The sequence below is a fragment of the Nocardia sp. NPDC057272 genome (assembly GCF_042668615.1).
In the GTDB taxonomy this organism is placed as follows: Bacteria; Actinomycetota; Actinomycetes; order Mycobacteriales; family Mycobacteriaceae; genus Nocardia.
The window spans coordinates 1-55278 of sequence record NZ_JBHUYK010000022.1 but is presented as its reverse complement, the minus strand read 5'-3'; the positions used below and the strand labels follow the sequence as shown (position 1 = coordinate 55278).

The window sequence follows — 55278 nt, the reverse complement described above, 5'->3', positions numbered from 1 at the left end:
CGCCGCCCCAACACAGATGTGCGTGCCGACGCAGTCCAGTGGGTACCCAGCCTTCGCGCCGATCCGGAGTTCGGATCGCGCCGGTCGATGCCACGAGCGCGTCGATCGCACAGAAATCAGAAAGTACAGAACGAAGTGAATACATCACCTGAAACGGGCATCGGGCGCGACGCGTCCGGGCCGATCCGGCTGATGCTGCGTGACCGCACAGCCACCACCGGGCCGATCGACGGCGCCTGGTGGCCGCGAACCGACCAGCCGATGACCGAGTTGCACCAGTTGGTGACCGCGGTCGGACCGCGGATCGGCAAGCTGGCCCGGCTCGGATTCGACTGGACCACCAGCGAATCCGGCGACAGCACAGCCCGCAACGACCAGGCCGCGCGCATCATGCACGTGGTCGGCAGCAACGGCGCCGCGCTCGCGCTGCTGGTCATCCCCGCGGCCACCGAGGCACCCGCGGCCCGCAGCCAGATGCGCTGGGCGGCAGGAAAACCGCGCATCCAGGACCCGGCGCCCGCCGACACGGCGGCCGACGGGCCACGCACCCTCGTGCAGATCTGACCAGCACGCTCGTGCAGATCTGAACCTCGCTGATCTACTTCATCGGTCGCTGGTGAACGACGGATCGAAGTCGCGCGGCGCACCACGACGACTCAGCAACCGGTCGAACCATTCACCCAGGATGACGCCCGCGGCCAGCGCGCAGCCGACACCGAACGCCCCGAGGATCTGCCCGAAACCGAGCAGCGTTTCGTCCTCGAGCAGGGCATACAGCCCGCGATATACCTTCAGACCCGGCAGCAGCGGCGTGATGCCCGCCGCCGCGACGACCAGGGGCGGGGTGAGCGCGCGACGCGCCATCAGACCACCGGCGAGGCCGATCACCGTGGCCGCCAGGCCGGCGGACACCACCGGCCCGAAACCGATGTCCTGCGCGCCGAGGAAGGCCATGGTGCCGCCCGCACCGCTGAGCCCGGCCGCGAACAGCGCCCGCCGCTCCGCGTAACAGGCCATCGCGAAGGCGATCGCCGCGACCGCACCGGCCACCAGCTTGATCGCCAGATCATCGGTGTCGCGGCCCGCGCTGGCCGCGATCTCGGGCACCGCGATCCCCATCATCGTCGAGATCCGCAGGGCCAGACCGATGCCCGCGACGATGCCGCCGGTCATCATCACCACTTCGAGCATGCGGGCGGCCGCGGTGATCGGTGCGCCGGTGATGGCGTCCTGCACCGAACCCACCAACTGCTGACCCGACAGCAGCACGGTGATGCCCGCCGCGACGATCAGCGCCGCGTCGGAACGCCAGTGGTCGCTGATCGAGGCGAGCGCGATGGCCGGGATCGTGGCGATGACACCACCGACCATGTGCTGGAAGAACATCGGCAGACCGAGCTGATGCAGGTACCGGTTCACCACGTCGATCGCCGCGGTGCTCACGAAACTGATCGCGGCGAGAACGAACCCACCGCCGAGCAGCACCGCGATCGCCGCCGCCAGCAGCGACCAGCCCGCCGTCGACACCCAGCGCGGGTAGGGGTGGCGCGACGAGATCAGTTCGTCGAGGGCGGCGTGCGCCTGGTCGACAGGGACGATCTGGCTGCGTATGCGGCGCGTCAGCCGGTCGACCGCGGCCAACCGCGTGAAGTCGAGCGAGCGGTACTTCACCACGCGCATATCGCTGGCCGGCGGCAGGCTGGGTCCACGGTCGGCCCAGATACGGATCGCGTCGAAGGTGACGTCGATATCGCAGCTGTTCAGACCGTAGGTCGAGGCGATGAAGCGGACCTGCGCGGACGTGTCACCGACACCGGTACCCGCGGAGAGCACGACCTCACCCACTCGCACGGCCAGGTCGAGTACCTGCGACACCTCGGCGTCGTCGGCGAGGTCGATCGGTTGCAGCGGGGTGGGCGCGGCGACGATGTTGTCGGCGGTGGCCCGTTGCGACGGCAGGACGAACGGCCTGCGCAAGCGCCACCATCGCTGGCGCAGACCTGGGCGTTCGAGGATGGTGGCGCCGTCGCCTTCCGCCAAGGGGTCCGCACTCATACCTCGACGGTAACGGCGATCGCAGCACCTTCGCCGTCTCGCAATCAGTTCGTCAACGTGTCGGTCCGGATTCGGCGGTAGCCGCACGCGTGGTGACGTCCGGGGTCGCGCCGTAGGGTCAGATGTCGTCGATCAATCCGGTGCTGTAGGCCGTCGCCGCCAGGTGCTGTAGGCAGCGCGGGCCGCATCCGTTGTGCTGAGTCAGCACGAAACGGGCCTGCTGGAGCGAAGAAATGGAAGAATCGGCCAGACAGTCGGCATGTGCGGCGCGCCAGTGGTCTTCGTAGCGGAGGGTGGCGGCCCGCGATGTCGGCGGGTCTGGTGCGGAAGTGTCCAGCAGGGTGTGACGGGAGGGGCAGGCAATGGAGGCGATGACTGTATGAACACCGGGACGGGGAAGGTGATCCAGGAGCGGCGCAGGCTGCTCGGGCTCTCGCAGCCCGCGCTGGCCACCGCGATCGGGGTGAGCTCGCGCCAGATCACCAGGTACGAGTCCGAGGAGCAGTCGCCGACGCTGCCGGTCGCGGTCCGATTGGCCGACGCGTTGCAGGTCTCGCTGGCGGAGCTGGCGGGCATCGTCGACAACCGCGTCGACCTGGCGGGTGACTGGTGGGCAGCCTGGCAGAAACCGGCGAACCACGCGGACGAGGTCGAGGTAGCGGCGGTGACCATCCGGCACGAGGGTGACCATCTGATGCTCGACTCGGCCGCCGAACCGCCTGCGCCCGAGGCCGATCCGGTCACCCAGGTGCGTGGCGAGATGCGGGTCTGGGAGGGTGAGGCGCTCACCGGCTGGATGCGCGGCATGGATATCGCGTTCCCGGTCGGCACCATCTACTACTCGCTGCATCCCCAGGGTGCTCATGCCGTCGGCTCGTGGACGACGAAATCGGGCCCCGACGGTCTGGTGCGCGGCTGGAGCGTTCTGGCGCGGGAGAAATCCGACGCCGAGAAGCTGCTGGCGGAAATGCTGCGGACCGACGGCAATGTCGAGTCGTGGCCGGGACCCTCGCGCTCGGCCTGAAGCCGCCGCCTGATCTCGGCGACGCTCGGGCGGCCGCGTTCGGCGGGTGGTGTGAGTAGTAGGTAGCGGCTCAGCGCCCCGAACACGAACAGCCCCACGGCAATCCACAGATAGATCTCCATCGGTTCCCCTCCGAACGAGTCAGTGCTTGCACGAGTGGCGCGGTATGGTGGTCGCTGAGCCGCCACGAAAAAGTATGGTCGCCGACAAGACCTTTTGGACAGCAAAAAGCGTCTACAAACGTCTACAGTTCTCTACGATGAGCCCATGTCCAGTCGGGGCGAGCAGGGGAACGGCGTCGTCGGAGCTCGGTTGCGGCGATTGCGGGAAGAGTCGGGGTTGTCGCTGGCGGCGTTGGCCGCGCGTGTTCCGTACAGCAGAGCAGCGCTGGGACATTACGAAACCGGCACGCGAGCAGCGTCTTTCGAGGTGATCGCGTGGTACGAGCGGGTACACGCGCAATCGACGCCCGCGCTACCGGGTGCTCGTCGACGTGATCCGCGAGCTGCCGATGCGGCCCTCGCGACGGCGATCGCCGCGGCGCATCGGACCGGCCCGCTGATCGAGATCGGGCGGCCACACCGGGGAGACAGCGGAACCGGATACTTCTGCCCGTTCCGGATCGACGGAGTGATCGAGGGTGAAGCCGCGGGAACCGACCCGGCGACGGCCCTGCACTCGGCGCTGCTCGCGGTGGGCGCGGAGCTCGATCGCGCGGGAAACAGCGTCGGCCACGGTCGACTTCGGTGAAACCGGCCCTGCCCCGTGGATCAGCGGTGCGCGGCGACGACCGTATCGAGCGCGACGGCGAGCAATTCCAGGTAGCGGTCCGGATCGGACAGCACCCGCGGATCGGAATGCACTGACAGCGTGATCGTTTCGCCGATCCCGTGGACGCCGTGAGTCAGGTGCATGACGGTACCGAGGGCCGGAAAACCCCCGGTGAACAGGACCGGGGCGCCCGCGAAGGCGAGATCGGCCGACCCGCGATACACACTGGACACGACGGTATTGCCATCGAGCGCCGCGGGGACATTGTCCAGTTCGGCCCGTTCGACATCACGCACCGCCAGGATCGCGGGGACGACGTCGCCGACTCGATCCTGCGCGGAGAGCAGCGGATTCAGTGCTCGTTCGCGGCGGGCAGCGAGTTCATCGGCGATGAGGTTCGCGCGCGTAGGCAGGTCGGGTTCGTCGATGTGCAGGTCGATGGACAGTCCGCGGTAGTTGTTGCGGGCCGCACTCGGCCCCGGAAGTGCCATCGGTAATGCGGTACCCAGCCGTTCCGGTTGCTCGCCTCGCTGCGAGAGATAGTCGACCAGCGCACGCGAAATCGCCGTCAGAGCAACAACAGTGACGGTTTTGCCCGGAATGCGGAGGTCGTCCGCATCGACGACGAGCATTCTCACTGTGTGACCGTCGACCGCGGTCGCCGGATTCAGCGCACAGGGCGCGAACCCGGTTGTGGCCGCGGGGACCTCACCGGCGACCGTCCGGGCCGCCAATTCGCGCTGCGCGAGGTACGCGGCCCGCCCGCGCCACACCGTCGCCGCGAGCTGTGTGGGAAGACGCAGCACCCCAAGCACTCTCGGATCGACGCGCCGAGCGATCCATCCACAGGGTTGCCCACAGGAATCCACAGGCTGTTCAGAAGTTTTACCAGGTCCGACCGGGTGATCTGCCGAGTTGTCCACAGGCACATCGGGTGCGCTGTGGACAACGGCTTCATCCACAGCCATCCCGAAGAGCGCTCGCGCGATCGCGGCGGCACGGGTGCCGTCGGCCAGTGCGTGCGAAAGTTGCAGCACCACCACCACAACGGGCTCGGCCGACCGGGGCGCGGAGTGAACCGACCGGAAAACATGGACACGCCAGGGATATTCGGTCGCGACGACACCGGTTCCCAGGAGTTCGCCCAGATCCGCGAGCAACGCCTGCCACGACAGGCCGTCCGGCCGGTGGTACACGAATTGCTGGGACGCGAATTCGGCCGGAACCCAGCGCGGGTAACCGAGATCGCCCGGAATCTCCTGCAACCGGATCCGCAGATCCGGAATGCGCGCGGCGCGCGCAGCGATGAAAGCGCGGAGTTCGTCGGTGGCGGAATCGGTTTCGGCGAAAGAGTAGAGCAGGAACACGTCGTTGGCGGTGCGCCGCGACAGCCAGTACATCGTCGCGTCACGCGCGGCCATCGTGGTCATCCGGCCACGATAGGCCACCCCGCCGAGATCACTGAGAAGGCCCCGAGTCCGCTCGACTCGGGGCCGGTATTGCCCATTCGAGATGCATCCCGCGGTTCAGCCGCGCGCGAACTCTCCCGCGGTGACATCGGCGAGGAAGGCTCGCCACTGCCCTGGACCGAAGGCCAGTACGGGTCCGCGACCGCGATCCTTGGTGTCACGAACGGCGATGTCGCCGCCGGCGAGAAAGGCTACTTCGACGCAGTTCCCATCGGGTCCGCTGTAGGTGCTCTTCCGCCACACAGCGTCGGTCACATCAACTTCCACGGCACTTGCTCCTTTGGTTCATCGAGAAGAGGGGATAACTCCTGGAATCGTTGCAACATTCCGAAATCCGGCGCGACCGATGAGTTACTTCGTGGCACACAAGGCACTGCCACACGGCGCGCGCAACCGACCGGCACGAACCAGCGCATCGAGGCGTTTCCGCCTCCGGGGGCTGCCCCCGCGGAAGAAACACTAGCAGGTCTTCCGCAATGTTGCGGAAGAGAATTTGCTTTCCCATATCGTTTTGCCAACCTTGCGAAGCTTCACGTTTGCGGGGGCATTGCCAGGCCCCTTACCCATTCCCGATCTGGTTGACACATCCCCATTTACTTCCATGTGATTAGTCCGTGATACGTCAATTTCTCGCGTACCTCAGCAGTCACATGAGCACCATCGAGGGCAGGCGTGGATCATGGGGGAATGATCTCCCGTGACCGTGACACCGCAGGTCGTGCCCGTAACGACCGCCCCCGCGATCGACTCGGCCGACCGCTGCCCCCCGGCAGTGCCGGAGTCGCCCGAATTCCCGACGACCTCGAGCTCGGGCCCCAGCAAACTCTCACCTTCGCTCAGCAACTGCTGGACGACGGATTGGCATTCAATGCCCACGAGGTATTGGAGGCGGCATGGAAGAACGGGCCGGTTGCCGAACGGATGCTCTGGCAAGGACTGGCCCAATACGCCGTCGGCCTCACCCACATCCAGCGCGGCAACGCCAAAGGCGCGGGTACTCTTCTGCGCCGCGCGAGCGAGCGGCTCGGGTCCTACCCGGCGAATGCCCAGCAGCACGATGTCGACCGCGCCGGACTGATCGCGCACGCGCGGGAGCTGCTCGACGCGCTCGATGCCGGCGACGTCATCGCCGAGGAGCGGCTACGTACGCGGCTGTGCCGCGAGCCCACCTAGGATCGTGGAGTGCCAACGAGTCGAGGCGCGGGCCGCTACGCGCCGAGCCCATCGGGTGAGCTGCACGTGGGAAACCTGCGTACCGCGGTGCTCGCCTGGCTTTTCGCGCGAACTTCCGCGCGCGAGTTCCTGATCCGCGTCGACGATCTGGACCGGGTCCGGCCCGGCGCCGCCGAGGGACAGCTCGACGACCTCGCCGCGATCGGCATCGACTGGGACGGCCCCGTGGTCTACCAATCCGAACGGCTGCCGAACTACGCGGCCGCTGTGGCCGAACTGACCGCAGCCGGGCGCACCTATGAATGTTTCTGCACCAGACGCGAAATCCAGCAGGCCGCCACCGCGCCGCACGGGCCGATGGGCGCCTACCCCGGCACCTGCCGTGAGCTCAGCGACGCCGAGCGCGCGGCCAAGCGGGCCGAAGGACGCGTCGCCGCAGTGCGATTGCGCGCCGACGTCACCGAGTACGAGATCACCGATCTCCTGCACGGCCGATATCGGGGCGCTGTCGACGATTTGGTGTTGCGCCGCGGCGACGGTGTTCCCGCCTACAACCTCACCGTCGTCGTCGACGATGCCGCCCAGGGCGTCGACCAGGTGGTTCGCGGCGACGATCTGCTGCCGTCCACCCCGCGCCAGGCGTATCTCGCGGAACTGCTCGGACTCACCGTCCCGACCTACGCCCACGTGCCGCTCGTGCTCAACGAGCAAGGCAAGAGGCTGGCGAAACGTGACGGCGCCGTGAGCCTTTCGGACCAACGTGCCCTGGGCCACACGCCCGAGGACGTCGTGGCGGCGATCGCGGAATCACTCGGGTATTCCGCGCGGACCACCGGCGAGCTGCGCGATGTTTTCGACCCGGCGCGCATCCCTGAGAAACCATGGATACTCGAGCCTATCGGGTTGTTCCGACCAGAGGGATGTCCGTAACGTACGCATCGACCGATCTAGAAGATCAAAACGAGGACTGAGATTATGACCAGCGGTGGTTACGACCCCAACCAGTACCCGCAGGGCGGTCAGCCCGGCGGCTACGGCCAGGACCCCTACGGCCAGCAGCAGCCGCAGCCCGGCTACGGCCAGCAGCAGCCGTACGGCCAGCCCGGCCACGGCGGCGCACCCCAGCCCGGTTACGGCCAGCCGGACCCCTACGGCCAGCAGCAGCCGGCCTACGGGCAGGACCCGTACGGTCAGCAGCAGCAGCCCTACCCGCAGCAGGGCCAGTACGGTCAGCAGCAGGGCTTCGGCGGGGTACAGGCCGCCGACCTGGGAATCCGCCTCGGTGCGCGCGCGATCGACGGTGCGATCGTCGGCATTCCGATGTTCTTCGTGAACATCGGGCTCAGCTTCGCTTTCATCGACAGCCCCTTCCTCGGCGGCATCGTTATCTGGCTCCTCGCCGGTATCGCGCTCGTCGGCTACAACGTCGGCCTCGAGGTGACGCAGGGCGCCACTCTCGGCAAGAAGCTGCTCGGCCTGCGCGTGCTCGCTCCCGGCGGTGCGCCGAAGCTCACCCCCGAGGCTTCGCTCAAGCGCAACATCTTCCTGGCGCCGATGGTGGTCTACTGCCTCGGCGGCCTGGTGACGACCGGCCTGGCGATCTACATCGCGGTCACCATCAGCAACGACCCGAACAAGCAGGGCTGGCACGACAAGTTCGCCGGCGGCACGCAGGTCGTCAAGGGCTGATCCCCCACACCTGACGAAAACAACAGGGGCGCTTCCGGAATCCGGAAGCGCCCCTGTTTCGTTGTGAGATCAGTACGTCGTGGACGAGTCGAGTCCACCGGCGATGCCGAGCACCACGAAGAAGAGAATGTAGAGGATCCAGCCCACGATCGCGGCGACACCGATCCAGATGCCTGCCTGCGCCATGCCCTTACCCTCGCCGCCGCGCTCCTTGATCTGGTTGAGCGCCATCACGCCGAGGATGATGCCGACGATCGCGCCGACACCGCAGCTGCACAGACCGATCAGCGAGGAGACCAGCGCGCCGATCGCCAGACCGTTGGTGCCCTGCGGCTGCGGGTACTGCCCGTAGGGCTGGTACGCGCCCGCCGCCGGATAGCCGCCGTAGCCGGGCTGCTGCCCGTAAGCGGGCGGCTGCTGCGGGTACTGCGGCTGATTGGGCTGCTGGTACTGCGGCTGCGACGGTGGCTGCTGCGGGTACTGCGGCTGCGAGGGGGGCGGCGCCGGCTGCTGGGGATACTGCGGCGACGACGGGTATTGGGAAGGCTGCGACGGCGGGGCGGTCGGATGCTGCGGCACCGAACCCGGCGCGCCGGACTCCGGGGACACGCCGGAGCCGCCGTACTGCTTCCACCACTCGTCGGAATCGCCGGGATTCGTCATTGCTACAGGGTATTCCATACGCGTCTGTTGAGCGCTGGCGCGCTCGAGGCGGGGCCCTTGATAGAGACACATCAGGTTTGGCGGACCTGGGAGAATATGGGCCGTGACTGATACGAATTCGCTCGACAAGCCCGCCGAATCTGGGCACCCCGCGCCGGAACATGCGGCATTCGCCCAGGTTGCGCGGGGGTTCTATCCGGTAATCGTCGCCCTGTTCACCGCGACGCTGATCATCTCCAATATCTGCGCCACCAAAGGTGTGGAGTTCTTCACCGACAGTTCGGTGATGCTGGGCCCGATCCAGATCCTGCCGATCGCGACCGACGGCGCCTTCTTCCTGTTCCCGCTGGCCTACATCCTCGGCGACGTGCTCAGCGAGGTCTACGGCTTCCGCGCCACCCGCCACGCCATCTACACCGGTTTCGCCGCGCTGCTGCTGACCGTCGCCTGCTTCTCCATCGCCATCCAGCTGCCCCCCGCGGGGTTCTACGAGAACCAGGAAGCCTTCCGCACGGTCCTCGGCACCACCCCCCAGCTGGTGCTCGCCGGTCTCGCCGGCTACTTCGTCGGTCAGCTGCTGAACTCGGCCACCCTGGTACTGATCAAGGAGCGCACCAAGGAAAAGCACCTGTGGGCTCGCCTGATCGGCTCCACCGTTGTCGGCGAGTTCGCCGACACCCTGATCTTCTGCTCGATCGCCGCTACCGCCATCGGCATCAACACCTGGCAGTCGTTCATCAACTACGTCATCGTCGGCTTCCTGTGGAAGACCCTGTGCGAGGTGCTCGTCATGCCGATCACCTACCGCGTCATCGCCGTCCTCAAGAAGACCGAACCGACCTACGCCCCGACGAAGGTCGACGCACTGCACGACTAGCCCGCAGGGCGGGCGGCGGATCGCAAGGTCCGCCGCCTACTCCCCCGGCACCTTGATCCGGCCCCGCCACTGACCAAGGAACTCCTTCTTGAACTCGTCGAAGTAGCCGCCCTCGATGCTGGCCCTGATCCGGTCGACGAGACGAATCGTGAAGCGCTCGTTGTGGATTGTGCACAGCGTCGCCGAGAGCATTTCCTTGGCCTTGAACAGGTGATGCAGGTAGGCGCGGGTGTAGTGGGCGCAGGTGTAGCAGTCGCAGTTCTCGTCGATCGGAGTGAAGTCGCGACGGAACCGGGCCGTATTGATGTTGAACCGCCCCTCGTCGACATAGATCGCGGCATTGCGCGCCACCCGGGAGGGATTGACGCAGTCGAACGTGTCCGCCCCGTTCTCGATCGCGGTGAACATGTCCTCCGGTTCGCTGATTCCCAGCATGTGGCGCGGTTTGGCCTCGGGCAGCTCATCACAGCACCACCCGACGATCGTGCCGAGATTGTGCTTCTCCAGCGCTCCGCCGATGCCGTAGCCGTCGAATTCCGTTCCACCACTGCCCCGGATCGACTCCAGCTCACGACAGGCCTTGCGCCGCAGGTCTTCGTACTGCGCGCCCTGGATCACCGCGAACAGCGCCTGATACGGCCGATGACTGCGCACGGCGGTGAGCCGTTCGTGTTCGTCGATGCACCGCTGCGCCCACTCGTGCGTGCGCTGCAACGACTTCTCCTGATAGCCACGGGTATTCATCAAGGTGGTCAGCTCGTCGAAGGCGAACATGATGTCGGCCCCGAGTTCGTGCTGGATGCCCATCGACACCTCGGGCGTGAAGCGATGCTTGGAACCGTCCAGGTGCGAACGGAAGGTGACGCCGTCGTCATCGACGGTGGCCAGGCGCTCCTTGCCCGCCGCGATCACCTGATCGGACCGGATGTCGACAGCCTCCATCGCGAGTACCTTCTTGAACCCGACCCCCAGCGACATCACCTGGAACCCGCCGCTGTCGGTGAAGGTGGGCCCCGGCCAGTTCATGAACTTCCCGAGCCCACCCGCCTCGTCGACAATGTCGGCGCCGGGCTGCAGGTACAGGTGGTAGGCGTTGGCCAGCAGCGCCTGCGCCCCGATCTCGCGCATCGTCTCCGGCAGCACGGCCTTCACCGAAGCCTTCGTTCCCACCGGAATGAAAGCGGGCGTGGCGATCTCGCCGTGCGGGGTGGAGATCACCCCGGTCCGACCGTGCCTGCCCCCGTCCAGACGGGTGCCTACTTCGAAGGAGAACTCGCTGCTGTCGGCCACCGACCCATCGTGCCAGGGCCTTACTGAGCGGCCGCGAACTGGGCGTTGTACAGGTTGTAGTACGGCCCGCGCTCGGCGAGCAGCCGCTCGTGGGTGCCGTGTTCGACGATGCGGCCCTTGTCCATCACGACGATCAAATCCGCGTCGCGGATCGTCGAAAGCCGATGCGCGATCACGAAACTGGTGCGATCGCGGCGCAGGGCCGCGGTGGCGTGCTGGACCAGCGACTCGGTGCGGGTGTCGACCGAGCTGGTCGCCTCGTCCAGGATCAGGATCGACGGCTTGGCCAGGAACGCTCGGGCGATCGTGATGAGCTGCTTCTCGCCCGCGCTCACCCCGCCACCCTCTTCGTCGATGACCGTGTCGTAGCCGTTGGGCAGCGAGTGCACGAACCGGTCGACGTAGGCCGCCCTGGCCGCGGCCTGGATGTCGGCTTCCGGCGCCGTCGGATTGCCGTAGGCGATGTTCTCGCGGATGGTGCCCTTGAACAGCCAGGTGTCCTGCAGCACCATGCCGATGCGCGAGCGCAGGTGGTCGCGGGTGATGGTGGTGATGTCGACGTCGTCGATGGCGATGGTGCCCGCGTCGAGTTCGTAGAAGCGCATCAGCAGGTTCACCAGCGTGGTCTTGCCCGCGCCGGTCGGGCCGACGATGGCGACCACGTGACCGGGATCGGCCACCAGCGAAAGCCGTTCGATGACAGGGGTTTCTGGGTCGTAGCCGAAGGACACCGCCTCGAACTCCACCCGCCCGCGATCCACCGGGCGCGCGATCTCCACCACCGGATCGGGGGTCTGCTCCTCGGCGTCGAGGATCTCGAAGATCCGCTCCGCCGAGGCGACGCCGGACTGCAGCAGGTTCGCCATCGCACCGATCTGGGTGAGCGGCTGGCTGAACTGGCGCGAGTACTGGATGAACGCCTGCACATCACCGAGCGACAGATTGCCGGTGGCCACCCGCAGCCCGCCGACCAGCGCGATGAACACGAAGTTCACGTTCCCGAGGAACATGATGGCGGGCATGATCAGGCCGGAGATGAACTGTGCCTTGAAGCTCGCGTCGTAGAGCTTGTCGTTGCGCTTGTCGAACTCCTCACCGACCTCGCGACCTCGGCCGAACGCGGTGATGATCTCGTGGCCGGTGTAGGCCTCTTCTACCGAGGAGTTCACCTCGCCCGTGAATTTCCACTGGTTGACGAAGTGCGGCTTGGACCGCTTGGCGATCTGCGCGGTGACCACGATCGCGGCGGGCACCGTGAGCAGCGCGATCAGCGCCAGCAACGGCGAGATCCAGAACATCATGATCAGGATGCCGACGACGGTGAACAGCGAGACCAGCAGCTGACTCATCGTCTGCTGCAGGCTCTGCGAGACATTGTCGACGTCGTTGGTGACGCGGCTGAGCATGTCACCGCGCGGCGCGGTGTCGAAGTAGCGCAGCGGCAGCCGGTGCAGCTTCTGCTCCACCTCGTCGCGCAGCCGCTTCACCGTGCGGTTGATGGCGATATTGAGCAGATAACCCTGCAGCCAGCCGAAGATCGCGGCGGCCACGTACAGCGCCAGCACGAGCATCAGCACGCGGCCGACGGCGTCGAAGTCGATGCCGGTACCGGGGATCACGTTCATCGCCGAGAGCATGTCGGCGCGGGTGGTCTCGCCTTGGCTGCGCAGCAGCTCGACGGTCTGGTCCTTGGTGAGCCCTGGTTCGAGCTGCTTGCCGACGAAGCCGTCGAACACCAGGTTCGTCGCCTTGCCGAGCAGGTACGGGCCGAGCGTATTGAGTACCACGGAGGTGATCACCAGCGCGACGATCAGGCCGACGGTGAACTTCTCGGGAGCCAGCCTGCTCAGTAGTCGCTTCAGCGACGGCTTGAACGACTTGGCCTTCGTTCCCGGCGCTCCGGGAACGGGTCCACCTGGCCTCATCGGGCTTCCTCCACGCTCAGCTGGGACTCGACGATCTCGCGGTACTCCGAGCAGCGCTGCATCAATTGGTCATGGGTTCCGATGCCAGCCATCGCACCGTCTTCGAGGACGACGATCTGGTCGGCGTCGCGAATCGTCTGGATCCGCTGGGCCACGATGATCACCGACGCGTCGGCGGTCTCGGGCTTCAGCGCGGCGCGCAGCCGGGCGTCGGTGGCGACATCGAGCGCGGAGAACGAATCGTCGAACAGGAAGATCCGTGGCCTGCGCACCAGCGCGCGGGCGATACACAGCCGCTGGCGCTGACCGCCCGACACCGTGGTGCCGCCCTGGGCCACCGGAGTATCGAGACCCTGTGGCATCTCCCGCACGAAATCGGCCGCCTGGGCGACCTCGAGCGCATGCCAGAGTTCGTCGTCGGTGGCGTCGGGCTTGCCGTAGCGCAGGTTGGTCGCGATGGTGCCGGAGAACAGATAGGCCTTCTGCGGCACCAATCCGATCCCGCTGCGCAGCAGTTCGAGGTCGAGGTGGCGTACATCGGTGCCGCCGACGTAGACCGCGCCGTCGGTGACGTCGATCAGGCGCGGGATCAGGTTGATAAGCGTGGTCTTGCCGGCGCCGGTGGAACCGACGACGGCAGTGGTGGTACCGGGCGACACCTGGAAACGGATACCGCGCAACACCGGCTTCTCCGCGCCGGGGTAGGCGAATTCCGCGAACTGCAGGTCGACCGTGGCCTGGTCGCCCTTGAACGACTGCGGCAACCGCGGCGGGCGCACCGAGGACTCGGTCTCGAGCACCCCGCCGATCCGATCGGCGGAGACGGCCGCACGCGGAGCCATCATCGCCAGGAACGAGGCCATCATGACGGCCATCAGGATCTGCATGACGTAAGACAGCATCGCGGTGAGCGAGCCGATCTGCATCGTGCCGTTGTCCACATGGTGACCGCCGAACCAGATCACGCCGACAGCGGTCAGATTGCTGATCAACATCACGGTCGGGAACATCAGCGCCATCAGCTTGCCGACGCGCAGCGACGCGTCGGTGAGCGCGGTATTGGCCATCCCGAAGCGCCAGATCTCCTGCCGCTCACGCACGAACGCGCGGACCACCCTGATACCGGTGATCTGCTCGCGCAGCACCCGGTTGACTGCGTCGATGCGTTCCTGCATCTGCCGGAACCCCGGCACCATCCTGGCCACGATCGTGCCCATGGAGAGGGCGAGGGCGGGCACCGCGATCAGCAGCAACCACGAGAGCCCGAGATCCTCGCGCAGCGCCATGATGACGCCACCGACGCACATGATCGGCGCCATCACCAGGATCGTCACCGACATCACGATGAGCAGCTGGACCTGCTGAATATCGTTGGTCGAGCGGGTGATCAGCGACGGCGCGCCGAACATCCCCACCTCTCTGGCCGAGAACGTCTCCACCCGGTGCAGCACGCCACCGCGCATGTCGCGACCGGCGCCCATCGCCGCCTGCGCGCCGAAGTACACCGACGCGGCCGAGGCCACGATCTGCACACAGCTCACCGCGAGCATCCACAGACCGGTGGTCCAGATGAAACCTATGTCGCCCTTCGTGACACCGTCGTCGATCAGATCGGCATTGAGACTGGGCAGGTAGAGCATCGCGATAACCGAGATCAGCTGGAGTACGAGGACACCCGCCAGCTGGGCGCGGTACGGGGCCAGGTAGGTCCGCAGCAGGGTGATCAACATGATGGTCGAAGGCTACAGCGCGCGGGTGAGCAGCGCCGAGCACTTTTACCTGCCCTGTGGACAACTCTCAGCCTGTGGATAACTTCATGTGCCTGCGGGTGTACGCGGCTCGCGACGCACCCAGGCGCCGGGGTCGGCGACCAGTTCACCGATGAAACCGGGCAGCCGGTCGGTGGCGACATCGGCGATGGAGACGTTCTCCAGCACGGCGCGAATATTGACCCGCAGCGCGATCCATACCTGCTGCAGCGGTTCCGCCGCGCCCGGATACCGCACATCTTCGGGCCGCTGCCCGCGCACCGACGCCAGCGGCGACTCCACGGCGCGGATCACATCGGCCACCGAGATCTCGGTCGCGGGCCTGCCGAGGCGATACCCACCGTCGGGACCGCGCCTGCTCAGCACGAGGTCGGCGCGACGCAGTTCGGCCAGCACCGTTTCCAGCACCTTCGGTGGGATCTGTGCGGCGGCGGCGATGGCCTCGGACTTGACGACTCCGTCGGCCGCGGCGAGCTCGAGCAGCGTTCGCACCGCGTAATCGACCCTGGCGGTGATATGCACGGTGTCGAACTTACGCGGTGCTCCTGGCGTGAGCGGTCAGCGGCCGGAGGCGGTAGCGAAGCGTCACCACGCGGGCCGCCCGCTCACGCCGGATTGACACAGCCGGTCAGTACGCAGGTTGCCGCGTCGAGGAGGGTTTTCTCGACCATCTCGTCGGTGGCGCCCGGTGCCAGCTCCGAGGACAGCAGCGCCACTCCGAGCACCTCGATGGCGGCGGCGGCACGCAGCATCGAATTCTGGGTCGGACCGGGCCCGGCCAGCCACAGCCGCAGCTCACGGGTGGGTTCCATGAGGTCGGGGTAGCGATCGGCGATGGCGTTGACGATGGCCGCGGTGTCGCGCACGCACAGCGCGCCCGCGTCACGATGGCGGATCATGCCGCGCAGGTAGGTGCGCAGGACCGCGCGAATGCCCTCGTCGTTGTAGGGAACGGCCTCGATGTCCTCGACGATGTCGCGCATGTGATCGATGATCGGATCGATGATCGCCAGAAGCAGATCGAGCTTCGACGCGTAGTGGTAATAGAGCGAAGCCTTCGTGATTCCCACCACATCCGCCACCTCGCGCAGGCTCGTCTGTTCGAAACCCTTGGCGGCGAACAGCTGTACAGCGGCGTCGCGGATCGCCTGTTTAGTACCCCCACCTGCGGTGACGGTATCGGCGATGTCTCGGGCGGGCATGGCGGCAATCCTCCCATGATTCGGTGTGACGGATCCGGCTCCCCCAATATTGAGGTTGCTCCTCCACTTATCCACTAGGTAGTCTACCTACCGCACGGTAGGCAGAAAACGATGTTGTGGAGGCGGGTCCCGCAGGGGTGGCCCGCGAGTGCTGTCTACGAGCCATGCCACCCACCCGTTCTTCGCGCTAGGAGCACACGCGTGTCCGTATACCTGTACAGATGGGGAAAGTTCGCTTTCCGCCGTAAATGGATTGTCCTGCCGGTCTGGCTACTGCTGTTCGTGCTGCTCGGCGGCCTCGGCGCCACCCTGAGCAAGCCGATGTCCAACGACTTCAGCATGCCCGAGCTCCCGTCGGCCCGCGCCAACGAGATCCTCGACAAGCACTTCGAAGGCATGTCGGAGCAGTTCTCGATGGATGCCGTCACCGGCACCTACGTGATCGGCGCGCCGGAGGGGCAGAAGCTCACCGACCCGGCCAACCGGGCCGCGATCGACGCGTTCATCGCCAAGCTCAACGACCTGTCGATCGTCGACCACGAGAAGAAGCTGGCCAGCCCGGTCGCGGCCACCGAGGAGATGGGCTGCCTCGCCGCCCCTGACCCGTCGAAGTGTTCGTCGGCCCCGCTCAATGTGCTGAGCGAGACCGCGCCCGGCACCGTCGGCGTGCTCAGCGTCCCGTTCACCATCAAGGCCGTCACCGACGTGACCGACGCCGAGCGCGATGCCGCCTTCGAGGTCGGCGCCGAAGCCCGCAACGCCGGGCTGACCGTCGAGCTCAGCGGCTCGATCGCGATGAAGCAGGAACAGCCCAGCGGCAAGTCCGAACTGATCGGCATGGGTGTCGCGCTGATCGTGATGGTGGTGGCCTTCGGCGCCATCGTCGCCGCGGTCGTGCCCATCATCACCGCCATCGTCGGCCTCGGCGCGGCGACCTCGCTGATCATGCTCGGTACCTCGGTGATGGAGGTGCCCGGCTTCACCACCTTCCTGGCCTCGATGATCGGTATCGCGCTGTCGATCGACTACGCGCTGTTCATCGTCTCCCGGTACAAACACGAACTGGCCGTGCGTGATTCGGCCGAAGAAGCCGCTGGTACCGCGCTCGGTACCGCCGGTTCGGCCGTGGTGTTCGCCGGTCTCACCGTGATCATCGCGCTCGGCGCGCTCGGCATCGTCGGCGTGGAGTTCCTGACCTTCATGGGTCTGGGTGGCGCCATCGCCGCCGCGTTCGCCGTGCTCACCGCCGTCACCTTGATGCCGGCGCTGATGGGCGCCTTCGGCAAGTCGCTGTTCAAGCCGAAGCTGCCGATCGTGGCGCAGCACGATCCGGACGACGACACCTCGGTCACCAACGGCCAGCGTTTCGCCAAGCTGATCGCCAAGGCGCCGTGGGTCGCGCTGATCCTGTCGGTGATCGTGCTCGGTGCGCTCGCCGCGCCCGCCGCCGGCCTGAACCTCGGCCTGCCCGGTGACGACAGCATGCCGAAGACCTCCACCATCCGTAAGGCCTACGACCTGCGGACCGAAGGCTTCGGCGAGGGCAGCAACGGTGTGCTCATGGTCGCCGCTGACCTGAGCGCGACGCCCGAGGGTGAGCGCGAGGCCGCCGTCGGCGCGCTGCGCGCCAAGCTCGAGTCCTACGAGGGCATGGATTACGTCACCGAGCCGATGTGGAGCAAGGACAACCAGGGCGCCATGCTCAACGGTGTCCCGAAGTCCGGTCCGAACAACCAGGACACCAAGGATCTGGTCGCCGAAGCACGTGGCGCGGAAGCGGATCTGAACGCGCAGTACGGCATGGAGTACGGCATCACCGGCACCACCGCCATCTACGCCGATGTCGACCATGTACTGCTCAGCAAGATCCTGCCGTACCTGGCGATCGTGGCCGGTGCCGCGTTCATCCTGCTGATCCTGGTGTTCCGCTCGATCCTGGTCCCGCTCACCGCCGCGCTCGGCTTCCTGCTGTCGATGGGCGCCACCTTCGGCGCGACCGTGCTGATCTTCCAGCAGGGCAAGTTCGGCCTGATCGAGGATCCGCAGCCGCTGGTGAGCTTCCTGCCGATCATGTTGATCGGCTTGGTGTTCGGCTTGGCCATGGACTACCAGGTGTTCCTGGTGACCCGCATGCGCGAGGAATTCGTGCACGGCAAGTCGCCCAAGGACGCGATGGTCGCCGGTTACCACCACGGTGCCCGCGTGGTGACCTCGGCCGCGATCATCATGATCTCGGTGTTCGGCTCCTTCATCCTGGAGACCGACGTCACCGCCAAGTCGTTCGGTTTCGCGCTGGCCGCCGGTGTGGCGATCGACGCGTTCATCGTTCGCATGGTCGTGGTGCCCGCGCTGCTGGTGATCATGGGCAAGTGGGCGTGGTGGATGCCGAAGTGGCTCGACCGCGTCGTGCCCGATATCGACGTCGAGGGTGCGAAGCTCGAGCAGCTGCGTACCGAGAACGTCGAAACGGTGAAGCACCCGGTTTCGGTCGGCTGACCCGCGACCTCCAGCACGGCCCCGCAATCCGCTACCGGATTGCGGGGCCGTTCGTTTTCGGCATCCGCGCTGCACCGGTGCTTGATATCGCCGTTGCTGGGCACCAGACTCAGGGCTAGTTCGACCCGGCTACACCTCCGATCCGCGCTCCGCACCGATCCACGAGGAGAAGAACCGTGTCCATCTATCTCTACCGGTGGGGCAAGCTGGCCTTTCGCCGCAAATGGATTGTGCTGCCCGTCTGGTTGCTGCTCTTCATGGTGCTCGCGGGGTTGGGATCCTCGTTGCAGAAGCCGATGACCGATGACTTCAGCATGCCGAACCTGCCCTCGGAACGGGCCACCGAGATCCTCGACAAGCACTTCCCCGGTATGTCGGAGGCGTTCGCGTTCGACGCGGTGACCGGCACCTATGTCGTGGGAGCGCCCGCGGGCCAGAAGCTCACCGACCCGGCCAACCGCGCCGCGATCGATGACCTGATCAGCAAGCTCGAGCAGCTCGACATCGTCGACCATGCCGAACCGATCGTGAATCCGATTACCGCGACCGAGGAAATGGGTTGTCTCACCGGGCAACCCGATCCGTCGACATGCAGTGGCGCGCCCCTGAATGTGCTGAACGAGACCGCACCCGAGACCGTCGCGTACTTCAGCGTCCCGTTCGCGATCAAGGACTTCGCCGACATCACCGCCGACGAACGCGAGGCCGCCTACAACGCCGGCGACTCCGCCCGCGCGGCCGGGCTGACGGTCGAGATCAGCGGCACCATCGCGATGGAACAGGAGATGCCGAGCGGCAAGTCCGAGATGATCGGTATGGCCGTGGCATTGGTGGTGATGATCGTGGCGTTCGGCGCCATCGTCGCCGCGTTCGTGCCGATCATCACCGCGATCGTCGGCCTCGGCGCGGCGACCTCGCTGATCTTCCTGTCGACCTCGGTGCTGTCGGTCCCGAGCTTCACCACGTTCCTGGCCTCGATGATCGGCATCGCGCTCTCCATCGACTACGCGCTGTTCATCGTCTCGCGCTACAAACATGAACTGGCGGTGCAGGATTCCGCCGAGGAGGCGGCCGGTACCGCGTTGGGCACGGCGGGCTCGGCGGTGGTGTTCGCCGGGCTCACCGTGATCATCGCGCTGGTCGGGCTGAGCATCGTCGGGGTCAGGTTCCTGACGTTCATGGGTCTGGGTGGCGCCATCGCGGCGGCGTTCGCCGTGCTCACCGCCATCACCCTGATGCCCGCGCTGCTCGGCGCCTTCGGCAAGGCGCTGTTCAAGCCGAAGCTGCCGCTGATCGCCCAGCACGATCCCGAGGACGACAGTGTCGTCACCAACGGCACCCGGGTGGCCAGGGTGATCGCCAAGTTCCCCGCGGTCACGATGATCCTGGCCATCGTGGTGCTCGGCCTGCTCGCCGCACCGGCACTGAACCTGAACCTCGGCCTGCCGGGCGAGGACAGTCTGCCCAAGTCGACCACCGTCCGTAAGGCCTACGACCTGCGCACCGAAGGCTTCGGCGAGGGCAGCAACGGTGTCCTGCAGGTGGCCGTCGACCTCAGCGACACCCCTGCCGACCAGCGGCAGGCGGCGCTGAATGCCTTGCGCGACAAGCTGCAGTCCTACCCGGACATGGATCTGGTCACCGAGCCGCAGATGAGCAAGGACGGCGCGGGCGCCCTGATCAACGGCATACCCAAGACCGGGCCCAACGCGCAGTCGACGAAGGATCTGGTGCAGTCGGCGCGCGCTGCGGAATCCGATCTGAACGAGCAGTACAAGATGTCGTACGGCATCACCGGAACCACCGCCATCTACGCCGACATCGACCATGTCCTGTTGAGCAAGATCGTGCCGTACATGGCGATCGTGGCCGGCGCGGCGTTCATCCTGCTGATCCTGGTGTTCCGGTCCATCCTGGTCCCGCTCACCGCCGCGCTCGGCTTCCTGCTGTCGATGGGCGCCACCTTCGGCGCGACCGTGCTGATCTTCCAGGAGGGCGAACTCGGGCTGATCAAGGATCCCCATCCACTGGTGAGCTTCCTGCCGATCATGTTGATCGGCTTGGTATTCGGCTTGGCCATGGACTACCAGGTGTTCCTGGTAACCCGGATGCGCGAGGAATACGTGCACGGCGCCGACCCCACCGAGGCCGTGATCAAGGGGTATCACCACGGAGCGCGCGTGGTGACCTCCGCGGCGATCATCATGATCTCGGTGTTCGGTTCGTTCCTGCTGGAATCCGATGTCACCGCCAAGTCGATGGGCTTCGCGCTGGCTGCGGGCGTGGCCCTGGACGCGTTCGTCGTCCGGATGGTGCTGATTCCCGCTTTGCTTGTGCTGCTGGGCAAGTGGGCGTGGTGGATGCCGAAGTGGCTGGACCGGATCGTGCCCGATATCGACATCGAGGGCTCGCGGCTGCGCGAGGTCCAGGCCGAACAGCGGCAGGTCGCGCCGCTACCGCAAGGCTGAGCGTCGACGGCCGGGGGACTCTGGTTCCCCGGCCGTTTCGCTACTGACTCGGTTGCGGCACTTGGCATTCGGTGACGCGCGGATTGAGCCCGATGTAGTTCGCGGGTCCCGCCGCGGCGGTGACCGCGATGGTCGCCCAGTCCGAACACTGCTTGGGCAGGTGCGCGAAGTGGTGGCGCTGGCCTGCCGCGAGCAGCCCGACAGCGACCCAGCCGAGCACGATGAGAACCAGAAGTTTTCCCCCGAGCCCGATCCCGGACTTCGCGGGTGGCGGCTGTCGCCCGCGCATAATCATCGTTCCTTCCCGGATTCGGTGTAACCCAGTCTATTACGCGAGGAATACACCGCAGGTCGGACGAGGTGAATACCCGACGACAGATCTTGCCGTTACCGGGTGGTCCGCGCTCCCCCGCACCGCGGCTTCCGGCTTTCGGGCCGAGCCGCGACAGGTGGGCGGATGCCGTGCCGGATCGCGTTCGCGGTGTGGATTCCGATGGCGAAGTCCTTCAGTTGCTTCAACATATCTCCATGGTCGGACTTCCGTGTCATCGGGAGAAGTGGCGTAGAAGACTACTATCGCTAAGATTTAGACATGAGGTCTGTCTCCGTGCTGGCGTACGACGGGATGACGGCGTTCGAAACCGGCATCGTCATCGAGGTCTTCGGCCTGACCTGGCCCGATATCGACCAGCCCTGGTACGACCTGAAAATCTGCACCGAAACCCCCGAACCCGTCCGCGTGATCGGCGGCGCGACCATGACCAGCCCCTATGGTCTCGCGGAATTCGCCGCCGCCGACACGGTCGTGGTCCCGAGCGTCGCCGACCCACGCGCGCGAACCTCCCCGGAGTTGATCGACGCGCTGCGCCGGGCGCACAGCAACGGCTCCCGGATCGTGTCGATCTGCTCCGGCGCGTTCGCCCTCGCCGCCGCGGGCCTGCTCGACGGCCGCCGGGCCACCACTCATTGGCGATACGCCGACCTGTTGCGCGAGCGCTACCCACTGGTCGAGGTCGACCCCGAACCCCTCTACACCGACGAAGGCGACATCCTGACCAGCGCGGGCTGCGCCGCCGGGCTGGACCTGGCGCTACACCTGGTTCGCAACGACCTCGGCGCGTCCGTCGCCAACGCCGTCGCCCGCCGCCTCGTCATCCAGCCCCACCGCGCGGGCGGCCAAGCTCAATACATCGAATCGCCCATGCCCCCCGAACCCCTCGACGCCCCCATCGCCCGCAGCCTCTCCTGGGCACTAGAACACCTCGCCGACCCGATCGGCGTACCCGATCTGGCCCGGGTCGCGGGCCTCTCACCGCGCACCTACCTGCGCCATTTCGTCCGGGAAACCGGGGCGACACCGAGCAAATGGCTGATCGCCCAGCGGATTCAGGCGGCACTGGCCATGCTCGAGACCGGCGACGCACCCATCGAGGAAATCGCGACCGCGGCCGGTTTCGCCACCCCGGTCACCTTCCGGCACCATTTCACGCGAGCCGTGCGGACCTCACCGTCGTCGTACCGGCGCGCGTTTCGGACAAGAAAAAGCCCCCCACCTGCGTGAACAAGTGAGGGGCTCTTGGCGGTGGCGGAGGGATTTGAACCCTCGGAGGGGGGTTACCCCTCACACGCTTTCGAGGCGTGCTCCTTAGGCCGCTCGGACACGCCACCGCCGACTACGGTACCGGAGTGGGTGCGAGATTGTTAAATCGGCTGGTCAGCGTTGGTTTTTGAAGAAGGTGTCGAGGAGGGCGACGCAGTCCGGTTCGAGGATGCCGCCGCGGACTTCGGGGCGGTGGTTGAGGCGGCGATCGCGGACGACGTCCCAGAGCGAGCCGACGGCACCGGTTTTGGGTTCCCAGGCGCCGAACACGACCTTGCCGATTCGCGCCAGGACCAGGGCGCCCGCGCACATCGTGCACGGCTCGAGGGTGACCGCGAGGGTCGCGCCTTCGAGTCGCCAGCCGTCGCCGTGGACTGCCGCGGCCGCGCGCAACGCCAGGACTTCGGCATGCGCGGTGGGGTCGCCGAGTGCTTCACGCGCGTTGGTGGCGCGGGCCAGTTCACGGCCTTGCGCGTCGAAGACGACGGCGCCGACCGGCACATCGCGCGGGTCGGCGTCGGCTGCGGCCGCCAGGGCGGCCCGCATCATCTCCTCGTCGGTCACCTCGGCATTTTGTCCAGGACCGCGGCGAATTCGTCGGCGAAACCGAGCCGCTGGGCGATCATGCCGAGCTGCTCGTCGGGGTAGAGGTCGGTGTCGGCGATGATCACGCTGAGAACCGGTTCGGGCAGGCCCAGGTCGGCCAAGACGCCCAGGTCGCCCTCTTCCCACGGTTCGACGTCGTCGAGATCGTCGGGGTCGATGTCGGGGATCTCGACATTGAGCGCGTCGAGGACATCGGCGGCGATGTCGTAGTCGATCGCCGCGGTGGCGTCGGAGACGAGCAGCCGGGTGCCGCTCGGCGCGGGACGCAACACGATGAAGAATTCGTCGTCGACGTCGATCAGGCCGAACACCGCACCTGAGCTGCGCAAAGCCTTCAGTTCGGTCTCGGCGGCCGACAGATCGTGCAGGGCATCGGAGCTGAGCGGGCTGACCCGCCATGTACCTTCTTCGCGGACCACGGCCACTGCGAACCCTTCGACGTCGAAGTCGTCATCCGACGTCGCCCTGTTCGTGCCCGAGCGCTGTGCTGCCATGGACCAAACGGTAGTCTGTCCCGCCCCTAATGATGAACTCGTGTGCCAATCTGTTCGGATGAGCATCGACGAGCGTGGGGCTGTGTGTGTCCTCGGGACCGGCCTGATCGGCGGTTCACTGCTGCGCGCCGCCGTCGCGGCGGGGTATCGGGCATTCGGCTACAACCGCTCCGAATCCGGCGTCTCCGCGGCGTGCCAGGACGGTTACGAGGTGTCCGGCGACCTGTCCGCGGTGCTCGTGCGGGCTGCCGAGCTGGACGCGCTGCTGGTGATCGCGGTGCCGATGCCCGCGGTCGAACACCTGCTGGCCGACATCGCCGCGCTCGCGCCCCGGTGCCCACTGACCGATGTGGTGAGCGTGAAGGGGCCGGTGCTGGACGCGGTGCGCAAGCACGGACTCGAGGCTCTGTACGTTGGCGGGCATCCGATGACAGGAACATCCCACTCTGGTTGGGCTGCCACTGATTCCGGCCTCTTCCAGGGTGCGGTGTGGGCGGTCGGAGTGGACGAGGGAACACGGGTGGATCCGTGGTCGCGGGTGGTGCGGCTCGCGCTGGACTGTGGTTCGGTGGTGGTTCCGGTGCTCGCCGAGGAGCACGATCGAGCTGTCGCGCGGATCTCGCACCTGCCGCATGTGCTGGCCGAAGCGCTGGCCGCGGCGGGGGCCGCGGGCGGGAAGCTGGCGCTCGGCCTGGCGGCGGGCTCGTTCCGCGACGGAACCCGCGTCGCGGGCACCGCGCCCGACCTCGTGCGCGCCATCTGCGAGCCGAACGCGGCCGCGCTGGAACGGGTGCTCGACGAGGCCATCGAGACACTCGTCACTGCCCGCGATTCCCTGCGCGCGGACAGCCGTCTCGGCGAACTCGTCGAGACGGGTTTCCGCGGCCGCACCGCCTACGACGACCGCACGACCTGGGACATCACCGGCATCACTCCCGGCGCCGGCGACTGGCTCGGTGAACTTCACCGCGCCGGTCGTGACGGTGGGGTGCTCCGCGCGCTCTGAGTACTTCCCGCGAGATCAGGCGCGTTCGGCCAGTCCCGGGTAGTCGAGGACGAAGCCTTCCGGATCGACCGTCAGGGTGGCGCTCGAGACCGGCGAGAGGACATTGATCCCGTCGGACGCGCTCGAGTAGGTGAGCTCGGCCTCCTGCACCAGCAGATCGGGTAGCCGCACGTAGACGACGGGGACCTGGACGTCGCCGACGGCGTTCTGCAGGCCGAACCGGCGGATCGGCAGGGTGTTGAAGAACGGGCTCAGCACCACGTCGACGTCGAGGGCGCCGCCGAAGGTGGAGCGCACGTGGGTGCCGCCCGCGTCGACGAGCCAGTAGTTCTCCTCGTCGCGCGAGATCGAGGCGTGGCGCTCACCGGCCGCCGTGGTGGTGCGCAGCGACAGCCGTCGCGTCGCGCCCGCTTCGTCGGTGACCAGGTCGTACGACGCGCTGAACGCCGGGTGCTCATCGCCGGCGCAGCCGATCATCCGGCCCGCCGCCCTGATCCGATTGCCGTTCACCGTCACCCGCACCGATTCCATGCGGGTGTTGTCGTGGGCACGCCAGGTGAGCACCGCAGGCCACCGGGAGGCAGGTCTGATCTCGGTGGGGCCGTCGGCCGGGCCCGGGGCTGGGGTCGTCACCTCTCTACGGTAAGCGACACCAGCCCCGGCGCCGCACAACACGGGCGCATCACACCAGCGAATCCCGCCATGCGGCGTGCAATCCTGCGAAGCGGCCCTGGCCCGCGATCAGCTCGGCCGGTGCGCCGTCCTCCACGATCCGGCCGCCGTCGAGCACCAGCACCCGATCGGCAATGGCCACGGTGGACAGCCGGTGGGCGATGATCACGGCCGTGCGGTCGCGCAGCAGGGTCTCCAGCGCGTGCTGCACCAGCCGCTCACCGGGGATATCCAGGCTGGAGGTGGCCTCGTCGAGGACGATCACCGCCGGATCGGCCAGGAACACCCGCGCGAACGCCACCAGCTGACGCTGGCCCGCCGAGAGCCTGCCACCGCGCGTGCGCACGTCGGTGGCGTAGCCGTCGGGAAGTCCGCCGACGAAGGCGTCGAGCCCCACCGCGCGCGCGGCCGCGGTGACCTCGGCGTCGGTCGCGTCGGGCCTGCCGAGCCGGATGTTGTCGGCGATGGTGCCGGAGAACAGGTATGCCTCCTGGGTGATCATCACGACGTGCCTGCGCAGCTCGACATCGGCCAGGTGGCGCAGATCCACGTCGTCGAGCGTGATCACGCCACCGCTCGGGTCGTAGAACCGGGTGAGCAGTTTCGCCAGCGTCGACTTGCCCGCACCGGTGGCACCGACCAGCGCCACCACCTGTCCGGCCGGGATCTCCAGGTCGAATTCCGGCAGCACCGACGTGGTGTTGTAGCCGAACCAGACCTGGTCCATCCGCACCGCACCGGTCGCCCGCTCGAGTGTCACCGGGCGTTCGGGTTCGGCGACCGCCGGCTCCTCCTCGAGCACGCCGGAGATCTTCTCCAGCGCCGCGGCGGCGGACTGGTAGGAGTTGAACACCTGCGCGAGTTCGTCGAGGGGGCCGTAGAACTGGTCGAGGTAGAGCAGGTACGCGGCGAGCACACCGATCGCGAGGTTGCCCTCCATCACCTGCCAGGCGCCGACCAGCAGCACGATCACCGTGGTCAGCTTGCCGATGAAGTTGGAGAGCCCGACGTAGTCGCCCATCCCGCGGACCGCGGTGGTCGTCGCCTTCTGGTACGCCGAATCCTCGACGCCGAGGACCTCCTCGTTGCGGTGTTCGCGCCGGAACGCCTGCACCGCCCGCATGCCGCTCATCGACTCGACGAACTGCACGACAACGCGCGAGATCGCCCCCCGTGTGCGCCGGTAGCCCGCCCGCTGACGCCGCTGCGCCCACCGGGTGACCAGCACCAGCGGCACGAACCCGATCAGCACGATCGAGGCGAGCAGCGGGTCGAGCCAGATCAGCAGGGCCGCGATGGTCACCACCGAGATCACCGCGCTCAGTGCCTGATTCAGCGCGCCTTCGAGCAGTTCCTGCAGTGCTTCGATATCGCTGGTGAGCCGGGTGACGACCTTGCCCGAGGTGTACTTCTCGTGGAACGACACGCTCAATCGCTGCGTGTGCCGGAACGCGCGCACCCGCAGGTCGAACAGCACCCGCTGACTCAGCGACCCGGAGGCCCGCAGAAAGGCGAAGGTGGTGAGCCCCGACAGCAACGTCACCGCGACGAATCCGGCGACGGTCGCGATCATCGGCGTCCAATTGCCCTGGCGGCCTTGGCTGATGCCGTGGTCGAGCCCGTAGGCGATGAACAGCGGCAGCGACACCTTGGCCGCGTTGTCGAGCAGGATCAGGACGAAGGTGAGAATCGCCTGCTTGCGGTAGGGCCGCACCAGATCGAGGAGCAATCGCCGGGATCGCCCGGCCAGCACCAGGTTTCCGGTGCCGGTGACGGCGTCGTCCTCTTTGGCGATACCGCGCCAGTCGGCCGCCAGATCGGACTTCTCCTCCGGCACTTCCTTTTCCGTCGTCACCGTCTCGGTGCTCATGCTTCACCTCCCATCAGTTCGCGGTAGTGGCTGCTGGTGCGCAGCAGTTTCTCGTGGCTGCCCTCGGCGACGATGCGTCCGTCGGCGAGCAGCGCGACGCGGTCGGCCAGCGCGGCAGTGGACGGCCGGTGCGCGACGAGCAGAGTGGTAGCGCCGGAGAGCACCGCCCGCAGCTGATCCTGCACGCGCTCTTCGGTTTCCACGTCCAGTGCCGACAGCGGGTCGTCGAGGACCATGATCCGGCCGTGGGCGGCGGTGTCGCCGGTGAGCACAGCTCGGGCCAGGGCCAGACGCTGACGCTGGCCGCCCGACAGACTCATGCCCTGCTCACCGATGCGGGTGTCGAGCCCCCACGGCAACGCGTCGACGAATTCGCTCGCCTGCGCGATATCGAGCGCCTGCCGCACGTCGACGTCGGTGGCACGTGCGTCGCCCAGTGCCACGTTCTCGCGCACACTGGCCGAGAACAGCACCGGTTCCTCGAAGGCCACCGTCACCACCCGGCGCAGCTGCGCCAGGCGCAGCGTGGCGATGTCGACGCCGTCGATGGTGATCAAGCCCCCGCTGACGTCGTAGAGCCGGGGAATCAGTTCGAGCAGCGCGGTCTTGCCGCTGCCCGTCGCGCCGACGAGCGCGACCGTCTCCCCCGGCCGGATCCGCAGCGAGATCTCCTCCAGCACGGTGTGTTCCGGACCGTCCCCGGACCGCGGGTAGGCGAAGCGGACCCGGTCGATGACCAGTTCCCCGCGCAGCGGGTCAGGGAGTTCCGCCGGGTGCGGCGGGTCGGTGATGTCGAGCGGGGTGTCGATGATCTCCCAGAAGCGATCGGCGGCGGTGCGCGCCTCGAACAGCTCCGACAGCAGGAAGCCGAGCCAGATGATCGGCCACTGCAGGAACGTGGCCAGCGTGATGCTCGCGACCAGCGTGCCCATCGTCATCGAGCCGTGCACCACCGAGTAGCCACCCACCCCGAGTGACACCGCGATCGACACGGTCGGCAAGGTCACCAACGCCGCCCACAGCGTGGCGTCCAGGCGCACCTTCTCCATTTCCGTGCGCTGCAGCTCGCGCGAGAGCGCGGTGAAACGCATCCCGAAGAAGCGGCCGCGCCCCAGCGCCTTGAGCACCCGCACGCCCTGCGCCGATTCCTGGGCGATGGTGGCCAGGTCGCCGGACTGGTCCTGCGAACGCCGCGAGGCCACCTCGAAGCGGCGGACGAAGCGCGCGCAGAACAGCGTCAGCGGCAGGGAGGTCACCGTGAAGATCAGTCCCACTTGCCAGTTCATCGCGAACAACACGATCAGCCCGGTGGGCATGATCACCCCGTTGACGATGAGGAACGGACCGGCGAACGCGACGAACCGCCGCAGCACCGACAGATCGTCGATGGCGCGCGAGAGCAGCTGACCCGACTGCCAGCCGTCGTGGCGGCCGATCGCGAGGGCCTGCAATTGCGTGAAAAGCTTGGCGCGCATGGTGATTTCGAACATCGTCGAGGGCTTGGACACCAGCCATCGCCTGCCCCACATACCGAACGATTCGAGTGATCCGAGCAGGAAGATCAGCGCGACCGGCGCGAGCAGACCGACGAAATCGCGTCGCGCGATCGGCCCGTCGACCACCCGTGCGATGACGAGCGGAATCGCGATCGCGGTGCTCGCGGTGACGATCGCCAGCACGTTGGCCAGCAGCAGCGGCGCCCGGTACGGCCGGAGAAAGGGCAGAAATCGCCGCAGCGACCGCATTCCCCCACTCGACTGCGGCGACGGCCGCTCCGATCTGTCGGCCTCCGATTCGGCGGCCGCCAGCTCTGATGTGACAGACAAAACTCCCCCTTGATGCCCGGTCGGCTGGTTGGGTTTCCGGTACGGACGCCAGGTGATGTTCGCACCGGGGTCCGACAAGTTCGGCCCATCAAGAGTCCCAGAGCACCCCCACCCCCGGCCACCGATTTTCCTCGGCCCGAGCCCACCCGTCTACCCCCTGCCGAGGCACGCGGCACCCGTCGTCGGGAAGGATTCGTTCGCGGCCCGCACCTGTTCAGGGGACCGATACAATTCGCCCCAGGCGCGAGGGAACGGGTCGCTGAAGAGCGGACCACCCGGTGGCCGCTAACCCGAGCGCGCCGGCGCTCCGAAAACACAGGAGTCTCGTTGTCGCGGATGGTCGGGTTGTTCGCCGGGATCGGCGGGCTCGAACTCGGTCTGAGCAGGCATGGTTGGGCGTCGGAGCTGCTGTGTGAGATCGATCCCGGCGCCCAGGGTGTGCTCGCGGCGCGGTTTCCCGACACCGACCTGCACGGCGACATCACCCGCCTGCGGTCGCTTCCCGCGGGCACCGAGCTGGTCGCCGCGGGTTTCCCGTGCCAGGACCTCTCCCAGGCCGGGCGCACCGCGGGCATCACCGGTCGTCGATCCGGCCTGGTCGACGAGGTGTTCCGCCTGGTTCGCAGGCAGCGCGGGCCGCGGTGGCTGTTGATCGAGAATGTCCCGTTCATGCTGCAGCTGGGTCGCGGCGCGGCCATGCGCCACATCACCGCCGCACTGGAGGAGCTCGGGTACGCCTGGGCCTATCGGGTCGTCGACGGCCGCGCGTTCGGCTTGCCGCAACGGCGTCAGCGCGTGCTGATGCTGGCTTCGCGCACCGAGGACCCCCGCCAGGTGCTGTTCGGCGACGACGCCGGTCCCCGCGACTACGGCGATCCGGACTGCGATCCGTGCGGTTTCTACTGGACCGAGGGTGTGCGCGGCCTCGGCTGGGCGGTGAACGCGGTGCCGACTCTCAAGGGCGGTTCCGGTCTCGGCATCGCCAGCCCGCCCGCGGTCCGGTTGCCCGCGGGCGAGATCGTGACGCCGGGGATCGTCGACGGTGAACGATTACAGGGGTTCGACGCCGACTGGACCGCCCCCGCCCTCGATGTTCCCGGCGTGCGCCACGGTCATCGCTGGAAACTGGTGGGCAACGCGGTGAGCGTGCGGATGGCGAACTGGGTCGGCGAACGCCTGGCCGCGCCCTCGGACCCGCTGACCGTGGGCGAGCCGATAGCCGCGGGCCAGCCGTGGCCGAGCGCCGCCTGGGGTCACGCGGGCGTCGTGCGCCGCGTTCCCCTCTCGACCTGGCCGGTCCACGAGCCCTACGAGGACCTGAAGAACTTCCTCACCGAGCCCCGCTTGCTCTCTCCTCGCGCGACGGCGGGATTCCTGCGTCGCACCGAGATGGGAACCCTGCGCTTCCCGCCCGGATTCCTCGACGACGTCCGGGATCACCTCGACCGCATGGGCGGCTGGGCGGCATGAGCACGCGGCGGGCAGACAACCGGGAATCGCCCGACGAGTCCGCCGCCTCGTCGACGTCATCCGCTGCGCGCAAGCTCGTGACCGACGCCAAGACCAGCGCGCGCATGTCCAAGCAGCGACGCGCTGATACCGCTCCCGAGCTGGCACTACGCCGCGAATTGCACCGGGCGGGCCTGCGCTATTTCGTCGACCGCCCGCCCATCAAAGGTCAGCGCCGTCGCGCGGATGTGGTGTTTCCGCGACTGCGCATCGCGGTCTACGTCGACGGCTGTTTCTGGCATCGCTGCCCTGAGCACGCGACCGACCCGAAGAACAACGCGCAGTGGTGGGCCGACAAGCTGGCAGGCAATGTCGCCCGCGATCGGGCCACCGACATCGCGTTGACAGCGGCGGGCTGGGCGGTCGTCCGGGTGTGGGAGCACGAGGATCCGCAGGTGGCAGCCGAGCGGATCACCGCACTGGTGAAACGCTCCGAACCTGACCTGTGACTATCGAGTACTTCAGCGACGACGCGGACTGCGTTCGGCGCGAACCCGCACCCGTGCGCGCGACGCATCCGCCGCGACGAATCCGGACACGGCCAGCGCGAGGATCGTGGCAAAACCCGCCAGCGCGATCACGTAGCTCATCGAGGACCTCTCCGTTGGTTACCGACCACCCTGCACGGCGAACCTGACAGCAACCTGTGCGTGCCTGTGATGCCACGATGAAACCACGTCCCCGCTCTCGACGCGCCTGATCGGGGCGGTGGCGGCCGGACACGCACAATGGTCGGTGTGACCGAATTCGCACGGCACACCCGTGGCTACTCGTTGCTGATCGCGCTCGCTATCGCGATCGCGGGCCTGTGCTACTCGTCCTGGCTGCTGGAATTCGCGCTGCCGATCGACACCGACCCGGTCAACGACTTCCTCAGCGAACTCGACGCCGAGGGCAAGCCCTACCGCGAGGTGTTCGGCACCGCCGACAAAGTGGTCGGCCTGTTGCTGATGCCCGCGGCACTGGGTGGACTGCTCGTTTTCCGGCGCCGCCGGCTGACCACGATCGGCTGGACAGCCCTGTTGTGTTTCGGCGCGTCCACCATCGCCGACGCCCTGCTCCCGCTCCACGACTGCGCCCCGGGAGACAGCGCGTGCGGCGGCGACAGCGGGCTGTTCCCGCAACTGCATCAACCGCACGCGCTCACGAGCACGCTGGCCGTCACCTCGATCGCGGTGGCGGCGTTCGCCTTCAGCGCCGCCGCCTACCGGTACCACCGCTGGCGGATCCTGCGGGAATTCGGCGTCGCCGTGCTTGTTCTCGGGTCGGCGGCGACCATCTGGATGATGGTCGCCGACAACCTGTCCGGCTCCTACGCGCTCGGCATAGCCCAGCGAATCCAGGTCGGCACCATGTCGCTGTGGTTGCTCGCCCTGGCCACCGCGGTGCTCGTCGAAGCCCGCGAGTGGACTACTTGACGGTGATCTTCACCGTGTAGCCGTCGATCTTCGCCGGCAGCTTGGTGGTGTCCACCGCGAGCACCTCGCCGGTGTCCTGCGCACCGTTGGGCAGCGTCTTGGGCTTCAGCCCGAACGGGGGCTGTTCGCCCTGACTCGCGGCCAGGCCGAAGTCGCTGTCGTTGGCGATGTAGACGGTCTTGCCGCCGTCGGGTGTGGCGATGCCCTCGATCTTGTCGTGACCGAAGAACCGGCCCTTCTCGTCGAGTGCGGCGACCAGCGCGGAGAGGTCGAGGTTGCTCTTCTTCGCGACCGGGGTGACGCCCGCCTTGGTGAGCGCGGCGACGGCTTCGGTGGTCGGGGTGACCCCGATCAGCGTCTCCAGGGGCTTGCCGTCGATCAGCAGGCCGCCCTTCTCGGCGTCATACGTCGCGCCCGGCACGGCGGACTGCGGGCCGACATCGGTCGCGCCCGCGATGTCGATGGTCCAGATCTTCTTGTCCGACTTGGGCGCGAGGTTGCCGTCACGCTCGTCGACCAGGAATGTGGTGGCGCTCAGCGCGGTGATCTCCGAGACCGCGACCTTCGACTGCTTCGGGTTTTCCAGCGGGTACAGGAATTCCTTCTGCGCCTTGGTCTTCAGGTCGACCGTCACGATCCGCGCGAACGGCACCTCCTTGGCCGAGCCGTTCAGGCCGGGGGTGTTGAGCGCGCTCTGCACCATGCCGACCAGGGTGCTGCCGTCGGGAGTGATGGTCAGCCCTTCCATGCCCTGGTTGGGTGTGCGCAGCGCGATCTCCTTCGGCAGGCCGCTGCCGGGCGCGAGCCGCTCGATCTCGGTGCCCGTGGCATCGAAATGCACCAGGAACGGACCGTATTCGTCGGAGATCCAGAAGGTGCCGTCGGCCAGTGCGACGAGTCCTTCGGGGTCGATGCCGTGATCGGTGGGCGGCAGGACAGTGCCCTGGAGGTCCTTGATGGTCTCGCCGGTGCTCGCCGAGGTATCGACCTGCCCGTTGAACGGCACGCCCGACTTGCTCCGCAGGTCGATGCTCGACTGCAGCACGGCCTTGGTGTCGACCAACTTGAACCGGCCGATCTTGGGCACGAAATTCGGTGTGGGCGAGAGCTTCTCGTTCTTCGCCGGACCGTCGACGTTCGGGCCGCGGTCGGTGAGCCCGTAGAACTCGTCGGTGCTACCGGGCACCGCGGTCCAGGCCGAGCCGAACCCACTGCCCTGCACCGTGGTGCCACCGAACTCGCCGAGCACCGGAATGTCGGTCGTGTAGAGGCGAACCGCGTCGGTGGTGGTGACGGTGAACTGGTCGAGACCGGTGTAGCCCGCGCTCGGGGTGTAGACGTAGGCGCCGTCGGTGCGGCGGGTGACATTGCCGTGCTCGGGCTCGAGGCTGACCCCCAGCACCGCGCTGGTACCCGCCTTGGCGACCAGATCGTCGAGCGAGATCACCAGCGGCTGGTCCTTGCCCGCGGTGAAGCCGGCCGCGGACTCCGGCGACGAGCAGCCCGCGACCACGGCGGCGGCGCACAAGGCGGCGGTGAGAGGGAAAAGACGAAGACCTGGACGCACGTTCATTTGCCATGCATACCGTCGCGATCCGACCACGAGACGACCGGGAAATGAATTGTCCTCCACCACTCGGTGGACCATTCTGGCAATCATGACCACAACTCGGGTGAACATTTCCTCAGCCTCCGATTTCGAAGATGTCGTCGGGTATTCGCGAGCGGTACGGGTCGGCAACCAGGTCGTCGTCAGCGGCACCACCGCCGCTGTCGCCGGTGGTGGCGCTGTCGGCGGCGACGATATCGGCGCCCAGACCCGCGAGGTCCTGGCTCGCATCGCCACCGCGCTGGAGCAGGCCGGGGCGAGCGTGCGCGATGTGGTGCGCACGCGCATGTTCGTCACCGATATCGCCCGCTGGCCCGAGGTCGCGGCCGCCCACGCCGAGGTGTTCGGCACGATCCGCCCCGCCGCCTCGATGTACGAGGTCACCGCGCTGATCGCGCCTGACCTGCTGGTGGAGATCGAAGCCGACGCGATCATCGACGACGGCGCACTACCCTCGAAGCCGTGACCAGCGAAACGGCAACGCCCACCGACCTGCTCGATCAGGTCGCCGCCTCCACCGCGCGCTTCGACGCCGCCATCGGCACACTCACCGATACGACGTTGACCGGACCGTCCCTGTTACCGGGGTGGACCCGCGGTCATGTGCTGGCCCACATGTCACGCAATGCCGACAGCCTGTTGAACCTGCTGCTGTGGGCCCGCACCGGCATCGAGATGCCGCAATATCCGAGCGTCGCCGTTCGTGATGCCGATATCGAGGCAGGAGCACCCCGCCCGCTGCCCGTGCAGCACGCGGACTTCACCGCCACCGCGCACCGCTGGCAGGCCGTCGCCACCACCATGCCCGCCGCCGACTGGCAGGCCGAGGTCCGCAACCGCCAGGGCGGCACCCTCACCGCCGACCAGATCCCCTGGATGCGCCTGCGCGAGACCGAAATCCACCACGTGGACCTCGACGTGGGCTACACCCCCGCCGATTGGCCTGCCCCGTTCGTCGCTCGGCTTCTCCCCGAGACCGTCGCCGACCTCTCCGCCAAGCTCCTTCCCGAAGCCACCCCCACCTTCGACATCCAGTCCACCGACACAGATTTCATCGCCACCGTCGGCCCTGGACGCCCCCACCACACCGTCCTCGGACCCGCCACCGCCCTCCTCGGCTGGCTGGTCGGCCGCACCTCGGGTAGCGACCTGACCGGCCCCCTACCGCCACTGCCTGCCTGGAAGTAGCCAGGAGTCAGCGAATGCCGATCTTCGGATCGGTGAAACGGTTGGTGAAGATCTCGCCGGCTGTCAGCGCCGGTGGGATCGCGGCTCCGCCTGCCACCAGGATCGGCCGCAGCTCGTCGAGGTTGCGCTGGGTTCGAGCCTGCTCGTAGGTGCCGAAGGAGCCGTCGGCCTCGTTGGCCAACAGGCCGAGCTCGACGAGCTGCTTCGCGGCGAACTCGGCTTCACCGGCCGGGTACGGGGTGAATGCCGGTGTGCGGGAAACAATATCGACGACCTTGGCATTGGTGTCGGCCGGTGCGGCGGCGAAGTCGGCGCCGGACTGCTGCACGATCGGCACCAACTTGGCCAGGCACGGCGCCAGTCCGTCGAGCTTGTCGGCACGCGCGGTGAGATTCGAGGCGTAGGTGTCGAAGCCGGAGTTCTTGATCAGGTCGTAGGCCACCGGCTTGTTCCAGGCGCGGGCCTCGTGCTCGTAGACGTACGGTTCCGCGCTGGCGAAACCCTGCTGGGCGATCGTGGGGTCGGCGACGAAACGGGCTGGGGCGCCGTCGTATCCGGTATCGATCTGCGACTGTTTCAGCAGGCCCTTGGCCACCAGCCACTGCGGAAAGATCTGCTCCTTCGACACGACGACGGGCGCGTTCGAGCGGCCGATGTCGGTGATCGAACGCCAGTCCGGGTGACTCGCCGGATCCCACATCAGAATGGACGGGCTGTATTTCAGCAGCGGGGTGACGGCGACGACAGACTTGGCGGCACTCGCCGCGATCACCTGCTCGCCGTGTACCACCCCGAGCGTGACAGTGTCGTCGACGTACATGCGCGAGGGGACGGACTGGAACCCGATCGCGGGCCCGCCCGCTCGCAGCTGCAACCGCACGCCGGTGTCCTTACCACCTGCCACCAGCGGCCCTTCGACCGATTTGGTCTCCTCGTCCACGCGGTACCCGGGGCCGAGCAGCTGGAACAACCCGCCCTGATCGGACTGCGGCTGCCACTGCAGCTGAATGGTGACCGTGTCCGGGCACACCCCACGCAGAGTTTGCGCGGGCGCCGCGGGTTCGAGCGCGACAGCGGCGCCACCCTGATCCGCGGAATCGGTGCCGCAACCGGCGACGGCGAGCAGCGCCGCCAACAGCACTGCTCCCGAGGTCGCGGCGCGCCTGTGGTGTCGGTGGTTCTGCATGTCGTCCTCCTAGTCGTCGCGCCCTTCTGCGCGACATCTACATGCAACTTCCGGTCGGTTTCCAGCCCGTTACGTGCTCACTACATGTCTGCTCTTCCCTCCGTTCTGTAATGCGGAGGCAATACATGCAATAGACCCTGAAGAGATGACGTCCCCGTTCACCGTCCCCACCATCGACATCACTCCCTTTCTGACCGACGCCGACGATGCCGGTCGCGCGGCGGTCGCCGCCGAAATCGACACCGCTTGCCGCGAGGTCGGCTTCATGCAGATCGTCGGCCATGCCATCCCCGACGAGGTACTCGCCGGGCTCACCGACGCGCTCGACGAGTTCTTCGCACTGCCGCTCGACATCAAGAAGCGCTACCGCCGCTCCACCTCGGAGAACCGTGGCTACTCGCCGCCGAGGTCGGAATCGCTGAGCCTGAGTCTGGGACTGCCCACGGCGAATCAGATGAACGACTTCTACGAGGCCTTCATCGTCGGCACCCAGTTCACCGATTTCCCCGGCCTCGACCTACCCGCCTCGTCGTATGCCGCCAATAACTGGCCCGAGGCCGCTCCGGGCTTCCGTCCCGCGATCGACACCTACTTCGCCCACGCACAGCGGCTGTCGCGAATCCTGTTGCGCGCCTTCGCCGCGGCCCTGCGGCTACCCCCCGACTACTTCGACACCCTCACCGACCATTCCATCGACGCGCTGAAGATGAACAACTACGCCCTGCCCGAGGGCGAACTGCGCCTCGACGGCGACATGACCGGCATGGGCGCGCACACCGACTTCGGCATCCTCACCATCCTGTGGGCCGACCGCGTCCCCGGCCTCCAGGTGCTCGACAAACACGGCCACTGGCACAACGTGCAGCCCGCGGAAGGAGCCCTGCTGATCAACCTCGGCGACGCGATGGCCCGCTGGACCAACGACCGCTGGATGTCCACCCTCCACCGCGTGGATCCGCCGATCATCGACGGCCACATCCGCCGCCGGCGCTCCGCCGCCTTCTTCTTCGACGGCAACCACGACGCGGTGATCCAAGCCCTCCCCGGCACCCTCGCCCCCGGCGAACAGGGCTACCCCCCGATCACCGTCGCCGACAACATCAACGCGAAAGTCGCCGGTCTCAAAGGAATAGCCACCCCTGCCCCGACCGCCCGCGAAACCGCCAGAGTCCTGGCAGCGACCAGCCCGGATTGACCACAGCCCCCACGAAAAAATCGACCCCGTATCTGCTGATACGGGGTCGATTTCGGTGCGCCCGAAGGGATTCGAACCCCTAACCTCTTGATCCGTAGTCAAGTGCTCTATCCGTTGAGCTACGGGCGCATGGTCGTACATCTTCAGTTGTTACCCAGCAAGCTGGGTGTGGCGGAGGCGAGAGGATTTGAACCTCCGGTCCCCGTGAAGGGACAACTCATTAGCAGTGAGTCCCATTCGGCCGCTCTGGCACGCCTCCTGGAGCCTTCTCTTTCGAGGGCACCGGTCCTTGTCGAACCGCCGGGAATGAAGATTACACGAGCAGTGGTAGTAGTCCAAAACGCCTGGTCAATCAGCGTAAGTTGCTGTCGAACCAGTCGTAGATACGGGTCTGGGAGTCGATGCGAATGGCGGTGGCCGCCTCGTCTTCGGGATCGGGTCGGTCGACCCGGTGACTCAGACCCGGATAAGTGATTGTGAGACTGGCCACATCGGCCTTCGCCGTGGCCTCACGGAGGCGTTCGACCGCCTCGGGCGGGGTAGCCGGGTCGTCCGCGCCGAAGATCCCGAGCCAAGGGGCCTGGAGGTCGGCGGCGATGTCGATCAGGGCCGCGTTCTGGTCGGGAAGCGGTTCGGAGATGCCGGGAGCGGCCACGCTCACCGCGGCGCCGATCCGGCGGGTGGCGGCGACGAGGAAGGCCGCGGTGCCCGCGCTGTCGAAGCCGAGGACGCCGATCGTGTCGGGGAAGACGCCGCGGCCGGTGAGCCAGTCGAAACCGGCGTCGAAGTCGTCGAAGAGTTCGTCACCGAACACCTCCTGTACTTGCGCGTCGGCGATGCGGTCGAACAGATGCGGCGCGACGACGATCCAGCCCTCGAACGACAGCGCCCGCATCAGTTCGAGGAGCTGGGGGGAGAATTCGCGGGATTCGTGCAGGACAACGATGCCGCCGCGGGCCACTCGTTCGGGCTCCACCACGGTGATCGGCACGGCAGTGCGCCGCGCGACGGCGGCCGTGTCGGCATCCACCGGCCGCAGGGGGGCGACGTCGTCGTAAGTGCCCGGCATAAACCCAGCGTAGGCGGCAGAACTGGACTTGGGTAGGTCTGGACGGCCGCGCCGCATGTCGCGGCAGCCGATCATCGTAGGGTGGAGGCGTGACCGCGCACATCCGCCCCGACCTCGCCACCATCCCGGCCTACGTTCCCGGCCGTAACCACCCGGATGCGGTGAAGCTCGCGTCCAACGAGACGACCTTCGGTCCGTTGCCGAGCGCGGCCAAGGCGATCGCGGAGTCCGCCGAGCTGGCCAACCGTTATCCGGACAATCAGGTCAGCGAGCTGCGGGCGGCGCTCGCCGAGTTCCTCGAGGTCACCGTGGCGAATGTCGCGGTCGGCTGCGGCAGCGTGGCGCTGTGCCAGGAACTCGTGCAGATCACCTGCGACGCCCCCACCGACGAGGTGGTGTTCGCGTGGCGTTCGTTCGAGGCGTACCCGATCGTCACGCAGGTGGGCAACGCGACCGCGGTGCGGGTACCGCTGACCGAGGATCATCTGCACGATCTGGACGCGATGGCCGACGCGGTCACCGAGCGCACCAAGCTGATCTTCGTGTGCAACCCGAACAACCCCAGCGGCACCGCGCACGGGCGCGCCGAGCTGGAGCGCTTCCTCGACCGGGTGCCCGCGCACGTTCTCGTCGTGCTCGACGAGGCCTACTACGAGTACCTGCGGCTGACGCCCGAGACCCGCCCCGACGGCGTCGAGATCGGCCGCACCAGGCCGAATGTGGTTGTGCTGCGCACATTCTCGAAGGCCTACGGTCTGGCCGGGCTGCGCGTCGGCTACGCGGTGGGCGATCCCGAGGTGATCGCGGCGCTGCTGAAGGTGCACATTCCGTTCAGCGTGAACCGGATCGCGCAGGCGGCCGCGATCGCCTCGTTGCAGGCGCGTGGCGAACTGCTCGATCGCACCGATGTGCTGGTGGCGCAACGGCATCAACTGCGCGAGGCGCTGCTGGCCGCGGGCTACGAGGTGCCGTCGAGCGAGGCCAATTTCGTGTGGTTGCCGCTGCGCGAGCGCAGTATCGAGTTCGCCGAGGCAAGTGCCCTTGCGGGCGTGCTGGTTCGGCCGTTCGACGGTGACGGTGTGCGGGTCACGGTCGGCGATCCGCACGAGAACGAGCAGTTCCTCAGCTTCGCCACCGCACCCGAGACGGCGGCCCGCTTCCGTTAGTCCGGCGCACGGTCAGCAACCCTTGACGCGGGTTGCCGTGGGATTACCGCGAATTCGAGCACACTGCCAGCACACCGGTCGTAGGCTTGCCGAAGCTGATTTCGGGTCGACCGATCACCCGGTCGGCGCGCGCCACCGGTCGAGTGAATGTGTTCTCGGCGGGCAATCTTCCCGCGTCGGAGGGTGCACCCGCACGGCCCCGCACCCTGCTGCCCGACCGGAGATGTACCGTGAACCAAGGCTCTCGCCCTGCCGTCTGCGAAAAATCAACCCCCACAGTGACTTTGGCTGCTGACGTCGATGTCGCCGTGCCGCCGCCGGTGGAGCTGGATCGCCGCTTGCGCGACTGCGACGAGTTCTTCCGCTATCCCGAACTCGGGCACCTGCCCACCCAGCGTCGCCTCGGCGCGCTCGCCGAACTGCGCGATACCGGCACCTATACCCAGACCGCCGAGGAGATCTTGATCGGCGCGAAACTGGCGTGGCGCAACCACGCTCGCTGTGTCGGCCGCAAACATTGGCGATCGCTGAAACTACTCGACGCGCGCCGAGTTACTTCTGCGCGGGAACTTTCCGAGGTGTGCTGGCAACATCTGCGCCTGGCCACCAACGGCGGCGCGATTCAGTCGATGATCACGGTCGGCCCGGCGGCCGAACCCGGCGGCGGCGAGTACCGGATCGAGAGCTCGCAGCTGATCCGCTATGCCGGCTACCGCAACGGTGACGGCACCGTCACCGGCGATCCAGCCAATATCGCGGCCACCGAACAGGCGCAGGAGCTGGGCTGGCGCGGGGCGCGTACGCCGTTCGACGTGCTGCCGGTGCTGATCAGCACACCCACCGAGGACGTGCGGTATTTCGACGTTCCGCGCGAGCTGGTCCGCGAGGTCGACCTGACCCACCCCGACTACCCGTGGTTCGCCGCACTCGGCCTGAAATGGCACGCGCTGCCCGCTGTTTCGAACATGGATCTGGAGGTGGGCGGAGTTCGCTACCCCTTCGCTCCCTTCAACGGCTGGTACGTCGGCACCGAGATCGGCGCGCGCAACCTCAGCGATACCGATCGCTACAACATGCTGCCGCTGATCGCCGACATGATGGGCCTCGACACCTCGTCGGTGCGCACGCTGTGGCGGGACAAGGCGCTGATCGAGCTCAATCACGCTGTGCTGCACAGCTTTCGCGCGTCCGGCGTGCACATGGTCGACCACCACACCGTGGCCAAGCAGTTCTGCGATCACGTACAGCGCGAGGAAGCCGCCGGGCGCGCGTGCCCGACCGACTGGAGTTGGGTCAATCCGCCCATCTCGTCCGGGCTGACGCCCACCTTCCACCGCTACTACGACGCGCCCGACATGGACATTCGACCGAATTTCGTCCGCCGAGACTGATCTACGGCGGGCTGTTTGGCTCATGACCGACCGGGTATTTGCTGTGACGTAGCCGAACCCGGACGTGCCGGGCGCTACGACCGATTGATCATCCAACAACCCCCAGCGGAGCCGGCGAACGAGCCCAACATGCCCGCGACCGGCCTCCGTACCAGGTAGGAGGGATCATCATGAGCAAATCGACCCTGGAATCGCTGATCGGAGCCACCGCCTACGACGAACGCGGTGACAAGATCGGCAAGGTCAAGCAGATCTACCTCGACAACCAGTCCGGAGCGCCCACCTGGGCAGCCGTCTCGACCGGATTCTTCAGCCACGACTCGCTGGTTCCGCTGGCCGGCGCCGAACATCTGCCCGACGACGACTCGCTCAGACTGCACGTCGACAAGGATCTGGTGAAGACGGCGCCGCACCACGACGGGTCCCGGATCAGCGCGCAATCGGAGCAGGAACTGTTCCAGCACTACCACGTCGATCCACGGGCATCCGGCTGGAATGCCGAGGGCCGCCCGCGGATTCGGCCCGAAGACGACCTGCCGATGACCCAGGGCGACCCGGCGCGGACTATGGACGGTTTGTCCGACACCGCTCGCTATGGTGACGACTCGATGGTGCGCTCGGAAGAGCAGTTGCGCGTCGACACCGAGAGCGAAGAGGTCGGCACCGCACGGTTGCACAAGTCCGTGGTCACCGAGGAACAGACGTTCAAGGTGCCCGTGACGCACGAGGAAGTGCACGTCGAACGCGAACCGATCACCGACCGCACCGGGCGCGCGACCATCGGCGAGGAGGACCGCGAGGTCGTCCTGCACGCCGACCAGGTGCACGTCGAGAAGGAAGCCGTCCCGGTGGAGCGCGTACGGCTGGCGGTCGACGAGGTCGCCGACGAGAAAACGGTCTCCGAAACGGTCCGCAAGGAACGCGTGGAAACCGAGGGTATCGACGACCGCCGCCGCCAGGAACCCTGACTCCGCGCGGCGACAACCCGCTCGGCCGAACCGGCCACCCACCCGGTGGGTGGCCGGTGGTCGACGGGTTACGCGCGGTCGGCGGCGAGCGTAGGGTTCTCGATACGGGCCGAATCGCCCTGGTCCGGCTCGTTTCGACGAGCGAGGGAGCCCCCGATGAGCACCGCATCCAGTTCGGGATTCGATGCCGACGCACTGCGCCGCGGAATCGAAAGCCGTGATGCCGCGACACTGCTGACGCTCTACAGCGACGATGCCGAGATCCGCATGGTCGACCACCGCGACCAGCCGAGCCACCCCCGGGTGATGCACGGCCGCTCGGCGATCAGCGCGATGTTCGACGACGTGTGCTCCAGGGAGATGACCCACTCCCTCGACAGCGTCTTGATCGACGGCGACCACATCGCCTTCGTGGAATCGTGCCGATATCCGGACGGCACGCGCGTCCTCGCCCACTCGATGGCGAATCTGCGCGACGGTCGCATCGTCGACCAGACGTCGATCCAGGCGTGGGACGAAGAGTAGTCAGCGGAAATCGGCGACGTGGTCGGCGGCCCATCGGCGATAGTCGCGGGCCGGTGACCCGGTGACGTCGTGCACGGTGGAGGTCACCGAGCCTGGTGTGCCGACGAGTCCGGCGAGCCCGCGCAGCACCACGCGCGCGATGTCGGGCGGGAGCCAACCCATGTGCGCCACTGCTTCTTCGGGGCTGATCTCCTCCCACACCAGCGTGCGGCCGAGTGCGGCGCCGATCGCTGCGACCTGGTCGATCCGGCTCAGCGCGGCCGGGCCGGTCAGGTGGTACTTCGCCCCGGCGTGGCCGTCGGTGGTCAGTGCGCGCACGGCGACCGCGGCGATATCCGCCTCGTGCAACAGGGGCATCGTGGCGCCACCGTACGCGCCGCGCACGACGTCGCCCGCGCGAATCTGCGGTGCCCATTCGACAGTGTTGGTGGCGAAACCACCGGGCCGCAGGAAGGTCCATTCCAGTGACGACTCGGTGATCGGCTGCTCGATGAGGGCGTGCGCCCGGCCGATCGGGTGGTCCTGCTCGTCCAGTTCGTCGCGGACCGAGGCGGAGGAGAGCAGGACGATGCGGCGCGCGTGTGCGGCGATGCGGGCGACGACCCGCTCCGCGATCTCCGCCGGCAACATCGGCCAGGTCAGGTACACCGCGTCGATGCCGTCGAGTGCGCTGTCCAAGGTGTCCGGGGTGGTCAGGTCTCCCTGCACCACCTCGATACCCGAAGGCAGCGACGCCGCGCGCGGGTCGCGCGCCAATGCCCGCACCCGCGTTCCGCCCGCGGCGAGCTGTGCCGCCACCTGACCGCCGACATGACCGGTCGCCCCGATCACCAGAACCCTGCTGATATCCACCATGGGCCAACCGTAGGAAGGCGACTTACGATTGGAAAGGGCATACCGATAGGTAAGCTCATGACATGGCGGTAGGAGTCCCGGATAGCGACCGACCCGCACTCGGTCAACGTGACGTATTCGACAAAGAGTGTCCGGCCCACGCCATCCTCGGCAAAGTCACCAGCCGCTGGGGCGTGCTGATCCTGGCCGCGCTACTCGACGGCTCGATGCGATACCACGTCCTGCGAGACCGAATCGGCAGCATCAGCGAGAAGATGCTGTCGCAGAACCTGCGCACCTTCACCGACTACGGCCTGGTCGAGCGCACCGTCGAACCCACTGTGCCCCCACAGGTTTCCTACGCCCTGACACCGATAGGCCACGAGGCAGCCGACAAGCTCCACGGCCTGCTGGAATGGGTGAGCACCCGAGCCGAAGAAATCGAAACCTTCCGAACGGGTGGACCCGTGCCAGGACCGAAGCTCCTCGACCGATCCTGACCTGCGGGCCTTGGCGGAGACGGAGGGATTTGAACCCCCGATGGTGTTACCCATGCTCGCTTTCAAGGCGAGTGCATTCGGCCGCTCTGCCACGTCTCCCTGGGAAGGATGGTAGCCGACCTGATCCGGCCTTCCGCAAGTCTGGGCGGAGCTGGGCCGGGTTGTCTCGCGCCGGCGAGAATCGTCCGCGACATGGGCGCGGGGTTCTGGCTACCCGGCAGGGTGTGGGGAGAGGATTGGTGTCATGTACGCGATTGAGCTGAACGGGTTCGGTGGGCCGGAGGTCATGGAGTGGACCGTGACGGTCGATCCGGAGCCGGGGCCCGGTGAAGTGTTGGTGGAAGTTGTTGCTGCGGGGGTCAATCGGGCCGATGTGATGCAGCGGAAGGGGTTCTATCCGCCGCCCGCGGATGCGAGTTCGATCCTCGGGTTGGAGTGTTCGGGGACGATCGCGCGGTTGGGGGCGGGGGTGACGGACTGGCAGGTCGGGGATCGGGTGTGCGCGTTGCTCGCCGGAGGTGGGTACGCCCAGTTCGTGGCGGTGCCCGCGACGCAGCTGCTGCCGATTCCGGAGGGGATGGACGCTGTCGCGGCCGCGGGGTTGCCGGAGGTGGCGGCGACCGTGTGGTCGAACCTGGTGATGACGGCGGGGCTGCGATCGGGGCAGCTGGTGTTGATCCACGGCGGCGGTGGCGGGATCGGGACGCACGCGATCCAGGTGGCGCGCGGGCTCGGAGCGCGGGTCGCGGTGACGGCCGGGTCGGACGCGAAGCTGACCAAGTGCGCCGAGCTGGGAGCGGAGATCTTGATCAACTACCGGACCGGCGACTTCGTCGCAGCGGTCGCGGATCAGGGTGGGGCCGACGTGATTCTCGACAACATGGGTGCGAAGTACCTGGAACGGAACGTGGAGGCGCTCGCACCCTATGGGCAGCTGGTGGTGATCGGGATGCAAGGGGGCGTCAGCGGAACGCTGAATATCGCCGCACTGCTGCGTAAGTGGGGCACCGTCGCGGCGACCAACGTGCGCGGCCGTCCACGATCGGGGCCGGGGAGCAAGGCCGAGGTCATCGCGGCGGTCCGCGCACACCTGTGGCCACAGGTGGCCGCCGGCGAGATCGTGCCGGTGATCTCCACCGAGCTGCCGATCACCGAGGCCGCCCACGCGCACGAACTGCTCGACGATTCGCAGACCTTCGGCAAGGTGATCCTGCGGGTTCGCGACTAGCGCACGCTATTCGAGGGCGCTGAGGGCACGGCCGAGCTGGTCGATCTCGTAGCGGGTCGTATAGGGCGCGAGCCCGATCGTCACCGCACCGCCCTCATCGTTCACACCCAGCGCGTCGAGTAGTCGGCTACCGCCGTGCACACCGCTGACCGTCCCGATCCTGGCATCGGCCAGCTTGGCCGCCACCTTCTCCGCCTGCATCCCGGCCATCGTGAAACTGACCGTCGGGATGCGGGTGGAGGCCCGGCCGATCACGGTGAGGTTGTCGACCTTCTCCAGCACCTGCATGAGGTGATCGAAGAGCTGGTCGTGATAGTCCTGCAGCGAGGTGATCGACATCTCGAGGCGTTCGCGGCGGGTGCCGGAGGCGCGCTCGTCGAGCCCGGCGAGGAAGTCGATCGACTCGGTGAGCCCGGCCAGCAGCGCGTACTGATGCCCGCCCACCTCGAGGCGTTCAGCGCCCTTGGCATAGGGGTTGAGCGACATCGAGGGGATGCGGTCGAGGAACGCCGGGTCGCGGAAAACCAGTGCGCCCACCTGCGGTCCACCCCATGACGGCGCGCTCAGCGCGACGACGTCGGCATTGAGTTCGTCGATGTCGATCAGCGCGTACGGCGCCGCGCCGAACGCGTCGGCCACCAGCAGTCCGCCCACATCGTGGACCCGATCGGCGGCCACCCGGACACCGGGCGCCGACCCGACGATCGGTGACGCGGCGGTGAGCGCCACCAAGCGCGCGGTCGGCCCGATCAGCTCCTCGAACTGCCACGACGGCATCTCACAGGTCTCGATCTCCACCTCGGCCCAGCGCACGTGCGCGCCGTAGCGGTTGGCGATGCGCAGCCACGGGGCCACATTGGCCTCGTCGTCCAAACGGGAGAGCACGATGCCGGTGCCGAGACCGAGGCGTGAGCTCAGCGATTCGGCCAGCCAGGCCAGCAGTACCGCGCGATCGGGACCGAGGACGACGCCGGCCGGATCTCCACCGACCAGATCGGCGACAGCTTCCCGTGCGGCGTCGAGGATCGCGCCGCTGCGCGATGCCGCACCGTGGCGGCCGATATGGGAAAACGAAGAGGTGCGGAAACCCGTTGAGACGGCACGAGATACCGAATCGGGAACCAGCATCCCCGCCTGCGGGTCCAGATGGATCCAGCCGTCGCCCAGGGACGGTATCAGGCCCCGAACCCTCGCGACGTCATAAGTCATGGTGGCCACTTTAAGGGCAGGGGGCCTCCCGGGGTAACCGCGTGGGGGTTTTAGCGCGAACCCGGCGCACACGCAATGATGGGGATATGACGCACTCGGAGGATGTCCCCGAATCCATCGTCGTGATCGGTCCCGACGGCCGTCCACTGACCGTGCCCGCCGACGCCGACAGCGGGTCCGCGTTCACCGCGCAGGTCGTGCCGGACGACGAGAAGACCGCGAGCGAGTCGGCGGAGTCGCTGACGGACATGGTCGAGCAGCCCGCCAAGGTGATGCGCATCGGCACGATGATCAAGCAGCTCCTCGAGGAGGTTCGCGCCGCACCGCTGGACGACGCCAGCCGCTCGCGCCTCAAGGAGATCCACAAGTCCTCGGTCCGTGAGCTCGAACAGGGCCTCGCCCCGGAGCTGCGCGAGGAACTCGAACGCCTCACCCTCCCGTTCACCGACGACTCGGTGCCCTCGGACGCGGAACTGCGCATCGCCCAGGCCCAGCTCGTCGGCTGGCTGGAGGGCCTGTTCCACGGCATCCAGACCGCGCTGTTCGCCCAGCAGATGGCCGCCCGCGCTCAGCTGGAGCAGATGCGCCAGGGTGCGCTTCCGCCCGGAATGCACGCGGCGGACGCCAAGGCAGGCGGCCATGTGGGCGGCGGTCAGTACCTGTAAACCCCCCGAGTCTCTTGTTCGCGGCCCGCCTCGATCTGGACTGAGCGGAGGGTGCGACGAAGGAGTACCCGGAGGGAGGGAAGATCGAGGCCCCCCAGGGCCGCGACACCCGGCGCCAGCCGGAAAACAACACTGTAAGGTCGGGGACCGTGCCCGCCGCTGCCGCCCGTCCTGATTCGGTCTCCGATCGCAGTGACGCGCGTACCGAAGAGAGCCCCGTGCATTCCGAAGACACCCCCACCGACGCAGAGGTGACCGAAGCCGCCGCTGCCGAGCACACCACCGACGCCGCGCTGCTGGTGAGGACGCCGATGGTGTCGGATTCGCAGACCTTCGGGCGTGCGTTCAAAGACATGCGCGACGGACTACACCAGCGCGAGCTGTGGCTGTCGCTGGGTTGGCAGGACATCAAGCAGCGCTACCGCCGGTCGGTGCTCGGTCCGTTCTGGATCACCATCGCGACCGGTTTGCAGGCGCTGGCGATGGGTCTGCTGTATTCGACGCTGCTGGGCCAGCCGCTCAGTGAGTACCTGCCGTATGTGACCGTCGGCCTGATCGTGTGGAACGTCATCAGTGCCTCGATTCTCGAGGGCTCCGACGTGTTCATCGCCAACGAGGGACTGATCAAACAGTTGCCCTCGGCGCTGAGCGTGCACGTGTATCGCCTGGTCTGGCGGCAGTTCCTGTTCTTCATCCACAACGCCGCGATCTACGCGGTGCTGGTGGTGGCGTTCTCGATCTGGCGTGATCTGGATCTGTCGATCCTGCTGGTGGTCCCCGCGATCCTGCTGCTGTTCCTCAACGCGATGTGGGTGACGATCGTCTTCGGCATCTTCTCCACCCGCTACCGCGATATCGCCCCGATCCTCGGCTCGATGACGCTGATGCTGTTCGTGCTGACCCCGGTGATGTGGTCGACGAAGGCGCTGGAGAACTCGGTCGGTGGTGCGGGCGACCGCGCCAAGCTCCTCGAGATCATCCCCACCTATCACTACCTGGAGATCGTGCGCGCTCCCCTGCTCGGTGAGCCGTCGCAGTGGCATCACTGGGCGATCGTCGGTGCGATCACCGTCGTCGGCTGGGCCGTCGCGATCCTGGCGCTCAAGCAGTACCGTGCCCGCGTCCCGTACTGGGTTTAGGAGCAGTTCTCGATGAGCCGTGTGAGTATCGAAACCCATGATGCGTGGGTCGAGTTCCCGATCTTCGACGCCAAGTCCCGGTCGCTGAAGAAGGCGTTCCTCGGCAAGGCGGGCGGCGCGATCGGGCGCAACAGCTCCGACGTGGTGGTGGTCGAGGCGCTGCGCGACATCAACCTCTCCCTCAAGGAAGGCGACCGGGTCGGTCTGGTCGGCCACAACGGCGCGGGCAAGTCGACGCTGCTGCGTCTGCTCTCTGGCATCTACGAACCCTCGCGCGGCAGTGCGCGCATTCGCGGTCGGGTGGCCCCGGTGTTCGACCTCGGCGTCGGCATGGATCCGGAGATCTCCGGCTACGAGAACATCATCATCCGCGGCCTGTTCCTCGGGCAGACGCGCAAGCAGATGATGGCCAAGATCGACGAGATCGCCGACTTCACCGAGCTCGGTGAGTACCTGTCGATGCCGCTGCGCACCTACTCCACCGGTATGCGGGTGCGGCTGGCGATGGGTGTGGTCACCTCGATCGACCCCGAGATCCTGCTGCTCGACGAGGGTATCGGCGCGGTCGACGCGGAGTTCATGAAGAAGGCCCGCACGCGGCTGCAGTCGCTGGTCGCACGGTCGGGCATCCTGGTGTTCGCCAGCCACTCCAACGAATTCCTCGCCCAGCTCTGCGATACCGCGATGTGGATCGACCACGGTCAGATCCGTGAACAGGGCGGGATCGAGGACGTTGTGCGAGCGTATGAAGGGCCCGAGGCGGGTAATCACGTGGCACAGGTGTTGCGTGATCTGGAAACCGAGGGCGCACTCGGCGCGGCGGGCGAGAAGAAGCTGGAGCAGAATCAGGTATGAGCGGTCAACGTGACGAGGCTGCCCCGGCTGCCGTGCCGGGTGGGTTCAGCATGACCGACCGTCTCGAGGCGACGCCGGCACCCGTCGAGCCTGCCGCCGTGCTGCCCGACGCCGTGCTGCCCGACGACGCGCTGCCCGCGGTCGTGCTGCCCGACGACGCGGAACTGCCCCCCGGCGCCGAACCCGCCGACATCACGACCGAGACCGGCCCCACCGCGCGGATCATAGCGGTGGTCGTCACGCACAAGCGCCGCGAACTGCTCGCCGAGTCGTTGAAAGTGCTCGCCTCGCAGACGCGTCCGGTCGACCATCTGATCGTCGTCGACAACGCCAACGAGGACGCGGTGGCCGAGCTGGTCGCGCAGCAACCGATCGAGGCCACCTACCTGGGTTCACGCCACAACCTCGGCGGCGCGGGCGGTTTCGCGCTCGGCATGCTGCACGCGCTCACCCAGGGCGCGGATTGGGTGTGGCTGGCCGATGACGACGGCCGCCCCGACGGGCCCGAAGTGCTCGCGACACTGATCGACTGCGCGCGCAGGCACAACCTGGTCGAGGTGTCGCCGGTGGTCTGCGATATCGACGAGCCGGACCGTCTCGCGTTCCCGCTGCGCCGCGGCGTGGTGTGGCGGCGGCTGCGTTCGGAGCTCGGCGACGAGGACTTCCTGCCCGGCATCGCGTCGCTGTTCAACGGCGCGCTGATCTCGGCGAAGGCCGTCGACCTGATCGGCGTGCCCGACCTGCGGCTGTTCGTGCGTGGCGACGAGGTGGAGGTGCATCGCCGCCTGGTCCGCTCCGGGCTGCCGTTCGGCACCTGCTTGCAGACCGCCTACCTGCATCCCAACGGCGCCGAGGAATTCAAGCCGATCCTGGGCGGGCGGATGCACACCCAGTACCCGGACGATCCGGTGAAGCGCTACTTCACCTACCGCAATCGCGGCTACCTGATGTCGCAGCCCGGTATGCGGAAGCTGTTGCCGCAGGAGTGGATCCGATTCTCCTGGTTCTTCCTGGTGACCCGCCGCGACCCGGCCGGGCTCAAGGAATGGTTCCGGCTGCGGTCACTGGGCCGCAACGAGCACTTCGGTAAACCCGACTAGCCCCCGAAACTAGGGGGTAGTTCCCTGTGGCAACAATCGGCCGATCAGTCTTACTATGCGAAACGTGACCTTCGCAAAGAGTTTCGCATCCGCCGCGGCGACCGTGCTCGCCGGCGCCGCGCTCTGTCTCGCCGCACCCGGCACCGCTCAGGCGGACGACCAGTGCCAGCTCGGCTGGTCCAATGTCGGCCCGCGCTCCTGCGTGATGAACGAAGTCAGGACCGCGCCGGTGGCGACCCTGGGCAACGGCGTCTGCGTCGGCATCCTGAACGTGGCGGGCACGGCGTTCGACGGACCGCTCAATTCCCCGAGCGTGGCGCCCGGCGCCACCCACAGCATCGCCCTGCGCGTCTCGCAGGGCTTCTCCCCACTCGGTAACTGGGCGCCCACCGTGCTGGCATGCGATGTGAACGTTGTCGTCGACTGGCGGAACCTGGACAGCGGCGCCACCGGCTCGGTGACCCGCTTCATCCCGGCCACCAGCACCAGCACCTACCCGGTCCAGGACGTGATCGCGAACACCGGCCCCGGTCGAGTCCAGGTCACGGTCCGCACCGACAAGCCCAACATCCCCCAGTCGACCGAAGTCTTCGTGCCGTAAGCCCCGAACGCCTACCTGCGGGACAGCAGGCGTGCCGTCATCGGGCCGCGCGACAGCGCGAGTTCGCCCATGTGAAGACGGCGCGAGACCGCGCACGGAAAATGAGTTGCCGGGTGTCGGCGTGGTCGGGCACAGTGGTGTTCGAACGTTGGAGAGGAGGTGGATGTCCGTGAGTACACACGTGTGGATTGCCGTGGCCGGGCGGCGCGATTGTGCGCCTGCCCAGGTTGCTCCGGACATCACCTCAACTCGCTGAACCCGTCGTTCGGGTTCGGCACCCGACGAAGGATTCTTTACGATGGTCGACTACGACCTGCTCGTCCCTTACGGCTGGACCGAAGCCGTAGCTTCTGAATATCTGCCGCTGCTCGGCGATCTCGCACCCGCTCGCATCGTGCGGATGGACCGCAGCGAATGCGATGTGGTGACCCCGCGCGGCCCTGCGCGAGCCGCCTGCCCGCGCGACATCACCGGACTGTGCACCGGTGACTGGGTGGGACTCGATGCCGAGGGCACTGTGCGACAACTGCTCCCACGACGCTCGGCGATCATGCGGTCGTCGGTGTCCGGGCGCTCGGTGGCCCAGGTGCTGGCCACCAATGTGGATACCGTGCTGATCTGTTCTGCCGCCGACGGTGATGTCGACCTGGGGCGGATCGAACGGATGCTCGCGCTGGCCTGGGAGAGCAATGCCCAGCCGGTCGTCGTGCTCACCAAAGCTGATGCGGCGAAATATCTTCCGCTCGATGAAGTGCGCGCGGTAGCGCCCGGCGCCACCGTGGTCGCGGTGAGTGCCGCTGTCGCGGTCGGTCTCGATGTGCTCACCGCGGTGCTCAGCGGCACCGTCGCCCTGATCGGGCCGTCCGGTGCGGGCAAGTCCACTCTCGCCAACGCACTGCTCGGCGCGGAAGTGTTCGCCACCAACGCGGTTCGTGCCGTGGACGGTAAAGGCCGCCACACCACCGTGCATCGCGAACTGCGGCCTCTCCCCGGCGGCGGGACGCTCATCGATACCCCGGGACTGCGCGGTATCGGCCTCTATGACGCCGCCGACGGCATCGGCAAGACCTTCAGCGACATCGAATCCCTCGCCGCCGATTGCCGTTTCGCCGACTGCGCCCACGAGACCGAACCCGGGTGCGCGGTCCAGTCCGCCCTCGCCGACGGCACCATCGCCGAACGCAGGCTGACCAGCTATCGCAAGCTGGCCAAGGAGAACGAGTGGATGGCCGCCCGCACCGACAAACGTCTGGCCGCCGAACGCGAACGAGTATGGCGCGACATCAGCAAACAGCAGCGGAAGAACTACCGCGAACGTGGCCGCCGCTGAGCCGGAGCAGTTGATCATCAGGCACTCACGCGAACAACGGCCGAGAGCCGAACCGCGTCAGTGCCTGATGATCTCGCTAGTCCTGTTCGAAGGTGACGTGGGCGCGTTGCGATGCGGTGCCCTCGGCCAAGTCGATCAAGTAGTCGATGGTGCCCGAGTCGGAGCCGAAGTGATTGCCAGCGTAGTAGGAGTAGTTCACCATGAGTCGGCCGTCGTCCATGGCCACCACGAGCGCGGGCCGGTTCTCCGCTCGTGACCAGCTGTGGTCGATCTCCAGCCCGCCTATCGTGCGCAACTCCCGACCGGACAGGGCCAGCGTCCAGCGGTTCTCCGGGCCGTGGCCGAGGTATTCCTCGACATGGATCGTCCGGAATCGCGCGGTGACCACCCGGCCGTCGGGCAGCAGGATGAACGGGACCTCGCCCTCGGCATAGAGGTGGCCGGGCTCGGGATCGTCGTGGAGTTCGGTGTGCCACAGGTCGTTGAGTCGTGGTGCGGGCCAGCCTTTTTCCTCGGCCTCGGCACGCAGCGACGACCAGTGCCCGGCTCGGGTCCGCTCGTAGGCGAAGTCGATGACGTGGGAGCCGATGTAGCGTTCCACGGTCGTGAACACATCCGGGTCGGCCTGGTTCGGCTCGCTCACCGCTACTCCTGCGGCGCTCGCTACCTCGTGGACGGCGGCGAGCAGGGCCGCGCCCGCGCCGGTGCCGCGGGCCGACTCGGTGATCAGGAATTCCGCGATACGCAGATCGCCCGCCGACCACTTGCTCGGTCGGGACAACTCGTAGCTCGCGAAACCGACGGGTGTTTCGTCCTCGACGATCAGCAGTGGCGCCGGTCGCCAGTCGGAGTAGTCGTTGTGGGTGAGCTGCCGTGTGCGGCGCATGATGTCGGCCGGCCGGCGCACCTCGAAATGCGCGTGCAATTCGGCGTGCAGCCCGGCGGCCGCCTCCGCGTCAGCAGCGGAGGCGGCCCGGACGAAACGGGTCATGGGTCAGCTCGGGTCGATGCCGTACAGCCGCGCCCAGTTCTCCCGACTCGTGAGTTCCGGTACGGCCCTGCGGTATTCGGCCTGCAACGCCGGGAGTTCCTTACGGAGCTTGCGCAGAGTGCGGTAGGCGCGAACAAGCAGCGCGCGCGCACGCGCCTTGTCCCGGCGACGCACCCGCACGCCGGACTGTGAGGCATCGGTGACGACCACGTGGTCGAACAGGCCGACATGCCACCAGTGCGCGTCCTCACGGGTGACCCCGATGAGGCCGGGCTGCGTGCGGCCGGTCCACTGGGTGATGGCGCGCTTGATCAGCACCAGGGTGACGCGGCTCGGTTCGCCGCTGGCCCGGCGCACGGAGATGTCGGCGGAGTTCACCGGCGGGGTGGCCGCGGGGTACTTGATCGTCTCGGGGTAGTCGTTGCGGGTGCTGCGGGCGGCGGCCAGCGCGTCGATACCGCCGTCGCGCAACGCCTTCGGGCCCTTCATGAAGTCCTCGATGCCCTGCAAGGTGGTGTGCACCAAGCCGTACTGCATCCCGACGAGGTGCTCGGCGATGTAGCGGAAGAACTCGCGCGTAATCGCCTTGCCGTCGAGATCGGTGTGCAGGGCGCCGACGATGAGCGAGTTACGGGTGGAGAAGTACCGCGCCCAGTCGTCGTAGTCCTTCCAGTAGAAGTCGGCGTGCCAGACGGCGGCGTTGGGCAGGGTGACGGTGACGAAACCGTGCTCGCGCGCCCGGATGCCGTATTCCACGTCGTCCCACTGGAAGAAGATCGGGACCGGCAGCCCGATCTTGGCGACCACCTCGGCCGGGATCAGGCAGGTCCACCAGGCGTTGTAGCCCGCGTCGACCCGGCGCTCCTGGTTCTTCTTGAGCATGGAGGTGTTGCGCAGCGCCTTGGGCACCTTCTGGCCGTGCTTGAGCTCGTGCAGGTGCACCTCCTCCGCACCGACATTGAGATAGTCGGGGTTGAGCAGGAACAGCATCTGCGCGCCGACCAGGGTCGGTTCGACGGTCAGGTTGGCAAAGGCCTGCAGCCGCAGCACGGTCTCGGGCTCGCAGAGGATGTCGTCGTCCATCAGGATGACGTCGGCGTGCTCGTTGGCCGCCGACACCTCGTAGAGGCCACGGGTGAAGCCGCCCGCGCCGCCGAGGTTGGGCTGGCGGATGTAGCGCAGCTTGTCGCCGAAATCAGGGCGGACCTGCTGGAACAGCGGGCGATCCTCGACCAGGTCGGTGCCCTGGTCGACGACGTACACCGCGTCGATCGCGGCCAGCACGGTCGCGTCCGAGGCCAGCGCGGCGACGGTGTGCGCGCAGTCCTCGGCCCGGTTGAAGGTGCAGATCGCGATGGCGACCGGGCGCACCTTCTCGGGCGCCTGCGCGGTCCAGGCGAGTTCGGTGATATCGAGTTCGCCCCCGACGGCGTCGAACTCGAGCCACAACGCGCCGCCGTCGACGTACTGATCCAGCGGTGCCGTCAGCGAGACGACCCCGCTGCTGGTCGCCACCAGCGAGGCGATGATCCGGCGGTGCCCGGCGATATCGGAGGCGACCAGCCGCACGTTCGCCTTGTTGCCGACCACCAGCTGCGCACCCACCGACACCTCGGTGACGGTGGTCCAGCGCTGCCAGTAGCTGGCGGCGAATCGGCCGAAGTAGGTGTTGGTGTGCGCGGTCGCGCCCTTGGGCAGGTGCAGCGAATGCCGTTCGCGGACGGCGGCACCCCCCTTGACGACGGCGTAGAGGTCGTCGCTCACCCGTGCCGAGGGCCCGGTGAAGATGCCTCGAGCCAGCACGAGCCGCTCGGGCGCTGAATGTTCACCGCGCAACGATGCGGGCGCGGCCTCGCGCCGATCGTTCGATTCGGTCACGGCTTTGGTAGCCGACTGCTCCATGAAGTCCTCGAAATTCTCGGTATCGACTGCGCCGGCGCAGGCAGTCACGTAAAGAAGGGCGTCGCGGCGGGCGGGGCGAGGATATCAATCACACGCCACCCGCGCGTTGTCAGTGAGGAGTTGCCGCACTCCGCGCGTGTTGCTCATCGCTTGCCGATGAGCCGGTGAAAACGAATTTGCTGTAGGCCCAATAGCGGAATACGACCGCCATCGTCTGCCCGATCACCGTGGCGGAAATGTTGTCCGCCAGCGGCGACGACAGGTCGAGCACATATCGGGAAAAGCCGAGGCAGCCGAGTTGCAGGAGGATCGCTACAACATTGACGATCGCGTACAGAACATATTCCCGAACAGGGCTGCCGGACTTGCGGTGCGAGTAGGTCCACCACTTGTTCCCGAAGTAGGTGACCACCGTCGCCACCACGATCGCGACGATCTTGGCGACCAGCGGCGAGTGATAGAGCACACCTTCGGAGAAGGAGAAACCCCCGCCCCAGAACACCAACAGGTTGTAGGTCCCCGCATCGACGAGAAACCCGATCGCCCCGACCACGAGAAACGCCGCACCCTGCCGCAACCCAGCCACCACCTTCGACACAAAGGGAACAGCAGGCGGTTCAACTGATTGCGACACGCCCTGACGGTAGCCAACCACCACCCCGACCCCTAGGGAGGGTCGGCCACGCAGTGGCCGGTTCGCGGCCGGGTCGCCGGTTAGCCGCCGTTGCGTAGGCGACGAAGGAGCAAGCAACGGC

General features: G+C 67.2%; 53 protein-coding genes and 4 tRNA genes. 29 read left to right on the top strand and 28 right to left on the bottom strand.

All coding sequences use genetic code 11. The features are described 5' to 3' along the window. Positions 1-135 precede the first annotated feature (135 nt). Entirely contained in the window at positions 136-564 is a 429-nt protein-coding gene (locus tag ACFULV_RS25620; RefSeq protein WP_378660903.1) for a DUF5994 family protein, read from the top strand. Between the two features lie 39 nt (positions 565-603). Here the strand turns inward: ACFULV_RS25620 and ACFULV_RS25615 are convergent, their stop codons facing one another. Further along, the gene (locus ACFULV_RS25615) at positions 604-2055 is read right to left on the bottom strand and encodes a threonine/serine exporter ThrE family protein (protein WP_378638563.1); all 1452 of its coding nucleotides are present in this window, start codon (positions 2053-2055) and stop codon (positions 604-606) included. 379 nt (positions 2056-2434) lie between these two features. Between ACFULV_RS25615 and ACFULV_RS25610 the strand changes: the two genes are divergently transcribed. Together ACFULV_RS25610 and ACFULV_RS25605 are read left to right on the top strand one after the other, a co-directional pair. Beyond that, the gene (locus ACFULV_RS25610; protein WP_378638560.1) at positions 2435-3079 is read left to right on the top strand and encodes a helix-turn-helix domain-containing protein; all 645 of its coding nucleotides are present in this window, start codon (positions 2435-2437) and stop codon (positions 3077-3079) included. A 267-nt stretch (positions 3080-3346) separates the two neighbouring features. Beyond that, positions 3347-3829, top strand: coding sequence for a helix-turn-helix domain-containing protein (locus tag ACFULV_RS25605; protein WP_378660900.1), 483 nt, complete (start codon positions 3347-3349; stop codon positions 3827-3829). 20 nt (positions 3830-3849) lie between these two features. Here ACFULV_RS25605 and ACFULV_RS25600 read toward each other — a convergent pair whose 3' ends face one another. Together ACFULV_RS25600 and ACFULV_RS25595 are read right to left on the bottom strand one after the other, a co-directional pair. Next, positions 3850-5280: a hypothetical protein gene (locus ACFULV_RS25600; RefSeq protein WP_378660897.1), complete on the bottom strand. Its 1431-nt coding sequence runs from the start codon at positions 5278-5280 to the stop codon at positions 3850-3852. Positions 5281-5376: 96 nt separating this feature from the next. Further along, a complete protein-coding gene (locus ACFULV_RS25595) occupies positions 5377-5586 on the bottom strand; it encodes a DUF397 domain-containing protein (protein ID WP_378638552.1) in 210 nt (69 codons plus the stop codon). A gap of 420 nt (positions 5587-6006) precedes the next feature. Here ACFULV_RS25595 and ACFULV_RS25590 point away from each other — a divergent pair, with 420 nt between their 5' ends. Genes ACFULV_RS25590 through ACFULV_RS25580 form a run of 3 tightly spaced genes read left to right on the top strand, consistent with a single transcriptional unit; the run spans position 6007 to position 8181 of the window. Continuing rightward, the gene (locus tag ACFULV_RS25590; protein WP_378638550.1) at positions 6007-6492 is read left to right on the top strand and encodes a DUF309 domain-containing protein; all 486 of its coding nucleotides are present in this window, start codon (positions 6007-6009) and stop codon (positions 6490-6492) included. A 9-nt stretch (positions 6493-6501) separates the two neighbouring features. Next, positions 6502-7422, top strand: coding sequence for a tRNA glutamyl-Q(34) synthetase GluQRS (gene gluQRS / locus ACFULV_RS25585; RefSeq protein WP_378660894.1), 921 nt, complete (start codon positions 6502-6504; stop codon positions 7420-7422). Positions 7423-7467: 45 nt separating this feature from the next. After that, complete coding sequence (locus ACFULV_RS25580; protein ID WP_378660891.1) at positions 7468-8181, top strand: RDD family protein; 714 nt, start codon at positions 7468-7470, stop codon at positions 8179-8181. A 69-nt stretch (positions 8182-8250) separates the two neighbouring features. On the opposite strand, the gene ACFULV_RS25575 is transcribed toward ACFULV_RS25580, so the two are convergent. After that, complete coding sequence (locus tag ACFULV_RS25575) at positions 8251-8844, bottom strand: DUF4190 domain-containing protein (RefSeq protein WP_378660888.1); 594 nt, start codon at positions 8842-8844, stop codon at positions 8251-8253. A 103-nt stretch (positions 8845-8947) separates the two neighbouring features. On the opposite strand from ACFULV_RS25575, the gene ACFULV_RS25570 reads away from it, so the two are divergent. Beyond that, positions 8948-9721: a queuosine precursor transporter gene (locus ACFULV_RS25570; RefSeq protein ID WP_378660885.1), complete on the top strand. Its 774-nt coding sequence runs from the start codon at positions 8948-8950 to the stop codon at positions 9719-9721. Between the two features lie 36 nt (positions 9722-9757). Here ACFULV_RS25570 and tgt read toward each other — a convergent pair whose 3' ends face one another. From tgt to ACFULV_RS25545, 5 genes are all read right to left on the bottom strand, one after another. After that, complete coding sequence (gene tgt / locus ACFULV_RS25565) at positions 9758-11011, bottom strand: tRNA guanosine(34) transglycosylase Tgt (protein ID WP_378660883.1); 1254 nt, start codon at positions 11009-11011, stop codon at positions 9758-9760. 20 nt (positions 11012-11031) lie between these two features. After that, a complete protein-coding gene (locus ACFULV_RS25560; RefSeq protein ID WP_378660880.1) occupies positions 11032-12936 on the bottom strand; it encodes an ABC transporter ATP-binding protein in 1905 nt (634 codons plus the stop codon). Continuing rightward, positions 12933-14666, bottom strand: coding sequence for an ABC transporter ATP-binding protein (locus ACFULV_RS25555; protein ID WP_378660877.1), 1734 nt, complete (start codon positions 14664-14666; stop codon positions 12933-12935). The genes ACFULV_RS25560 and ACFULV_RS25555 overlap by 4 nt, the downstream gene beginning before the upstream one ends. Positions 14667-14750: 84 nt before the next feature. Continuing rightward, a complete protein-coding gene (locus ACFULV_RS25550; RefSeq protein ID WP_378660875.1) occupies positions 14751-15227 on the bottom strand; it encodes an RrF2 family transcriptional regulator in 477 nt (158 codons plus the stop codon). A gap of 83 nt (positions 15228-15310) precedes the next feature. Further along, positions 15311-15907, bottom strand: coding sequence for a TetR/AcrR family transcriptional regulator (locus ACFULV_RS25545; RefSeq protein ID WP_378638532.1), 597 nt, complete (start codon positions 15905-15907; stop codon positions 15311-15313). A 201-nt stretch (positions 15908-16108) separates the two neighbouring features. Between ACFULV_RS25545 and ACFULV_RS25540 the strand changes: the two genes are divergently transcribed. Then, complete coding sequence (locus ACFULV_RS25540; RefSeq protein WP_378660872.1) at positions 16109-18403, top strand: MMPL family transporter; 2295 nt, start codon at positions 16109-16111, stop codon at positions 18401-18403. Positions 18404-18579: 176 nt separating this feature from the next. Further along, complete coding sequence (locus ACFULV_RS25535; protein ID WP_378660869.1) at positions 18580-20871, top strand: MMPL family transporter; 2292 nt, start codon at positions 18580-18582, stop codon at positions 20869-20871. 40 nt (positions 20872-20911) lie between these two features. On the opposite strand, the gene ACFULV_RS25530 is transcribed toward ACFULV_RS25535, so the two are convergent. Beyond that, positions 20912-21160, bottom strand: coding sequence for a hypothetical protein (locus ACFULV_RS25530; protein WP_378638529.1), 249 nt, complete (start codon positions 21158-21160; stop codon positions 20912-20914). Positions 21161-21463: 303 nt separating this feature from the next. Here ACFULV_RS25530 and ACFULV_RS25525 point away from each other — a divergent pair, with 303 nt between their 5' ends. Continuing rightward, positions 21464-22432 (top strand): GlxA family transcriptional regulator, encoded by a 969-nt coding sequence (locus ACFULV_RS25525; RefSeq protein WP_378660866.1) that lies wholly within the window; start codon positions 21464-21466, stop codon positions 22430-22432. A gap of 16 nt (positions 22433-22448) precedes the next feature. Here ACFULV_RS25525 and ACFULV_RS25520 read toward each other — a convergent pair. The 3 genes from ACFULV_RS25520 to ACFULV_RS25510 form a co-directional block, all read right to left on the bottom strand. Continuing rightward, positions 22449-22539: transfer RNA gene (locus tag ACFULV_RS25520), tRNA-Ser, on the bottom strand. 46 nt (positions 22540-22585) lie between these two features. Continuing rightward, positions 22586-23020: a nucleoside deaminase gene (locus tag ACFULV_RS25515; protein ID WP_378638685.1), complete on the bottom strand. Its 435-nt coding sequence runs from the start codon at positions 23018-23020 to the stop codon at positions 22586-22588. A gap of 11 nt (positions 23021-23031) precedes the next feature. Beyond that, on the bottom strand, positions 23032-23571 hold the full coding sequence (locus ACFULV_RS25510) for a tRNA adenosine deaminase-associated protein (protein ID WP_378638527.1): 540 nt from the start codon (positions 23569-23571) through the stop codon (positions 23032-23034). A 58-nt stretch (positions 23572-23629) separates the two neighbouring features. On the opposite strand from ACFULV_RS25510, the gene ACFULV_RS25505 reads away from it, so the two are divergent. After that, positions 23630-24577, top strand: coding sequence for a prephenate dehydrogenase (locus tag ACFULV_RS25505; RefSeq protein WP_378660863.1), 948 nt, complete (start codon positions 23630-23632; stop codon positions 24575-24577). Between the two features lie 15 nt (positions 24578-24592). Here ACFULV_RS25505 and ACFULV_RS25500 read toward each other — a convergent pair whose 3' ends face one another. The 3 genes from ACFULV_RS25500 to ACFULV_RS25490 are packed head-to-tail and all read right to left on the bottom strand — an operon-like array spanning position 24593 to position 28945. Next, entirely contained in the window at positions 24593-25210 is a 618-nt protein-coding gene (locus ACFULV_RS25500) for a putative glycolipid-binding domain-containing protein (protein WP_378638524.1), read from the bottom strand. Between the two features lie 49 nt (positions 25211-25259). Next, complete coding sequence (locus ACFULV_RS25495) at positions 25260-27119, bottom strand: ABC transporter ATP-binding protein (protein WP_378660860.1); 1860 nt, start codon at positions 27117-27119, stop codon at positions 25260-25262. Then, positions 27116-28945: an ABC transporter ATP-binding protein gene (locus tag ACFULV_RS25490; protein WP_378660858.1), complete on the bottom strand. Its 1830-nt coding sequence runs from the start codon at positions 28943-28945 to the stop codon at positions 27116-27118. The genes ACFULV_RS25495 and ACFULV_RS25490 overlap by 4 nt, the downstream gene beginning before the upstream one ends. A gap of 336 nt (positions 28946-29281) precedes the next feature. On the opposite strand from ACFULV_RS25490, the gene ACFULV_RS25485 reads away from it, so the two are divergent. Together ACFULV_RS25485 and ACFULV_RS25480 are read left to right on the top strand one after the other, a co-directional pair. Next, on the top strand, positions 29282-30415 hold the full coding sequence (locus ACFULV_RS25485) for a DNA cytosine methyltransferase (RefSeq protein WP_378660989.1): 1134 nt from the start codon (positions 29282-29284) through the stop codon (positions 30413-30415). Then, positions 30412-30903: a very short patch repair endonuclease gene (locus ACFULV_RS25480; protein ID WP_378660855.1), complete on the top strand. Its 492-nt coding sequence runs from the start codon at positions 30412-30414 to the stop codon at positions 30901-30903. The genes ACFULV_RS25485 and ACFULV_RS25480 overlap by 4 nt, the downstream gene beginning before the upstream one ends. A 12-nt stretch (positions 30904-30915) precedes the next feature. On the opposite strand, the gene ACFULV_RS25475 is transcribed toward ACFULV_RS25480, so the two are convergent. Then, a complete protein-coding gene (locus ACFULV_RS25475; RefSeq protein ID WP_378638519.1) occupies positions 30916-31044 on the bottom strand; it encodes a hypothetical protein in 129 nt (42 codons plus the stop codon). Between the two features lie 147 nt (positions 31045-31191). Between ACFULV_RS25475 and ACFULV_RS25470 the strand changes: the two genes are divergently transcribed. Continuing rightward, positions 31192-31872 (top strand): DUF998 domain-containing protein, encoded by a 681-nt coding sequence (locus ACFULV_RS25470; RefSeq protein ID WP_378660852.1) that lies wholly within the window; start codon positions 31192-31194, stop codon positions 31870-31872. Here ACFULV_RS25470 and ACFULV_RS25465 read toward each other — a convergent pair. Further along, positions 31865-33445, bottom strand: a complete 1581-nt coding sequence (locus ACFULV_RS25465) for an esterase-like activity of phytase family protein (RefSeq protein ID WP_378660849.1) — start codon at positions 33443-33445, stop codon at positions 31865-31867. The genes ACFULV_RS25470 and ACFULV_RS25465 overlap by 8 nt on opposite strands. A gap of 85 nt (positions 33446-33530) precedes the next feature. Between ACFULV_RS25465 and ACFULV_RS25460 the strand changes: the two genes are divergently transcribed. Both ACFULV_RS25460 and ACFULV_RS25455 read left to right on the top strand, forming a co-directional pair. Further along, positions 33531-33947: a RidA family protein gene (locus tag ACFULV_RS25460; protein ID WP_378660846.1), complete on the top strand. Its 417-nt coding sequence runs from the start codon at positions 33531-33533 to the stop codon at positions 33945-33947. Then, positions 33944-34669 carry a maleylpyruvate isomerase family mycothiol-dependent enzyme gene (locus ACFULV_RS25455; RefSeq protein WP_378660844.1) on the top strand — a complete coding sequence of 242 codons (726 nt, stop codon included), beginning with the start codon at positions 33944-33946 and terminating at the stop codon, positions 34667-34669. Before ACFULV_RS25460 ends, ACFULV_RS25455 begins: the two co-directional genes overlap by 4 nt. 7 nt (positions 34670-34676) lie before the next feature. Here ACFULV_RS25455 and ACFULV_RS25450 read toward each other — a convergent pair whose 3' ends face one another. Continuing rightward, entirely contained in the window at positions 34677-35855 is a 1179-nt protein-coding gene (locus ACFULV_RS25450) for a nitrate ABC transporter substrate-binding protein (protein WP_378660841.1), read from the bottom strand. A gap of 145 nt (positions 35856-36000) precedes the next feature. On the opposite strand from ACFULV_RS25450, the gene ACFULV_RS25445 reads away from it, so the two are divergent. Further along, positions 36001-37050, top strand: coding sequence for an isopenicillin N synthase family dioxygenase (locus tag ACFULV_RS25445; protein WP_378660839.1), 1050 nt, complete (start codon positions 36001-36003; stop codon positions 37048-37050). 56 nt (positions 37051-37106) lie between these two features. On the opposite strand, the gene ACFULV_RS25440 is transcribed toward ACFULV_RS25445, so the two are convergent. From ACFULV_RS25440 to ACFULV_RS25430, 3 genes are all read right to left on the bottom strand, one after another. Beyond that, positions 37107-37179, bottom strand: a tRNA-Arg gene (locus ACFULV_RS25440). Between the two features lie 40 nt (positions 37180-37219). Continuing rightward, positions 37220-37309 (bottom strand) — tRNA-Ser (locus ACFULV_RS25435). A gap of 93 nt (positions 37310-37402) precedes the next feature. Continuing rightward, positions 37403-38119 carry a dienelactone hydrolase family protein gene (locus ACFULV_RS25430; protein WP_378660836.1) on the bottom strand — a complete coding sequence of 239 codons (717 nt, stop codon included), beginning with the start codon at positions 38117-38119 and terminating at the stop codon, positions 37403-37405. Positions 38120-38208: 89 nt separating this feature from the next. On the opposite strand from ACFULV_RS25430, the gene hisC reads away from it, so the two are divergent. The 4 genes from hisC to ACFULV_RS25410 all read left to right on the top strand — a co-directional run bounded on the left by hisC (position 38209) and on the right by ACFULV_RS25410 (position 42169). Then, positions 38209-39285, top strand: coding sequence for a histidinol-phosphate transaminase (hisC, locus tag ACFULV_RS25425; RefSeq protein WP_378660833.1), 1077 nt, complete (start codon positions 38209-38211; stop codon positions 39283-39285). A 278-nt stretch (positions 39286-39563) separates the two neighbouring features. After that, complete coding sequence (locus ACFULV_RS25420; RefSeq protein ID WP_378660831.1) at positions 39564-40676, top strand: nitric oxide synthase oxygenase; 1113 nt, start codon at positions 39564-39566, stop codon at positions 40674-40676. Between the two features lie 170 nt (positions 40677-40846). Continuing rightward, positions 40847-41644 (top strand): DUF2382 domain-containing protein, encoded by a 798-nt coding sequence (locus tag ACFULV_RS25415; RefSeq protein WP_378660828.1) that lies wholly within the window; start codon positions 40847-40849, stop codon positions 41642-41644. 156 nt (positions 41645-41800) lie between these two features. Then, entirely contained in the window at positions 41801-42169 is a 369-nt protein-coding gene (locus ACFULV_RS25410; RefSeq protein ID WP_378638491.1) for a nuclear transport factor 2 family protein, read from the top strand. Here ACFULV_RS25410 and ACFULV_RS25405 read toward each other — a convergent pair whose 3' ends face one another. Beyond that, positions 42170-43024, bottom strand: coding sequence for an NAD(P)H-binding protein (locus tag ACFULV_RS25405; protein WP_378660825.1), 855 nt, complete (start codon positions 43022-43024; stop codon positions 42170-42172). A gap of 62 nt (positions 43025-43086) precedes the next feature. Here ACFULV_RS25405 and ACFULV_RS25400 point away from each other — a divergent pair, with 62 nt between their 5' ends. Beyond that, positions 43087-43503, top strand: coding sequence for a winged helix-turn-helix transcriptional regulator (locus ACFULV_RS25400; RefSeq protein ID WP_378660822.1), 417 nt, complete (start codon positions 43087-43089; stop codon positions 43501-43503). An 11-nt stretch (positions 43504-43514) separates the two neighbouring features. Here ACFULV_RS25400 and ACFULV_RS25395 read toward each other — a convergent pair. Next, positions 43515-43602 (bottom strand) — tRNA-Ser (locus tag ACFULV_RS25395). A 145-nt stretch (positions 43603-43747) separates the two neighbouring features. Between ACFULV_RS25395 and ACFULV_RS25390 the strand changes: the two genes are divergently transcribed. Then, on the top strand, positions 43748-44731 hold the full coding sequence (locus ACFULV_RS25390; RefSeq protein ID WP_378660819.1) for an NAD(P)H-quinone oxidoreductase: 984 nt from the start codon (positions 43748-43750) through the stop codon (positions 44729-44731). A 6-nt stretch (positions 44732-44737) separates the two neighbouring features. Here ACFULV_RS25390 and ACFULV_RS25385 read toward each other — a convergent pair whose 3' ends face one another. Beyond that, a complete protein-coding gene (locus ACFULV_RS25385) occupies positions 44738-45940 on the bottom strand; it encodes a cysteine desulfurase-like protein (protein ID WP_378660816.1) in 1203 nt (400 codons plus the stop codon). An 86-nt stretch (positions 45941-46026) separates the two neighbouring features. On the opposite strand from ACFULV_RS25385, the gene ACFULV_RS25380 reads away from it, so the two are divergent. From ACFULV_RS25380 to rsgA, 6 genes are all read left to right on the top strand, one after another. Beyond that, a complete protein-coding gene (locus ACFULV_RS25380; protein WP_378660814.1) occupies positions 46027-46605 on the top strand; it encodes a bacterial proteasome activator family protein in 579 nt (192 codons plus the stop codon). Between the two features lie 311 nt (positions 46606-46916). Continuing rightward, the gene (locus tag ACFULV_RS25375; RefSeq protein ID WP_378660986.1) at positions 46917-47744 is read left to right on the top strand and encodes an ABC transporter permease; all 828 of its coding nucleotides are present in this window, start codon (positions 46917-46919) and stop codon (positions 47742-47744) included. Between the two features lie 12 nt (positions 47745-47756). Beyond that, positions 47757-48599 (top strand): ABC transporter ATP-binding protein, encoded by an 843-nt coding sequence (locus ACFULV_RS25370; RefSeq protein WP_378638478.1) that lies wholly within the window; start codon positions 47757-47759, stop codon positions 48597-48599. After that, complete coding sequence (locus ACFULV_RS25365) at positions 48596-49699, top strand: glycosyltransferase (protein ID WP_378660811.1); 1104 nt, start codon at positions 48596-48598, stop codon at positions 49697-49699. Before ACFULV_RS25370 ends, ACFULV_RS25365 begins: the two co-directional genes overlap by 4 nt. A gap of 64 nt (positions 49700-49763) precedes the next feature. Beyond that, entirely contained in the window at positions 49764-50300 is a 537-nt protein-coding gene (locus ACFULV_RS25360) for a hypothetical protein (RefSeq protein WP_378660810.1), read from the top strand. Between the two features lie 298 nt (positions 50301-50598). After that, positions 50599-51630 (top strand): ribosome small subunit-dependent GTPase A, encoded by a 1032-nt coding sequence (gene rsgA / locus ACFULV_RS25355; RefSeq protein WP_378660808.1) that lies wholly within the window; start codon positions 50599-50601, stop codon positions 51628-51630. 76 nt (positions 51631-51706) lie between these two features. On the opposite strand, the gene ACFULV_RS25350 is transcribed toward rsgA, so the two are convergent. The 3 genes from ACFULV_RS25350 to ACFULV_RS25340 all read right to left on the bottom strand — a co-directional run. Then, positions 51707-52621 (bottom strand): GNAT family N-acetyltransferase, encoded by a 915-nt coding sequence (locus ACFULV_RS25350; protein ID WP_378660805.1) that lies wholly within the window; start codon positions 52619-52621, stop codon positions 51707-51709. A gap of 3 nt (positions 52622-52624) precedes the next feature. Continuing rightward, on the bottom strand, positions 52625-54523 hold the full coding sequence (locus tag ACFULV_RS25345; RefSeq protein ID WP_378660983.1) for a glycosyltransferase: 1899 nt from the start codon (positions 54521-54523) through the stop codon (positions 52625-52627). A 109-nt stretch (positions 54524-54632) separates the two neighbouring features. Continuing rightward, positions 54633-55278: GtrA family protein (locus ACFULV_RS25340; RefSeq protein WP_378660802.1), on the bottom strand; the 646-nt coding region annotated here is incomplete at its 5' end.

What these genes read in the sequence shown, in the direction of transcription:
- ACFULV_RS25615 (WP_378638563.1), bottom strand. Translation starts at nt 2,055, where the DNA reads ATGAGTGCGGACCCCTTGGCGGAAGGCGACGGCGCCACCATCCTCGAA.
- ACFULV_RS25610 (WP_378638560.1), top strand. Translation starts at nt 2,435, where the DNA reads ATGAACACCGGGACGGGGAAGGTGATCCAGGAGCGGCGCAGGCTGCTC.
- ACFULV_RS25605 (WP_378660900.1), top strand. Translation starts at nt 3,347, where the DNA reads ATGTCCAGTCGGGGCGAGCAGGGGAACGGCGTCGTCGGAGCTCGGTTG.
- ACFULV_RS25600 (WP_378660897.1), bottom strand. Translation starts at nt 5,280, where the DNA reads ATGACCACGATGGCCGCGCGTGACGCGACGATGTACTGGCTGTCGCGG.
- ACFULV_RS25590 (WP_378638550.1), top strand. Translation starts at nt 6,007, where the DNA reads ATGATCTCCCGTGACCGTGACACCGCAGGTCGTGCCCGTAACGACCGC.
- ACFULV_RS25580 (WP_378660891.1), top strand. Translation starts at nt 7,468, where the DNA reads ATGACCAGCGGTGGTTACGACCCCAACCAGTACCCGCAGGGCGGTCAG.
- ACFULV_RS25575 (WP_378660888.1), bottom strand. Translation starts at nt 8,844, where the DNA reads ATGACGAATCCCGGCGATTCCGACGAGTGGTGGAAGCAGTACGGCGGC.
- ACFULV_RS25560 (WP_378660880.1), bottom strand. Translation starts at nt 12,936, where the DNA reads ATGAGGCCAGGTGGACCCGTTCCCGGAGCGCCGGGAACGAAGGCCAAG.
- ACFULV_RS25555 (WP_378660877.1), bottom strand. Translation starts at nt 14,666, where the DNA reads ATGTTGATCACCCTGCTGCGGACCTACCTGGCCCCGTACCGCGCCCAG.
- ACFULV_RS25545 (WP_378638532.1), bottom strand. Translation starts at nt 15,907, where the DNA reads ATGCCCGCCCGAGACATCGCCGATACCGTCACCGCAGGTGGGGGTACT.
- ACFULV_RS25530 (WP_378638529.1), bottom strand. Translation starts at nt 21,160, where the DNA reads ATGCGCGGGCGACAGCCGCCACCCGCGAAGTCCGGGATCGGGCTCGGG.
- ACFULV_RS25525 (WP_378660866.1), top strand. Translation starts at nt 21,464, where the DNA reads ATGAGGTCTGTCTCCGTGCTGGCGTACGACGGGATGACGGCGTTCGAA.
- ACFULV_RS25515 (WP_378638685.1), bottom strand. Translation starts at nt 23,020, where the DNA reads ATGATGCGGGCCGCCCTGGCGGCCGCAGCCGACGCCGACCCGCGCGAT.
- ACFULV_RS25510 (WP_378638527.1), bottom strand. Translation starts at nt 23,571, where the DNA reads ATGGCAGCACAGCGCTCGGGCACGAACAGGGCGACGTCGGATGACGAC.
- ACFULV_RS25505 (WP_378660863.1), top strand. Translation starts at nt 23,630, where the DNA reads ATGAGCATCGACGAGCGTGGGGCTGTGTGTGTCCTCGGGACCGGCCTG.
- ACFULV_RS25495 (WP_378660860.1), bottom strand. Translation starts at nt 27,119, where the DNA reads ATGAGCACCGAGACGGTGACGACGGAAAAGGAAGTGCCGGAGGAGAAG.
- ACFULV_RS25485 (WP_378660989.1), top strand. Translation starts at nt 29,282, where the DNA reads ATGGTCGGGTTGTTCGCCGGGATCGGCGGGCTCGAACTCGGTCTGAGC.
- ACFULV_RS25480 (WP_378660855.1), top strand. Translation starts at nt 30,412, where the DNA reads ATGAGCACGCGGCGGGCAGACAACCGGGAATCGCCCGACGAGTCCGCC.
- ACFULV_RS25475 (WP_378638519.1), bottom strand. Translation starts at nt 31,044, where the DNA reads ATGAGCTACGTGATCGCGCTGGCGGGTTTTGCCACGATCCTCGCGCTG.
- ACFULV_RS25465 (WP_378660849.1), bottom strand. Translation starts at nt 33,445, where the DNA reads ATGAACGTGCGTCCAGGTCTTCGTCTTTTCCCTCTCACCGCCGCCTTG.
- ACFULV_RS25460 (WP_378660846.1), top strand. Translation starts at nt 33,531, where the DNA reads ATGACCACAACTCGGGTGAACATTTCCTCAGCCTCCGATTTCGAAGAT.
- ACFULV_RS25450 (WP_378660841.1), bottom strand. Translation starts at nt 35,855, where the DNA reads ATGCAGAACCACCGACACCACAGGCGCGCCGCGACCTCGGGAGCAGTG.
- ACFULV_RS25445 (WP_378660839.1), top strand. Translation starts at nt 36,001, where the DNA reads ATGACGTCCCCGTTCACCGTCCCCACCATCGACATCACTCCCTTTCTG.
- ACFULV_RS25430 (WP_378660836.1), bottom strand. Translation starts at nt 38,119, where the DNA reads ATGCCGGGCACTTACGACGACGTCGCCCCCCTGCGGCCGGTGGATGCC.
- ACFULV_RS25415 (WP_378660828.1), top strand. Translation starts at nt 40,847, where the DNA reads ATGAGCAAATCGACCCTGGAATCGCTGATCGGAGCCACCGCCTACGAC.
- ACFULV_RS25410 (WP_378638491.1), top strand. Translation starts at nt 41,801, where the DNA reads ATGAGCACCGCATCCAGTTCGGGATTCGATGCCGACGCACTGCGCCGC.
- ACFULV_RS25405 (WP_378660825.1), bottom strand. Translation starts at nt 43,024, where the DNA reads ATGGTGGATATCAGCAGGGTTCTGGTGATCGGGGCGACCGGTCATGTC.
- ACFULV_RS25400 (WP_378660822.1), top strand. Translation starts at nt 43,087, where the DNA reads ATGGCGGTAGGAGTCCCGGATAGCGACCGACCCGCACTCGGTCAACGT.
- ACFULV_RS25390 (WP_378660819.1), top strand. Translation starts at nt 43,748, where the DNA reads ATGTACGCGATTGAGCTGAACGGGTTCGGTGGGCCGGAGGTCATGGAG.
- ACFULV_RS25385 (WP_378660816.1), bottom strand. Translation starts at nt 45,940, where the DNA reads ATGACTTATGACGTCGCGAGGGTTCGGGGCCTGATACCGTCCCTGGGC.
- ACFULV_RS25380 (WP_378660814.1), top strand. Translation starts at nt 46,027, where the DNA reads ATGACGCACTCGGAGGATGTCCCCGAATCCATCGTCGTGATCGGTCCC.
- ACFULV_RS25375 (WP_378660986.1), top strand. Translation starts at nt 46,917, where the DNA reads ATGGTGTCGGATTCGCAGACCTTCGGGCGTGCGTTCAAAGACATGCGC.
- ACFULV_RS25370 (WP_378638478.1), top strand. Translation starts at nt 47,757, where the DNA reads ATGAGCCGTGTGAGTATCGAAACCCATGATGCGTGGGTCGAGTTCCCG.
- ACFULV_RS25365 (WP_378660811.1), top strand. Translation starts at nt 48,596, where the DNA reads ATGAGCGGTCAACGTGACGAGGCTGCCCCGGCTGCCGTGCCGGGTGGG.
- rsgA (WP_378660808.1), top strand. Translation starts at nt 50,599, where the DNA reads ATGGTCGACTACGACCTGCTCGTCCCTTACGGCTGGACCGAAGCCGTA.
- ACFULV_RS25350 (WP_378660805.1), bottom strand. Translation starts at nt 52,621, where the DNA reads ATGACCCGTTTCGTCCGGGCCGCCTCCGCTGCTGACGCGGAGGCGGCC.
- ACFULV_RS25345 (WP_378660983.1), bottom strand. Translation starts at nt 54,523, where the DNA reads ATGGAGCAGTCGGCTACCAAAGCCGTGACCGAATCGAACGATCGGCGC.